The sequence below is a fragment of the Trichocoleus sp. FACHB-262 genome (assembly GCF_014696035.1).
Classification (GTDB): domain Bacteria; phylum Cyanobacteriota; class Cyanobacteriia; order FACHB-46; family FACHB-46; genus Trichocoleus.
Map to the genome: position 1 here is coordinate 1 of NZ_JACJPK010000114.1, position 44,294 is coordinate 44,294.

General features: G+C 45.7%; 41 protein-coding genes and 1 pseudogene. 13 read left to right on the forward strand and 29 right to left on the reverse strand.

Annotated features, from left to right (window positions below; translation table 11 throughout):
• Positions 1–226: 226 nt before the first annotated feature.
• From H6F68_RS27720 to H6F68_RS27760, 9 genes are all read right to left on the reverse strand, one after another.
• Entirely contained in the window at positions 227–1,882 is a 1,656-nt protein-coding gene (locus tag H6F68_RS27720) for a hypothetical protein (protein ID WP_190564109.1), read from the reverse strand.
• A gap of 23 nt (positions 1,883–1,905) precedes the next feature.
• Positions 1,906–4,323 (reverse strand): glycosyltransferase family 1 protein, encoded by a 2,418-nt coding sequence (locus H6F68_RS27725; RefSeq protein WP_190564111.1) that lies wholly within the window; start codon positions 4,321–4,323, stop codon positions 1,906–1,908.
• Between the two features lie 136 nt (positions 4,324–4,459).
• Positions 4,460–5,884 (reverse strand): hypothetical protein, encoded by a 1,425-nt coding sequence (locus H6F68_RS27730; RefSeq protein WP_190564113.1) that lies wholly within the window; start codon positions 5,882–5,884, stop codon positions 4,460–4,462.
• Positions 5,885–5,927: 43 nt separating this feature from the next.
• The gene (locus tag H6F68_RS27735) at positions 5,928–6,317 is read right to left on the reverse strand and encodes a tetratricopeptide repeat protein (protein ID WP_190564115.1); all 390 of its coding nucleotides are present in this window, start codon (positions 6,315–6,317) and stop codon (positions 5,928–5,930) included.
• A 131-nt stretch (positions 6,318–6,448) separates the two neighbouring features.
• The gene (locus H6F68_RS27740) at positions 6,449–7,648 is read right to left on the reverse strand and encodes an alpha-1,2-fucosyltransferase (RefSeq protein WP_190564117.1); all 1,200 of its coding nucleotides are present in this window, start codon (positions 7,646–7,648) and stop codon (positions 6,449–6,451) included.
• 16 nt (positions 7,649–7,664) lie between these two features.
• On the reverse strand, positions 7,665–10,244 hold the full coding sequence (locus H6F68_RS27745; RefSeq protein ID WP_190564119.1) for an O-antigen ligase family protein: 2,580 nt from the start codon (positions 10,242–10,244) through the stop codon (positions 7,665–7,667).
• Between the two features lie 17 nt (positions 10,245–10,261).
• On the reverse strand, positions 10,262–11,731 hold the full coding sequence (locus H6F68_RS27750; RefSeq protein ID WP_190564121.1) for a sugar transferase: 1,470 nt from the start codon (positions 11,729–11,731) through the stop codon (positions 10,262–10,264).
• A gap of 139 nt (positions 11,732–11,870) precedes the next feature.
• Entirely contained in the window at positions 11,871–12,638 is a 768-nt protein-coding gene (locus H6F68_RS27755) for a WecB/TagA/CpsF family glycosyltransferase (protein WP_190564122.1), read from the reverse strand.
• Positions 12,639–12,662: 24 nt separating this feature from the next.
• Entirely contained in the window at positions 12,663–13,862 is a 1,200-nt protein-coding gene (locus tag H6F68_RS27760; RefSeq protein ID WP_190564159.1) for a glycosyltransferase family 4 protein, read from the reverse strand.
• Positions 13,863–13,966: 104 nt separating this feature from the next.
• Here H6F68_RS27760 and H6F68_RS27765 point away from each other — a divergent pair, with 104 nt between their 5' ends.
• A complete protein-coding gene (locus H6F68_RS27765; RefSeq protein ID WP_190564123.1) occupies positions 13,967–14,791 on the forward strand; it encodes an FkbM family methyltransferase in 825 nt (274 codons plus the stop codon).
• 144 nt (positions 14,792–14,935) lie between these two features.
• On the opposite strand, the gene H6F68_RS27770 is transcribed toward H6F68_RS27765, so the two are convergent.
• The 8 genes from H6F68_RS27770 to H6F68_RS27805 are packed head-to-tail and all read right to left on the reverse strand — an operon-like array spanning position 14,936 to position 23,195.
• Positions 14,936–16,132, reverse strand: coding sequence for a DUF563 domain-containing protein (locus H6F68_RS27770; RefSeq protein WP_190564124.1), 1,197 nt, complete (start codon positions 16,130–16,132; stop codon positions 14,936–14,938).
• A 31-nt stretch (positions 16,133–16,163) separates the two neighbouring features.
• The gene (locus H6F68_RS27775) at positions 16,164–17,045 is read right to left on the reverse strand and encodes a glycosyltransferase family 2 protein (protein ID WP_190564125.1); all 882 of its coding nucleotides are present in this window, start codon (positions 17,043–17,045) and stop codon (positions 16,164–16,166) included.
• Positions 17,046–17,063: 18 nt separating this feature from the next.
• On the reverse strand, positions 17,064–17,966 hold the full coding sequence (locus tag H6F68_RS27780) for a glycosyltransferase family 2 protein (RefSeq protein WP_190564126.1): 903 nt from the start codon (positions 17,964–17,966) through the stop codon (positions 17,064–17,066).
• A gap of 22 nt (positions 17,967–17,988) precedes the next feature.
• Positions 17,989–19,209 (reverse strand): glycosyltransferase family 4 protein, encoded by a 1,221-nt coding sequence (locus H6F68_RS27785; protein ID WP_190564127.1) that lies wholly within the window; start codon positions 19,207–19,209, stop codon positions 17,989–17,991.
• Complete coding sequence (locus H6F68_RS27790) at positions 19,206–20,063, reverse strand: bifunctional 2-polyprenyl-6-hydroxyphenol methylase/3-demethylubiquinol 3-O-methyltransferase UbiG (protein ID WP_190564128.1); 858 nt, start codon at positions 20,061–20,063, stop codon at positions 19,206–19,208. Before H6F68_RS27790 ends, H6F68_RS27785 begins: the two co-directional genes overlap by 4 nt.
• 29 nt (positions 20,064–20,092) lie before the next feature.
• A complete protein-coding gene (locus H6F68_RS27795; protein ID WP_190564129.1) occupies positions 20,093–21,028 on the reverse strand; it encodes a glycosyltransferase family 2 protein in 936 nt (311 codons plus the stop codon).
• A 13-nt stretch (positions 21,029–21,041) separates the two neighbouring features.
• Positions 21,042–22,349, reverse strand: a complete 1,308-nt coding sequence (locus H6F68_RS27800; RefSeq protein ID WP_190564130.1) for an ATP-binding cassette domain-containing protein — start codon at positions 22,347–22,349, stop codon at positions 21,042–21,044.
• A gap of 15 nt (positions 22,350–22,364) precedes the next feature.
• Positions 22,365–23,195: an ABC transporter permease gene (locus H6F68_RS27805; protein ID WP_190564131.1), complete on the reverse strand. Its 831-nt coding sequence runs from the start codon at positions 23,193–23,195 to the stop codon at positions 22,365–22,367.
• Positions 23,196–23,374: 179 nt separating this feature from the next.
• On the opposite strand from H6F68_RS27805, the gene H6F68_RS27810 reads away from it, so the two are divergent.
• The 3 genes from H6F68_RS27810 (at position 23,375) to ftsH3 (ending at position 27,017) form a co-directional block, all read left to right on the forward strand.
• Positions 23,375–24,172, forward strand: a complete 798-nt coding sequence (locus H6F68_RS27810; protein ID WP_190564132.1) for a hypothetical protein — start codon at positions 23,375–23,377, stop codon at positions 24,170–24,172.
• A 96-nt stretch (positions 24,173–24,268) separates the two neighbouring features.
• Positions 24,269–25,078, forward strand: coding sequence for an aminotransferase class IV (locus H6F68_RS27815; protein WP_190564133.1), 810 nt, complete (start codon positions 24,269–24,271; stop codon positions 25,076–25,078).
• A 100-nt stretch (positions 25,079–25,178) separates the two neighbouring features.
• Positions 25,179–27,017: an ATP-dependent zinc metalloprotease FtsH3 gene (ftsH3, locus tag H6F68_RS27820; RefSeq protein ID WP_313930268.1), complete on the forward strand. Its 1,839-nt coding sequence runs from the start codon at positions 25,179–25,181 to the stop codon at positions 27,015–27,017.
• Positions 27,018–27,136: 119 nt separating this feature from the next.
• On the opposite strand, the gene H6F68_RS29225 is transcribed toward ftsH3, so the two are convergent.
• The 3 genes from H6F68_RS29225 to H6F68_RS27835 form a co-directional block, all read right to left on the reverse strand.
• Entirely contained in the window at positions 27,137–28,093 is a 957-nt protein-coding gene (locus H6F68_RS29225; RefSeq protein WP_242065691.1) for a YsnF/AvaK domain-containing protein, read from the reverse strand.
• Positions 28,094–28,305: 212 nt separating this feature from the next.
• On the reverse strand, positions 28,306–29,289 hold the full coding sequence (locus tag H6F68_RS27830) for a DUF2382 domain-containing protein (protein WP_190564134.1): 984 nt from the start codon (positions 29,287–29,289) through the stop codon (positions 28,306–28,308).
• Between the two features lie 184 nt (positions 29,290–29,473).
• Positions 29,474–30,373: a DUF2382 domain-containing protein gene (locus H6F68_RS27835; protein WP_190564135.1), complete on the reverse strand. Its 900-nt coding sequence runs from the start codon at positions 30,371–30,373 to the stop codon at positions 29,474–29,476.
• Between the two features lie 340 nt (positions 30,374–30,713).
• Between H6F68_RS27835 and H6F68_RS27840 the strand changes: the two genes are divergently transcribed.
• Positions 30,714–31,361 (forward strand): bifunctional 4-hydroxy-2-oxoglutarate aldolase/2-dehydro-3-deoxy-phosphogluconate aldolase, encoded by a 648-nt coding sequence (locus H6F68_RS27840; RefSeq protein ID WP_190564136.1) that lies wholly within the window; start codon positions 30,714–30,716, stop codon positions 31,359–31,361.
• An 84-nt stretch (positions 31,362–31,445) separates the two neighbouring features.
• Complete coding sequence (locus tag H6F68_RS27845; RefSeq protein ID WP_190564137.1) at positions 31,446–31,964, forward strand: L,D-transpeptidase; 519 nt, start codon at positions 31,446–31,448, stop codon at positions 31,962–31,964.
• Between the two features lie 20 nt (positions 31,965–31,984).
• Here H6F68_RS27845 and H6F68_RS27850 read toward each other — a convergent pair whose 3' ends face one another.
• Positions 31,985–33,586, reverse strand: coding sequence for an Hsp70 family protein (locus H6F68_RS27850; RefSeq protein ID WP_190564139.1), 1,602 nt, complete (start codon positions 33,584–33,586; stop codon positions 31,985–31,987).
• Positions 33,587–33,894: 308 nt separating this feature from the next.
• Between H6F68_RS27850 and H6F68_RS27855 the strand changes: the two genes are divergently transcribed.
• Positions 33,895–34,137, forward strand: a complete 243-nt coding sequence (locus H6F68_RS27855) for a hypothetical protein (RefSeq protein ID WP_190441529.1) — start codon at positions 33,895–33,897, stop codon at positions 34,135–34,137.
• Positions 34,138–34,271: 134 nt separating this feature from the next.
• On the opposite strand, the gene hisS is transcribed toward H6F68_RS27855, so the two are convergent.
• Genes hisS through H6F68_RS27870 form a run of 3 tightly spaced genes read right to left on the reverse strand, consistent with a single transcriptional unit; the run spans position 34,272 to position 36,209 of the window.
• Positions 34,272–35,576: a histidine--tRNA ligase gene (gene hisS, locus H6F68_RS27860; RefSeq protein WP_190564141.1), complete on the reverse strand. Its 1,305-nt coding sequence runs from the start codon at positions 35,574–35,576 to the stop codon at positions 34,272–34,274.
• A gap of 31 nt (positions 35,577–35,607) precedes the next feature.
• Positions 35,608–35,907 carry a hypothetical protein gene (locus tag H6F68_RS27865; protein ID WP_242065692.1) on the reverse strand — a complete coding sequence of 100 codons (300 nt, stop codon included), beginning with the start codon at positions 35,905–35,907 and terminating at the stop codon, positions 35,608–35,610.
• Between the two features lie 26 nt (positions 35,908–35,933).
• Positions 35,934–36,209: a LuxR C-terminal-related transcriptional regulator gene (locus H6F68_RS27870; protein ID WP_190441532.1), complete on the reverse strand. Its 276-nt coding sequence runs from the start codon at positions 36,207–36,209 to the stop codon at positions 35,934–35,936.
• A 669-nt stretch (positions 36,210–36,878) separates the two neighbouring features.
• On the opposite strand from H6F68_RS27870, the gene H6F68_RS27875 reads away from it, so the two are divergent.
• From H6F68_RS27875 to H6F68_RS27890, 4 genes are all read left to right on the forward strand, one after another.
• Complete coding sequence (locus H6F68_RS27875; RefSeq protein WP_190564143.1) at positions 36,879–37,211, forward strand: hypothetical protein; 333 nt, start codon at positions 36,879–36,881, stop codon at positions 37,209–37,211.
• A gap of 102 nt (positions 37,212–37,313) precedes the next feature.
• The gene (locus tag H6F68_RS27880; protein ID WP_313930269.1) at positions 37,314–37,697 is read left to right on the forward strand and encodes a DUF4168 domain-containing protein; all 384 of its coding nucleotides are present in this window, start codon (positions 37,314–37,316) and stop codon (positions 37,695–37,697) included.
• 230 nt (positions 37,698–37,927) lie between these two features.
• Positions 37,928–38,914, forward strand: a complete 987-nt coding sequence (locus H6F68_RS27885; protein ID WP_190564147.1) for a PfkB family carbohydrate kinase — start codon at positions 37,928–37,930, stop codon at positions 38,912–38,914.
• Entirely contained in the window at positions 38,914–39,402 is a 489-nt protein-coding gene (locus tag H6F68_RS27890; protein WP_190564149.1) for a CYTH domain-containing protein, read from the forward strand. The genes H6F68_RS27885 and H6F68_RS27890 overlap by 1 nt, the downstream gene beginning before the upstream one ends.
• Positions 39,403–39,449: 47 nt before the next feature.
• Here H6F68_RS27890 and H6F68_RS27895 read toward each other — a convergent pair whose 3' ends face one another.
• On the reverse strand, positions 39,450–39,821 hold the full coding sequence (locus tag H6F68_RS27895; RefSeq protein WP_190564151.1) for a hypothetical protein: 372 nt from the start codon (positions 39,819–39,821) through the stop codon (positions 39,450–39,452).
• Positions 39,822–40,000: 179 nt separating this feature from the next.
• Here H6F68_RS27895 and H6F68_RS27900 point away from each other — a divergent pair, with 179 nt between their 5' ends.
• The gene (locus tag H6F68_RS27900) at positions 40,001–40,900 is read left to right on the forward strand and encodes a branched-chain amino acid ABC transporter permease (protein WP_190564153.1); all 900 of its coding nucleotides are present in this window, start codon (positions 40,001–40,003) and stop codon (positions 40,898–40,900) included.
• Between the two features lie 48 nt (positions 40,901–40,948).
• On the opposite strand, the gene H6F68_RS27905 is transcribed toward H6F68_RS27900, so the two are convergent.
• Together H6F68_RS27905 and lipA are read right to left on the reverse strand one after the other, a co-directional pair.
• Positions 40,949–41,101 (reverse strand): photosystem I protein PsaX, encoded by a 153-nt coding sequence (locus tag H6F68_RS27905; RefSeq protein WP_190441544.1) that lies wholly within the window; start codon positions 41,099–41,101, stop codon positions 40,949–40,951.
• Positions 41,102–41,244: 143 nt separating this feature from the next.
• A complete protein-coding gene (gene lipA / locus H6F68_RS27910) occupies positions 41,245–42,195 on the reverse strand; it encodes a lipoyl synthase (RefSeq protein ID WP_190564155.1) in 951 nt (316 codons plus the stop codon).
• Between the two features lie 479 nt (positions 42,196–42,674).
• Here lipA and H6F68_RS27915 point away from each other — a divergent pair, with 479 nt between their 5' ends.
• Positions 42,675–43,250 (forward strand): PleD family two-component system response regulator, encoded by a 576-nt coding sequence (locus tag H6F68_RS27915; protein ID WP_190564157.1) that lies wholly within the window; start codon positions 42,675–42,677, stop codon positions 43,248–43,250.
• A 54-nt stretch (positions 43,251–43,304) separates the two neighbouring features.
• Here the strand turns inward: H6F68_RS27915 and recR are convergent, their stop codons facing one another.
• A complete protein-coding gene (gene recR / locus H6F68_RS27920; RefSeq protein WP_190553110.1) occupies positions 43,305–43,922 on the reverse strand; it encodes a recombination mediator RecR in 618 nt (205 codons plus the stop codon).
• 237 nt (positions 43,923–44,159) lie between these two features.
• Positions 44,160–44,294 (reverse strand): annotated as a pseudogene (locus H6F68_RS27925) (photosystem II q(b) protein); the annotation flags it as partial.

Sequence of the window (44,294 nt, forward strand, 5' to 3'; positions counted from 1 at the left end):
ATGCCATTGAGATACATTTTGATGCACAGTTGCTTGATGTCATCGGAGTAAGCCCAAGGACGGTAAGACTCGAGAAATTGGCGACCACACTGCTTGCACTGATAGCACTGTCTTCCGCGACGGTGACCGTTTTTAGCCGTGTGAGTGGAGTGACATTGAGGACATTTCATACCTTCATTGTGCCAAAGCCAGCATTACTCTTTCAGCAACGCCAGAATTCTTTTGCCTAAATAAGGTTCCAGCCTTCTGCATCTATTTGAATAACTTGCTTCTTGGTAGCTTCTTCTGGGGTTAAAGTTGGAAGGTGTTGCGCTCCTACCTTCATAACGGCTTCTTCATTAGTACTATTTAGAATGATTCGAGCTTTCATGTGAGATAAAAAAGCTGACCATTCCTCTTGAGTTAGTGGATGAAGTAGCGAGATCTCCGGAGCATCATTAATATCTAGATCTTCTTGAAATAGAAGATTCATCAAAATGCTGGACAAGAGTACATCTGCGTCATCTGTAGAAACTGCATGAGTATCAATAAAGAGAGCAATGTGGTTTCTGCTAGGATGAAGCACAATAACTCGAAGAATACTTTCTAGCTCTGTCGCTACTACATCTTCTGACTGAGACCAGTCAGGAAAGACAATTAGGTTAATGTTCCTGAGCTTTGTGAAGGTAGAATCATCGACCAGTTCTGTTGGTTGGATTTCGATCCGTTGCTCTGGGGACTGCTCGTTTCTTTGTAGGTTTGAACTGGAGCCAATGACTTGTAGAAATCTCAGAGCTGTTGGAACAGGACCGTAGTTTGCGATCGCCCACTGCCTACCTTCTACTGAAATTCTCTCTAAAATTTCTGGTTCATCCGTAATGCGATCGACAGTAGCCTGGATATCCTGCAAATCAAGTCCAATGTAATGCTGCCAGTTCTGCGGCATTACAGGTAAGGAGACTCCATATTTTTCAAAGTCCACATGAAAGGTGACACATCCAGCAGCCAAAGACTCCCAAAAACGCCAACTGTCCCACCATTGTAGAATCTGCTCCCCTGTAAAAGGATTCAAAATCATGCAGCCTCCAAACCCTGCACAAGCTGCAGACTGCTTAAGGCGTTGGTAATAACTTGGGTAATGGCGACGACCTGTTTGAACCCATTGCAAGTGGTGGTAACTATCTGTAGCAGGGTCATTAAAGCTATCTACCGTGCAATCCCCAGGTAAAATATCCTCTACTAAAGGAAGCAGCTGATTATGAGCAATTTGTCTAACAGGATAATCAAGCTTGAGAAATGCCTCAGGCACTGTTAGCACTCCCTGCGGAAATTTCATAGAAAGATTGAAAAGCTTTAATACGTCCTGTTCAACTCTAAAATTCACTAATAATCGCCTATGTCTGGAGCTAAAGATAGGAGCATCACTGGTTTCACGTAGAATACGATTAGAAATTCCAAAACACCAAGGTATAAAGTTAGGTGGATATTGGATTTCTTGGCTACAGTGAGTTCTAAAAATAAAATCGAACTTTCTGAACTGTCCGCTCCAAGCGCTGGAAAGAAAACCATCAGAACCATCTAAGTAGACAGTAAGATACTTTCTATCAGGATGGAAAAAGTTTTCAGGCAGGGCAGAATAATAATTCACCCATTGATCATCAAGAATAACAACGGAGCAGTCATCAGGACCTACCCCTCGATCATTGCACAAGAGATAGGTATCATCATCAGTTGAGTTTTTCCAATAATTTCGATTTGAGTAACATTGTATTCCTAGCTGCTGAAGTCCCTCAGCAAGACATACCATAAGAAAATGATAAGATGCATCGCAGCAGAAAAAGAACACTCCATTATTAACTTGATATTGAGTAGTAACTTGAGTGGTTGCAGCCTCAGTAGTCATATCATCACTCTTCGACTTTTCTTCTAAACTCGAATATTTTTAATATTTTGTAGTTCTAAAGATGGAATATTTTCCAAGTCTAGATCTACTAGAGTCTGGTGAGGTACGTCACTTAAGGTAATCCAAAAATTAAGATGTGGCGATAAGATACTCCATTGAATTTTGCTAAGCTGACCACACCAGCTGACCTCTGGGCCCTGGCTTACATCTAGGTCTTCTTCCAGAAAAAGAGCCATTGCAATACCTGACAGAAATAGATTTGCATCTTCTTCTGCAATATTGCTGTTGTCGATCAATAAAGTGATTTGGTCTTTATTGGGATGGGCAGCGATCGCTCTAATAACCTCACTCAATTCTAATTGTAGAGACTCCTCTGGTTGGGTCCAATCGGGAAAAACAACCAAGTTGATTTCATTTAACTTGAGAGGTAGAAGAGTAGCCTCAATTAAGGATGACCTAACTTTCTCAGCCATTTTTTTCCAAGAAAAACTTCTTGCTTGCTCCAAACCTCTAGCAGTTAGAGCTTGACGAACCTGAGGCTTTTGAATATCGCAGAGGGCATTAACTAATCCTTCTACATCATTATCTTGGATATAAAGTGCGGCCTCACCCGCCACCTCTGGAATTGAAGCATTAGGGCAAGTGATCACTGGGCACCCACAAGCCATTGCTTCAACAATAGGTAAACCAAATCCTTCGTATTTGGAAGGATATACTAGTGCAAGGGCTCCACTGTAAGCAGCTCTTAATTCATTATCATCAAGCTGCAACATGTGGACAGTGCTACCCGCTGTGTAATCCCGGAATTCAGTTTCTACTAAGGAATTACTACCCGTGCAGATAACATCAAATCCAGAACGGCTATAAAGTTTTGCAAAAGCTTTGAAGAACAAAATAGAGTTTTTATAACCGCTTCCCGCTCCAGCCAAGATGAAATACGGCTTGAAGATACCATACTTCATTTTGAAATCCTGAATTTTGTCAACAGGTACTGGAGAAAAAGTATCTTTGACACCGCAAAGGGCAACTGTTACAGAACTTGCGTCAATATCTGGAAAGAAGGTAACTAGATCACGGGCTGTATTTTCAGAAATAGTAATATAGGCAGAGGCATGTTGAATGCCATGATGTTTCTGCCGCCACATAGCATGATTGAGATTCCAGTTCATTACTTCTGGAATCATGTCATAGGCCATGAAGACTGAGGGAGTCTCAAGAGGCGTTGTATAGTAGGTGGAAATAAACAAATCTGCGTTCTCTTCTTCACAGATTTCCTGCAACATCTCTCGATCGCTTTCAGCTGCGTTGTAATCGTAGGAAGGAATCAGACGATAATTAATTCCAGAAATTATTGGGGCACTTCTAGCGCGATCGAGGAAAACAATATGTTGTGCGAAGCCAGTCTCAACCCATTCTTCTAATAGGGTTCGCCAAACACGAGCAATACCAGTCTTGTAAAGCTGAAAGAACACACCGTCAACAACAATTATAGGACTTGGCTTTGATGGTTCAACTACTTGCTGTAGTGCTTCCGAGTCTAAAAAGTACCAGGCATCATGATCTGAGTTTCGTTGGGCAATTGGCATCACCCTCATTGATTCTGCAGTATCTACCATAGTGTTATCGTGCACCCAAGAGAAATGTTGACGCAACATTATGGGAAAGCGGTTTTGCTCTTGCAAGCTCTGCCATTTTGAGACAGCATCTTTATAGCCGTAGTACTGCTCCTTAAACTGCAACTGCTCAGCAGTAGTATAGGCAAAGTGCTGAAAAACTAGGCCTTGTTGCTCTGTCTCTGCATGGGAAAACGGATTAGCAGCAGCGACATTGCTCCATTGACCATCGGTTGATGGTTCCATAAGTACAGGTGGTTCATGAGCAGCCCACTGAGCCCCTGGCTTAAATCTCCATGTTCGCAACCATTCCTGCTGAGGATTTTGTGCGTAGCAGTTGCGGGTACTAATAAGTAAACGCTCACCCACAAAGTACCAACACCAATAGAATGCAGCTGTTTTTTCAGGGTTTTTTATGAACATCCTCCTGGCAGTGTCAATTTGCTCCACTGTCCAGAGTTCGTCAACATCTACTTGCCATAACAAACACTCTTCCTGGATATTACTCAATGGTGCATTCACCATTTCAAGCTTGCCATCCCAGAATGAACCTTCTGTTTTACGGTAAAGAGTTATGTTGTCTGGATATCGCTGAACCAACTCATCTAAATACTCAGATGTACCATCTTTGCTTAGACCATTTCTATGAATCTCATCTGTGATTTGTCCACCTAGGGGTCGACTCCAAGCGGTATCGTGCTTGAGATCTGCCACTCCTTCAACAATATGCCAATGCCAATCAAAGGATAGCTGATTAAATACGTTGATATGGTAATGAATAAAAGGCTTGCCATTGAGAACAATCGTAAAAAAATTTATTTTTAACATAATAGTTAAATAAATAAAATATTAATGACATCCAGAATTCAAGCCTGCTATTTTTATATTTTTCTGGAAATCAATCCTTAGCTCAAGAAGGAATATAGCTAAAAATCTGATAACAGGAAGGATTACGAAAACTCACTTAAAGATTACATGTAAATTTCCCTTGGTATTTAGAAAATAAATTATTGGTGAATTCTAATGCATCTACAGGCTCTAAACTAAGAATCTTTTCGACATTCGAATTCCAAGGAAATTTGTCTCTTCGATCAGGCTTATTGAGATATCCTATTTCGTAGGCTAATTCTGGTGTGAGTGAAGGAACAGGACTTAGCTCTTTAGGAATGAGAAAAGCATTATTATAATGTAGTTCTACAAGAGCATAATCATACCGCTCGCATAGTAGTGCCAGTTGAGAGATACTTTGGCCGTAGAAGTGATCGTTCGTCCAAACATAATCAGGTTTCCATAAAACTGTGAACTTTATTGGTGGTGGAATTTTCTCATTGATCTCAGCACAGATTAGAGAAGGACGAAATTCTTCTAGCATTCTCTCTAAAACAAAGTAGTCATAACCATCAATATCAAAGCTTAGGAATCCAAAGTCTTGGGGCACTTGGTGTGACTTGAGAAGTTCAACTACGTTCTCTGGTGTAACAAAACACTTACTAAGACTTGTACTGTCAAATTCTCTGTATGCCAACGCTAAATTTGCAAATTTTTGACTGTCGCATTCAACTGCTAAGCCTGACCATCCTTGCCTAAAAAGAAAGTAAGTATTAGACATTGTAATTCCATCACTTGCTGCTATATCCACACAGTATTTATGTTTAGGATTTAACTTTTCAATAAATTTTGAAATTAACTTTTCTTCATCGAGATAAGAGTATTTTCTTTCAGATGGCTGTTTCTCTATTTTCTGGGGTTCATTAGAGACAATTTGGCTTGCAAATAAAAATGTATCGACGAAACATTCATATTTCCGCAAGTATTCAAGACAGGTTTTAGCCAATTGAATCAAACGTCTATCAACTACATCATAAGCTGCAAGCTCCTGAAAAACCTGCAGTAGAAGGTGACTCTCAATATTGGTATTTTCTGATCTCAGCAGTTCTTCCAAGGATCCCAAAATTGCCAAAGTACTTGTTTCAGTTAATGAGAAAATGCCTAATCTTATGGATGAGATGATAGTACACAAAAGATTATTGATATTGTTTGGATCCAGCTCTTTGATATGACTTCTGATAACCCAAGCAAGATGATGCTCTCCGATTTCTTCTTGGTGTTCTGCAGCAACTTGCAATACATTAACTAATTCTCTCGTCCATAAATCAATCTGTTTTGTGTCACCTTCAATCATTCCTGTCAGCCAAGCTGCTTGAGCTTCAATTTCATCCCCTTTCAATATATATATTAAACCTAGATACCAATATGGAAGTTTATGAGTTGGATTTGCAGTCAGTTCTTGTTGGCAACAGTACATTGCCTCTTCATAGCCATTTTGAGCTAACAGTTGTTCTAGTTGTTTTTCCCAAGCAATTGATTCGTTTGAAACTTGGCGATTCATGACAATTCAACCTAAATATCTAATGGGAAATATGACTGCTGATTTATTGATTGGTTTTAGCTTTTGCCTGTAACAGCAAAGCTTGATAGTCTTGGCGACTTGGGTTTAGTTTGACTAGCTTCTCCAGAAGAGGTCTGGCTTCTACTGAATTATTCATTTGTAATCGAATCTTAGCAAGCTCTTCTAAAGCAACTTGATTCTCTGGCTCTCGTCGTAATACAGATTCATAGCCTTTAGCTTGCATCTCTAACTTTGGCTCCTGTGAACTGTCTGTGGTAAGCTGATGGGAAGGGTCAGAGGAACTGGTGAACATATGAACTGTGCCCGCTACAGTAGAACCTAAAAACGAAACTATTGATACTATGGCAAGAGCCTTCTGAAAGCGCCGAATTCTCTGGCTACGAGCTTCACCATATTCCTTAAAAGTAGTCATAGAAGTCTCCTAACAGCTTTGATTCTACTGAATGCTCTTAGGTTACCCACTTTTTTGTAGAGCAGTGCAAGTATTTCTGCGGTTATTTAACTTTTGGAAGTATTTACTACAGTCCAACGTTTCATATCTGTTTAGATGATACGTTTGGTATTGAATTCAGATAGTGTCAACGTTGGGAGGCTACCTGCCATAGCGTTGGCGATCGCCTGCTTATCTTCATGCTCAAGGTTTAAGCAAGCATGGATACGGGGAAGGATAAACTGCCATTGCAGTGGGTTCAATCCACCCATAAAAGAAATCTCTGGGCCGTCTTCCAGATCTAGTCCCTCTTCTAAGACTAGAGACATCGTGATACTAGCCAAAATTGCATTAGCATATTCAGCATTGTGACTAGTTGTATGAACAAGCAGATTAATTCGCTGTTTGTCAGGGTGAGCCAACGTAGTTCCTAAGATCTCTGCTAATTCAACAGCAAGAGAATCTTCAGGCTTGGCCCAATCTGGAAACAGAATTATATAAAAGATGCGGTTGCTGTCCAAGACTGGTTCACTGTCCCAGGGATCAAACGGAACGAGTGATTGAGTGGCTGGATTGGGGCGGAGAAATTCTCGACTACGCAGATTTAATAAACAAGCTGCGAATGAGAATGAGCTATTAGAAATGGCAACAATGTCGCACTGGCTAAGAAGATAAAAGTCAGGATAGAACGTTGCTTCCGGCAATTCTATTTCTAGTTGGCCTGTGGTGATGGGTTGGTATTCAGCAAAGTCTGATATAACATTGTCCAGCTCATCACTGGCAATAAATAACATTGGTTTGTCAAGAGTGGGCCATATTGTTTGTAACCACTCTTGATACCATACATTGGGCGCAACAAAGAAACTGCCTTGACTCTTGGAAAAGTCCCCCCGACGTAGATGTAGCCCAACAATTGTATTGCCTCGACTGCGAAGCTCAGAAAGACCTGATAGTATCTGAGACTTCACTTCTGCAACAGGCTGGAAGAGGGAGCGGAGGTACTCTTTGTATTTTGAATAATGTTTGGTGTGGTAGATAAAATTACCAAAAAAATCGATGTTCTCGTAGGGTGTCTCAGTATTCAATAAATGCTCAGCTGCTATCCCTTGAGGTGGTTCCAACAACATAGGCAACTGTCTAGCTAGCAATGGATCATCACAGCCAAAAAGATACCTACCAATCCAATCAGGCGTCTCAACCTGCAAGTTATATTTTTGAGCGTAGATTTTGAGAAATGCATATTGAAATAGTTGATTACCAAATCGTCCATGTTGTCCCAAGGTGGACATAGTTATTACGGGTTTTTCTGGCATAGAGATTTGGTGGGCTTTAGGGATTGGGTGACAGGGTCTGTAAGAGAGAGGTGCGCTGTTCTTGTAACACTGTATCTAGAGTAGGAAAGTAGATTAGCGATCGCAGCAATTCAGGGAAGAGGTTACTGCTCGGAATATTCTCAACAACAGTTAGAAAATCTGTTGATAGCGGGCCATCGATGTGACGGCTGAGTACTCCAAAGCCAGTGCGGGTGCGGCGATACTGACGACTTGGGGCGTTTTGTTTGAGCCATTCATCAAATGATTCTGAACGATTTATGCTATCAACCAAAGCTTGAAGAAGTTCGGGGGGTGGGCTGCTTTGTTCTGCTTCTATCCACGCTTGTTGCAAGAGAGGTAGACGTTGAGCAGGGGTAAGCCAAGCGGCGATCGCTAGTTTACCTGATGAATTAGGCAAAGATTGTAATTGTGGCTCTACAGTTTTGCCTTCTGCTAGTTGCAGGATAACTTGACTTAGCAGGGTGCCGTGGGTGTCCCAATCTGCGTGAGCGGCTTGAAAATTACCACGCCACCAATTCACCCCACCCCGTAATTGATAGCAGTAGGTGCGAACTGCTTCTGACTGGGTTATTTGTAATAGTTCTGTGCATTTGGCTGCGACACGATCCAGCATGGGTATATAGAGAGGCTGAAGGGTAGGCGATCGCCAAACAGGACTAGTAATGATTAGTGGATCGCGTAAGGCTTCCAAAGCCACTGCTTCTGTAGCCAAATCAATTTTGCCTTGAGCTAATAAGCTAAGCCCTAAGCCATAAAATACCCCTCGCTTAGCGGGAACAAGCTGGGCAGAGCGAATAAACTCTTGGGTTGCTGCTTGAGGATTTTGGTTCAATAAGAGCCAAGCGAGATTGCTGTGACCAAATTCTTGGTAAGGAGACGCTTGAATTCCTTTTTGCAGCCAAGAAATTCCATCAGCTTGAAGCTGGTTTTGCTGTTGGGGGTCGTTAGTTTGCAAACTTAGATTCCCCAAGTTCCAACCTAGCTGGTAAGGATAATAGGGTTCCCAAGGTGCTAACTGAGCAGCTTGACTAAGACGCTGAACAAAGCCAGGTATGTTTTCTCGGCTTAGGGCAATAAAACCTTGACTCGACAGTTGCCAAGCCCGATGAATCGGCACCAGCCAGATGCTAACTACGAGAAGCAGACCCAACCCAGCATAAGTTACGCCTTGAGCAGCTCGTCCTGTAATTGAAAATTTAGGTAGGGCGATCACTGGGGTCTCGGCGAAAGTCTCGCGAAATACAGCGGCAAGGATAGCGATGAAGAGAACTAAAGTGCCAGTGATGCAAACATTATCGAGCTGGTAGTCGGTCAAGCTACTGACCCCATAGCCCAAAATCCCTGCCAAGACACTCCAAACGAGAACTTGATCTGAGTATTGACTAGAAGCAGCATTAGATGAGATTTTACTTAGCCAGCGAATGCTTAAGTACGTCAGGAGAGCGATCGCAATCAAACTCGTCCCAATTCCCCACAAACCTAGTTCAGCCCAAATTTGGACTGGAGTACTGTGGAGTTGGTAGGTTAGTTCTGCTTCTTGGCCTGCCCATCCAGGGCGATATTGCTGATAGACGATCGGGACACTACCAGGACCAGCCCCCAAAATTGGGTGAGCGATTCCCATCTGCCAACCTGTTACAGCAGTAATTATCCGATAGGCAAAGTCGCCGCTAAGTTGACCGCTGAGTATGGCAGTGATAGCAGTTTTAAGGCGATCGTTGGTGAGTGCTGACAGGCTCAAAAAAGCCAACATGAAAAGGCTACCTAAACCTAGCCAAAGGCGTGGCAGAGAGCTACGGAATAGCAATAGAACAAAGCCGACAATACAAAGCGCTGCAAGTCCTAACCAGCCCCCACGTGAACCCGTGGTGTAAAGAGCAATCAACCCCAATCCTACTCCTGCCAACCAAAGCCAGCGTTGCCTTCCGGTTTGGAGGAGGCTCAAAGCCAGGAGCAGGGGGAGAGCTAAGAGGAGATAGCCTGCTACATAGTTGGGATGACCGAGCGGTGCCCAATTGCGTAACTCTAACGTTGAGAGGTTTAGGGGAAGATTGACTCCAGACTGACTTAGCGTTTGCAGCCGATTCAGTTCAGGCAAGATGGTTTGGGCTAGCCACAAACCAAAGCTCACGACAATGAAGGCCAGATTTAAGTATCCTTGCCATACTAGTAGGTTGTAGCGATCGCGAGGAGTTTGAACTTTATAGTTGAGTGCATACAAGCCAGCCAGAAAGCACAAGGCGGCCCAAGTATACCAGCGAGCTTGGACCGGAAACTCAGCGACCGTAGCTGAGGCGACTAGACCAACCACAGTCAAGCCTGCCATCGCATCTAGGCCATTGCCCAACCAGAGCCATTCCTGCCGATGCCAGACCATCCACAAAAGCCATAAGGGTAAGCAAGCTAAACCCACTTGCCACAGAAATACCCAAGGCCATGAAACAACAAGAGTATTGCTGTCAGGTAGCAGCGTGAAGAGCACATAGAAACACGCCACCAGCAATCCTAAAAGTGAGCCTTTGGGATTGGGAGTTTCGGACGGGGCTGGTTTAGTCAGAGGGCGATCGCCAGTCATGGGCTTGTATAAAGAATCTAGTAGGCACCTTTACCAAACAAAACAATGCGGCAAGTTTCCACCAAAATGTCGAGGTCGAGATTGAGCGACCAGTTGTCAATGTAGTAAAGGTCTAGGCGGACTGCATCACTGAAATCGGCAATATCAGAACGCCCTGAAACTTGCCACAACCCTGTAATACCAGGCAGAACTTGATGGCGAATGTGATGCCAGGTGTCAAAGCGTTCCACATCTCGGAGAGGCAAAGGACGAGGGCCGACCAGGCTCATCTGACCTAGCAAAACATTAAATAGTTGGGGCAACTCATCAATACTAGTAGATCTCAAGAAACGACCCAGGCGAGTAATCCGAGGGTCATGCCTGATTTTGAACATGACTCCGCCTTTAATTTCATTACACGCTTCCAACTGGGCCTGTAACGTTTCGGCTTCAGTCACCATCGTGCGAAATTTCCACATCTGAAAGACCTTGCCATGCAACCCCATTCGTTCTTGTCGGAAAAAGATTGGGCCTGGAGAAGACAGCTTGATCGCGATCGCCACTGCCAAAAAGAGAGGCGACAGAAGAATCACTCCTACTAGTGCCCCCAAGACATCCATCCAACGCTTCAAGCCATACTCTAAACTGCTTAAAAAACGCGGTTCGACTCGCAAAGTTGGTAAGCCAGCAAAAATTTCGGGCAGACCACGACGATGTAACATATCCACGCTAGAAGGTAATAAGCGCAAAGTAATGCCCTGACGGCGTAGCTGCCAATAAAGCGCTGAGGCTAGTGCCGTATCAGGTAAATTCTCAACCAACACTTCCTTCGCCTTGGATGCCAAGATGGTTTGTAGCGTAGTCGGAGCGTGAGCCGTAGTCGCCAGTGCCGCCCCAACCACTTGGTAATGTGAGGCATCCTGGCCCTTGAAATTTAAACGCTGTTCTAATACATGGGCTAAAGCTGATAAGCGATCGCCTGGGGCAATCAAAAAAACAGGAATGGGAGACTGGCTTTGCTCAAACTGGCGCAAAATCAAAGTTGCTAAGAGCCGAAAACCAATCACCAGCCCCACGCTACTAAACCAAGCCGTAAAAAATAGCGATCGCGGTGGATCAAGCTTGGGATCATAAAAATAACCCATCACTAGGGAGAGCAAGTAAACCATGCTCACCAACTTGCCAGCGCGGAGGTAGTTTTTCCATTGCGTTGCGGAAGAGTACAGCCCTCCGTAAGCAAAAAACAGCAATGTTGCAGCGGCAAAGAACCAAAATAGACTCGGCAAACCTAACCAAGCCCACCAATTCAGCTCCGGCGGTAGAGGCGAATAAAATTGATTCAAATGTGCCGCAATCTGCCAAGCAATTCCCAAGGCCAAGACATCACTGAGCAGTAGCACCAGCATTCGGTACCCTTGCCACCCCAAAAGGTGCGACAAGTTCAACTTGCCAGGAGCACGAATATCTAGCTTCGGACCTTTGTAAGCTCTGCCAGAAAAATCAGTCATAGCAGTCCAGGGAAATTGCGGAGATGCAGTCAGAAGTTGCGCCAGCTATCACTAATCTCATGGTGAAGAAATGATGAAGCAGCAACTTCACTCAGTATTCCGCAAAATTCACATAAACCTGACAGATAGAAAAATTCAATTATTTGAGTTGCAGCCAGTGTCGTAACAACTGCCAACCAGACAAGATGACAAAAGCGGGATTATTGATACAGTAGCGTTGCCACAACCGCCCTGGTTCTTGAGCAAATCGGTATAACCACTCCAACCCGACTTTCATCATCCAACGAGGAGCTTGAGCTACTTCTCCACTATGGAAACTAAAGGCTGCGCCCACGCCGATCATGACAGCAGCAACTTTGCTTTGTTGACGAGCCATCCATTCTTCTTGCTTGGGACAGCCCAAACCGACAAAAACGACAGTAGCCCCAGACTCATGAATCCGCTGAACATCTGACTTCTCTTCTTCTGGAGTCAGAGCCCGAAAAGGAGGAGCGTAACTACCTGCGATCGCTAAACCCGGAAATTGCTGGGTCAGGTTGTGCTGCAACTTCTCCAGCATTGACTCAGTCCCACCATATAAATAGATAGGTATTTTTAACTGAGCCGCGCGATCGCACCAAGCCAACATTAAATCTGGCCCATAAACTCTGGTTTGATCTTTAATTCCTAGCGATCGCAAAGCCCAAACCAACGGCATCCCATCTGGAGTCACCAAAGCCGCCTGATTAATAATTTTCTGGTACTGCCGCTGCCAATAGGCCGTCATCACTACATGAACATTGGCAGCAACAATGTAGCAAGAGTTGCGAGCTTCAGCCCAAGCTTGGATGCGATCGCAGGCATCTGCATAGCTAGTAGCATCAACACGACTACCTAAAATAACTTGAGCAGGAAGTTTAGGGAGCACTGGCTTTACGAGAGGTCTATTGCATTAATCATGCCAAACTTCTGAGCCACCCAAGACACGCTGATAAGCTTGTTCAGTCCGAAGGGCAATCTGCTGCCAGGTATAGCGGGCTTCTACCTTACGTTGCCCTGCTAAACCCATCTCCTCAGCAATAGTAGGGTTGCCAAGTAAATCACAGATACTGCTAGCAATCTGGCTGGGGTCTTGCTCCACTAAATAACCATTGACTCCATCTTCAATCACCTCAGCCACGGCAGGAATGGAACAACCAATCACAGGTTTAGCAAAGCTCCAGGCTTCGGTGTAAACACCCCCAAAACTCTCCTGGCTCGAAGGTACACACAACAAAGTACAAGCCGCTAAAGCATTGGTTTTCTCTTGTAGATCTACTTTACCCAAGCGATGAATTCGAGGATCACTATTTTGAAAATCACGCTCAGATTGCTTAACGGCTGGCCCAATAAAGACAAAGTGAGCATCAGGAAATTTTTGCCAAACTAAGTGAGCTGCCTGTAAAACTTGCTGGTATCCCTTGTAGCGGTAATGCTGCCCTAGAAATAAAACCATTGGGCCTGTGATTCGATGTGTTTGTAGAAATGCAGCAGCATCAGCTTGAGGCGCAAGAATCGGTCCTATACCTGTAACTGCAATCCGCTCCTGTCGAACTCCCAAAGCGATCAAAGTCTGTTTTTCTGCCTCTGTCAGAGCAATCACAGCATCTGCAAGCTGGTAAAGCCGAATGTATTGCTGATAGCGCCAGCCTACCCAACAAGGATGGTGGGCAGGGGTGAGTACAAAGGGAATATCACACTGTCGAGCGCTTCTCCAAGAGGCGTAGGTGAGCCCCTCTCGACCAATGCGAACGTTGTGGATCAGGTCTGCTTGCTTAGCGAAGGGCTGGAGTTGATTAGTAATAACCTGAGCAATGGAGGGCAGAGCCACCCCCATGAACGGGTAATATAGCGGTAGCCAGGGAGCCATGCAAAGCTTGGCGACCCAACTAAAACCGAGGCGGTGAACAGGAATGCTGTCAACAACATAGTCATAGGGCTGGGTGTGGGCATTGAGAGTGGTGCCGGACAGCCAATCGGTGCGGTTGTGGTTCCAGAAGGTGGCCACCTGGATCAGATGATCGGCCTGAAGCTGCTGGGCCAGCAGGTGCTGGTGGAGTTGGGCCCCGCCAATGTAAGGGGGATAGGCGGTGAGGGTGTAGAGGAGGTTCATCAAAAATAACTTACACTTGCACTCTAAGCGATGGATAGCTTTTCTCCAACTCCCTCCAAAGAACTGTCCGGAGTAGCGTATGTAGTAAATTGTTCGCAGATAAAATGATTTCTCGCTTCCTCATCTTCTTTTACAATTTCTGGCACGGCTATCTGCATCTGAAAGGAGCAGGGTTACTCGTTCGTTTCTTTGTGCCGTTCCTGCCGAGTCTGCATCACTTTCGTCTCAATCTACCTGAAGGGCATTCAATATTCGTAGACTTTCGAGATGTTTCTGCGACCTACTGGCTAAATCACCTGCTGGGAGACCGTTTTGAAGAAGAAGGACTGCTTGCAGCAATTGTAGCTCAAACACAGCAGAACACAGTCATCTGGGATATCGGGGCAAACTGTGGTTTATTCAGTTACCGTATTGCAAGAGAGACAGAAGCCAGAAGGATAGTATTTTTTGAGCCCAATCCTGCTATGTTTGACCTTGCACAAGCTGCAACCGAACCATTTGAAAATATCCAAGGTTTGTCGTGGGCACTCTCCGATAAATCTGGATCAGCTGCCTTGACAGTTCCCGAAGGAGGAAGCACCACCGGCACCTTAGAGGCAGCCCGGACTGATAGATCAGGGAAAATCGCACAAATTGAATGCACAACAGGTGATCAACTTGTACAGGATGGGGTACTTGAAGCGCCCGACATTATAAAGATTGACACTGAAGGGCACGAAGTGTTCGTAGTAAAAGGATTGATGGGTATTATTAGCAAGTTCAGACCCACGATATTTCTTGAACATATCAGCATAAGTGACGAAGAGGTCATGGACCTAATACCGGAAGGCTATGAGATTTTCTCAGTCAGTGATCATGACGGTTCCTTGACAGTAAGCTTTAATAGAAGCATAGGGCACAACTCCGCTCTAATACCGAAGAATATATAACAAAACACCGAACATATTTCGGAGGCTATAGCTCCGTAAATAAGCAACCTCTGGAGTTGGTATGGAATTAGTTAAAATCTTCCAGGTTGAACATGGTGGTAAATGCAGCTAAAAGATGCTTATTGAGGTCTATGCGTTGGAGATCTACTCCTTCAGACTTTGATAAATCGAAATAAATGCGGCTGGATTGCCGACATCAATATCTAGATTGCCAGCAGCGAGATTATGCTCAACTGGCTCCATTAGAGGAAAGGCGATTGGCATATATCTTGCACCAACCAGTGTAGCCAACCGCCAGAAACACCAATGTAGATATTTTGTGTTAAAAAGCTCTATGACCAGAGGCTTTCTGGAGCAGAAAACCAAGTTTGCCAATCCAGCCCCATGAGGGGCAAATATTTCCTGGGCATAATAGAAGATATTTATTTGGTCTCGCCAAGGTAAATTTTCCAGATTGATGCGAGTGTAACCTTGAGCCTCGAAAAGTTGAAATATAGCATCCTCATTGATAATTCTCCTGCCGCGTGCTGACTTGCGGGAAATAAATATTTTCTCTGGATAGTTTTTCGTTGTAGAGATGAGAGATTGAACAGCTTCGGTTAATAGTTCAACTAGATACAGGCTGGGCTCGCCTGTAGGGGCTATATAAGAGGGCGTAATTAACAAATCACACTCGTAGTGTTTTGCTTGATCGAGAGGAAGTATCTTTTTATTTTCTAACCCTAGTGCGCGGAGGGCTTCTCGATTAATTGCTGTGTCTCTTGAACAGACGATCTGATCGAAAGCAGGAATGTCTGGCAGCAAATAACGGGGCAGTTCGTCTAGCAGCCAGTGATAATAGCTACGGGTTTGCCAAGAGGCAACTGCAAGCGTGCTTCCCGTGAGAGGCTTACTCTTATGAATAGGTTTTCTACATAGGTAATGAGAATCAATAGGAGAACTGAAATCCAAAGAGAGATCCCGAGCCAGAACAGTTCCGTCAGGTGAAAACACTGCTCCGTCAGAATAAATATGCCCACCGGGAATTGCTGTGATAGAAACAGGTGGATATCGCGAATGGGTAAAATTTGAGAAAAAATTAGCGATGTTTGGATTGTCAGTTAAGGGAATTTCAAACCTCCGCTCATCTTCTCTACGGATTATTATCTGGTAGCCTCCTGATGCAATAGCGATTTCAGATGCAAGACCACAATGGATTGGGCCGCGAGTGAGAAATAAAGTAGGGCCATCGTACGGCTGATAGGATAAATATATTTTTTTCAGTGTTTTTTTGAGCAAAGAAGTAATCGATGAGTAATTAAGTGCAATTCTCCGGTAAAAACTTATGATTCTTGCCTCCATTTGCTTAGTGTCCTATAGGACAAAAAAGACATTATTCAAGTACATCTAGATTTTGCTGTTTTTTGGGCTGTGAGATAATAAGCCAGCTCCATTTGACTAGCCATTGAATTGATTTCAATGAAAACAGCCCAACCCCTCGCCAAAAGCCGTATTTCTCGGTGTTATAGAAAAATTGAGTTGGGCAGTAGTAGAGTGACTTCTTATTAAAAAAGAACTGCTTAAAGGCTTGGAGCAGAGATGCATTTGGTTTAATTAGGTTTGAAAAATCTTGGATTTCAGACTTGACTGTACCTGAATGATAGATGCGCGCATCTCCCAAAATGGAAGCTGAAAACCCAGCACGCGTTGCCTTCAAAATATACATACTGTCCCCATGATAGTGAGGGAAGCGATGTGCGTCAGGTAAGCCAATATTTTCTATGATATGAGTTGAGAAACAAACACAATGTCCGCTCATTTCATCAACATCAACAATCTCACTAGGCCTTGCCATTACTGGTATTCGGCCTTTAGCTCCAGACTCATATAGTGTGTTAGTTTCTAGAAAATAGCAAGCTGAACCCGTGATGACTCCTGGGTTCTTACAGCTATGTTCTACTAGTAAACGAAGGGTTGTTTCTGCCGTTATGCAGTCGTCATTCAGCCAAATGATAAATTCTGCTCCCTTTTGCTGAGCATAGTCCATTCCTTTGCTAATTGCCCCCGTCCACCAAAGGTTGCCATCTCCCCTCAAGAGAGTTACGGCAGGATACATTGCTGAAATCGCTGCCTCAGTTCCATCAGTAGAACCATCATCAATAACAATGGCATAGTACCTGTCTAGGTCACCATTCTGCTCTAGATTCTCTAAGCACTTTAAAGTAACTGATTTGCGGTTGTGGGCTGGAATTATAATAAAAACTGGTTTTTTCAAGAAATCTCCACTTTTGAACTAGAGCCAAATTGTATCTTTTATATGCTTTAGTCTTTTAATTAAAGTTAATGGAAGTATCCAACGAATAATTGTAAATAAAACAAGATTTAAATAAACTCGAATAAAAGGAATGATTCCTAGTAATCCATAAAAGCTTTTACAATAGTTCCAATAGGAAGGTGGATATAAGTTTGATTTTAGAGAAGATAATAGTTTCCAGCGATCGCTCATTGGAATTGAGCTTAATGACCAACCCTCCTCTAAGGGATTAAATCGACATACTGCTGTTGCATTGCCTAATACTGTAAGTTGAAATCCTACCTTTTTTGCCTGCCACGTGTAGACGATATCTGCTAGCGTATGGGGCAATTGTGCACTTGGAGGATAGCCGATTTTATCTACGATTGATCGAGGTAGACAAACTAAGTTTCCACTCATACAATCACATTCAAGCTCTTGTTCTTGAGGGGTATGAATGAGTTTAGTAGAAAAAAAATTTTTAACTTGGCCTCCATAGGTCGGATGCTCAAAATTTGATGTGTCATAGCATTGAGCACTAACTAGTTTATTAAGTCTTTGTGAGCATGCTGCAAGTATTAATGGAATTGTATTCAAAGAAGGAAATGTGTCGTCATTTAGCCAAATGAAATAGTCTGCTCCGCATTCGCAGGCATATTTCATACCTTTGTGAATAGCTCCCGTCCACCACAAGTTACCATCACCCTGAAGGACTGTGATAGTAGGGTAAAGGCTACAGATTGCATCCGCAGTACCATCGGTAGAACCATCATCTACCACAATAACTTTATATCTTTGGAGGTCACCGATAGCCTGGAGATTTTCTAGGCAGGATAACGTAATATTCTTCCGATTATGCACTGGAATGATGATGTAAACACTGCTCTCCTTAGTTTGATTCATAAAAACTGAAAAATTGATGGAATTAATTGTCTAAAATCTTCTCATATAGCTCAATATATCTTTTTGCTTGTAATTCTAACGAGTACTCTTGTAAGGCGATCGCACGGCATTTCTGACTCATATAGTCGCGTAGAGCTTTATCTTCTAACAACTGGATAATGCCATTACAAAAGTCCTCAACATTATTAGGTTCTGCAAGATAACCTGTTTGGTCCGGACGAACTAAATCTGGAATACCGCCCACTTTAAAGGATACTAATGGGGTACCACAGGCCATACTCTCTTGCAACACTAATCCAAATATGTCTGCTTGTGAGGGAAATACAAAAATATCAGCAGCGGAATATGCGACAGCTTTGATACGATCGCCGCTAATATAACCTAGATTAAAGGTTGGTATATCTACAAGTGATGATATTGTCTCTCCTCCATCTCCTAGAGTAAGCAGAACAGTTGTAGCCTTCACTTGTGCAGGTAGATTTTGAAGCGACTCTAATAAAAGGTTGGTACCTTTACGTGGGTCTTGTAGGTTTTGAGCTCCAAGCATTAAGACTTTTTTATCTAAGGGAATTCCTAATACAGTACGACATTGAATTGGGTCGAGAGGTTGGTATGTTTCTATATCAATGCCATGAGGAATATAGTGGATGGGAAAGCGAGCAAGCATACTGCTAGAAATTTGCTTGGCCAACCACTTGCTAGGAGCAACTATAACTAGATTAGAAACTCCATAAATCCAATTCTTTAGCCACCACTCTAAACGACTGCTGTCCGTTTTAACCTCTGGCATGATACTCAGATCTGGACATTGACCACAACCAATTTTCCAGCGATCGCAGTTATAGCTATAGACACAACGTCCAGTAAAACTCCACATATCGTGCAAAGTCAGTACTGCGAATTTATGTTTGGTAAGTTTGGGAAGCGCTAAGTAATTAAAATAATCACCATGTAAGTTATGAAAGTTGATGATATCAGCTTCCTGATAAAAACTATGTTCTGGGATGCCAAAAGAATTAGTAATGTTTATATAGTTAAGACCCAATCGCCAAGCAAACCGAGAGGTAACGCTTTCTGCGTAGCGTCGGCGTGAAATTATAGCAACCTCAGCACCACTCGTTTTGGCAACATCAACTAGTAAGCGAGAATGCACACCTTGAGCTAGTAAACCTTGATGTAAACGGTAACCTGCGATCGCCGCCCCACCGACAATGTCTGATTGATTGATATGCAAGACATTCATGCTTTTCTGGGACTTAAAGCCTTATCAATAGTCTTCTTAAAAAAACGTGCTATTTGCAAAAAAAATGGATTTTGTAAGATTGGAAAAAGCAGTTTAGACAACAGCTCAGTCAGCCTTATCATAAACCAGTCCAATGTTTTATCCTCTAACTTCTGATATACCAATGCATGGCTACCTTCGCAACTTTCAATGATTTCTAGACCCATTAAATTGGTGAAATAGTTAAAGCTATACCGTAGATGAAAGGTCCTAGGCAAGTGACATTTAATTACAGGATAAAAGCAATTTCCTATAATTAAATATCCATTGGGTTTCACCGATTCAATCATCTCTGATAAAAGTTTCAGAGGGTCAGGCACATGCTCTAAAACGTCAGTACTGACCAAGCAGTCATACTGGTTCTTGATGGAGCTCACAAAATTAATATTAGGATATGCTTCTATCTGTCTCAGAGCATACTGGTGAGGAAATGGCTCATAAATATCAATATGTAAATTCTTATTTTTCTCTGAGATAAAACGAGTAAGAGTACCAAAGCCTCCGCCATAATCCAGAATGCTAATTATAGCCGTATTTCCGGAAATCCAGTCAGCGATGGCACTTCTATGCTGTATAGAAAGCTTATGGCTTTCAATAAATAAACCATTCAATAACCAAACTGGATGCTTATAAAACTCTGTAATTTCAGGTAAGTTGATCTTATTGGAATCACAGTCTAACTCATCCCAAACAACATCCATTATCCTCCAAACATCTTCTAGCTCTGGAGGATTATGTTCAGATATTAATAGTAACCTTTCAATTTCCTGGTAGTCTTTTTCTGAAATTTCTAGCTTGAGCAGATCAAGTTTCATGGGAGAAAGAATTAAAAAATAACGACTTGCTAGTAACTTCTTAGCTTGTTGCTTTGGAGATACTTCAAAAGTACTGAGTACTTTAATTTACTCATAAAAGCTTTAAGTTTAAACTCTGTGTTGAACATGTAACGGGCGGTGTGTGCATCAGCCTGCTCATTTCTAACAACAAGTAAGGGATGTGTAAGATCTTGGATCTCAAATGTAGGTAAATTGGCAAAAATGTTTTTCTGCTTAGTATGTGTTGCATCTGAGCGAAAGCCGATATTGGAAACTAAATTTAACTCAGGTAATATTGATAAGCCGTTCTGAGACCAACAAGCATAAGTCCACTGATAGTCCCATGTATCTATCCTGTCATTGAAGACATGATCAAAAATATCAATCCAGTATTTCTGCTCACGTCGAGAACCACAAATTAGCTTAATGTAATCAGAACTTTTATATTCAGGCCAAGTACTCATTTGCACGTCGTAATGCCGCCATGCACGCCGCCAAGATGCCCAGCCCCAAACGTGACTATATTTGGAAAAGAAATAACTATAATTAGTTCTTTTTTTGCCACCCTGAAAATTATTGCCACTAATATGCATTACTCTTGTATCGTAGCGATATCGTTCAAGCAGGGTCTGACAAAAGTAGAAAAAGGATTGAGTTGGCAGGCAATCATCTTCTAAGATAATTGCCTCCTCAACCATAGAAAAAACCCAATCTAGACCTGTAGAAACACGATATTTGCATCCCAAATTTTCATCTGAAAAATTGGTTAGAACTTCACAGTCCCAAGTTATGTTTTTAATAATATCTCTAGCTTGCTGGCATTTTTCAGCTTCCTCTAAGAAACGAGGCCCATCTGCAACAACTAACAGCTTTTTTGGCTTAGCTTGAGCAACAGCATCAAATACTAATCTAGTTAGATCGGGACGATTAAAAACTATTAAAACAACAGGTGTTAAAAAAGACATTTTGATTAAATAATCATATAGTCAAGTTTTTGAAATCAAACTTTTCAAGCCAGTTAGCTTTAGTTAATATCCTACAATGACTTGGCAAACCATAGCTGCCTGTCCCAAAGAAATCTCCTCCATCTACATTAATAGAAATGGCATCTTCGATATAATCAAGAATTTCTTGATCGGCATGAGATAAAAATATAGAACCTCTATATAAACCATTGGCCAACGGTAATTCTCTTAATTCACATAGAATCCTCTTTCTTCCAGGCTCAAAAGAAAAGACATCATTTGTGAAGTTACTTCTTAATAAGAGAAGTCGATTGTTTTTTTCGTCAAAAACATCTAGGCTTATAACTACATTTCCGAAAACTTCATGGGTGTAATTCAAGCATTCAACTTCAAAGAAATAATTTTCTCCAGATCTAAGTGTTGTCTCTTCCTGTCCTTCTTGATTTAATATCTTGATGCCAGAAGCTCTTATTCTCCCTGAACCACTACGATCTGTTCTTGCCTCTAAGGCAACAGTTTGGCTGACGGTATAAGAGTTCTTTAGGTAAACTTGAATAGCTTCCTCTGACTTACTATTTATAGTTAGGCGGCCTGCATCAAGTAGAATTCCACGGTTGCACAAGTGTTCAATTATGGTCATATTGTGACTAACAAATAAGATTGTCTTGCCTTCTTGTGTGACCTTTTCCATTGTGCTCAAACATTTTTTCTGAAACTTGGAATCACCAACTGCTAGCACTTCATCTACTATTAAAATTTCAGTAGCTAAATGAGCCGCAACAGCAAAAGCAAGACGGACGTACATCCCAGAGGAGTAGTATTTAACGGGGGTATCTAAAAATTTTTCTACTTCAGCAAAGTCTACGATTTCATCAAATTTTTTTTTAATCTCAGCTTTGCTCATGCCTAGAATGGCACCATTGAGATATATGTTTTCGCGGCCTGTCAATTCTGGATGGAAGCCTGTGCCTACTTCTAGCAAACTGGCAACGCGGCCTTTGATAGAGATGCGACCTTTTGTAGGTTCTGTAATACGGCTGAGGAGTTTTAAGAGCGTGGATTTGCCAGCACCGTTGCGACCGATGATGCCAACGCGATCGCCCTGCTTAATTTCAAATGACACATCTTTGAGCGCCCAAAACTCTTCTTTTGTAGGTGAGAGGGGTTGTTGAGCAAAAGGATTGAGAATTCGACGGCTTACAGATTTGGCACCATCAGCAAGCACATCTCTCAAAGCTGTGTAGCGCGATCGCCCCTGCTGCTGATGGCCGATGATATATTTCTTGCCTAAATTTTCAACTCGAATGACCGTATCAGACACACCCGTCATTCCTGCCTAAATTACATCTGCGAATGTGCGCTCGGTTTGGCGGAAGTACCAAATGCCAGTTAGTAGCAGTAGCGCGACTAAACCTGTTGAGAGGATAAATCCTGGCCAGTACAACTGAGCCTCACCTCCTAAGATTGCCCAACGAAAGCCATCAATAACACCTACCATTGGGTTGATGGAGTAAATCAAACGCCATTGTGGTGGCACGATGCTGCTACTAAAACCAACTGGAGAGATGTAGAGGCCGAACTGCACGATGAACGGCACAATATAGCGGAAGTCGCGGTACTTCACATTCAAAGCTGCTAGCCACAAGCCTGATCCCATTGCAGCGGCAAAGGCTAACAGAATAAATAGCGGCAAAGTTAAGATTCGCCAGTCTGGGACAAAGTTGAACCAGATCATTAAGGCCAGCAAAATCATGCCAGAAATCAGAAAGTCCACGAAGCTGACGATCACGGCACTGGAAGGCACAATCAGCCGAGGAAAGTAGACTTTAGAAATCAGATTGGAATTAACAATGAGGCTATTGCTACATTCGGCTAGAGCGCTTGCAAAGAACTGCCAAGGCAACATCGCGGCAAAGACTAAAATTGGGTAGGGGGCACCGCCAGACGGCAGCTTAGCCAAGTTGCCAAAGACGATAGTGAACACAATCATGGTGAGAAAGGGCCGAATCAAAGCCCAAGCGATCCCAATTACGGTTTGCTTATAACGGACAAGGATGTCTCGCCAAGCCAGGAAGTAAAATAACTCTCGGTAGCGCCAGAGATCTTTCCAATACTGACTTTCTGTACGACCTGCTTCAATAATGAGCTCTGGTGGATGGGTACTCATAGGTACTCGCAAAGGGGGCAAACTGGGTAGACAAGCGTGGGGGCGATCGCTCGATATGAATATTAGAGTAATTTGATTCTAAGAATGCCCTAGAATTTGGCTCAAGCGATCGCCCTGGCGAGTTTTTCAGTCGCCTAGGAACTGAATCCGGTAGTTGAGGTTGTAATTTAGGACAAGTGATGGTGTTTTCTCGGCAAGCCTGGGGCCAGCTAATTGGTCCTGCTTTAGTCGCATTAGCCTGTGCCGCTTTGATTGGGACTACTCAACTGCCGCAACTGAGAAAGATTAGTACTAAAACCAGTACTGCTCCTGTAGCAGTTCTGGAACAGGAGCTTGCTGCGGAGAAGCTACGCCTTAATCTACTCGAAAAGCTGCCAACCTTTGGATTCAGTAATTTGCTGGCAGATTGGGTGTTTCTAAATTTTCTGCAATATTTTGGCGATGATGAAGCCCGCGAGAAAACGGGTTACGAATTAAGTCCAGAATATTTCGAAGTCATTTTAAGCCGTGACCCTTACTTCTTGGATGCTTACTTTTTCCTCTCTGGCAGTACAGCTCTCTATGCAGCAATGCCAGAACGCTCTGTTACCTTGATGGACCAAAGCCTCAAGCAACTTTCTCCTAAAGCGCCACCAAAGTCATACTATGTTTGGCGTTACAAAGGCATCGATGAACTTTTATTTCTAGGAGATGCTAAAGCAGCTCAGTACTCTTTTGCAATGGCAGCAGAGTGGGCTAGTACTTATGCAGATTCAGAGAGTCAAAGTATTGCTACCTTCTCACGGCGAACTTCCCAATTTTTAGCTCGAAACCCTAGAAGCAAATTTGCTCAGGTAGCAGCGTGGTCGCAGGTTTTAGGTAACGCTACGGATGATCGTACCCGTCAAATTGCAGTGAAACGGATTCGTGCCCTAGGCGGAGACGTCATCACAGGGCCAGATGGAAGATCAAGGATCAAGTCTCCTGCACGAGATTAGTCAAGATTAGTCAAGCACCGCTAAAACCGTTGCTCCCAGTTCACTTGGAACTGTAAGATTTGTCTGGCTTTTCTCCAACTAGGGTCAGGCTTTCCGGTGCTTAACTCGAATTCGCAATTTTTCTGGTACGCTGGGGAGCTAGTTTGTGCAGGCTCACTGACGTTGCCTGTAGATGAACCGGGGTTGCTCTATGGTGCAACTGTGTTTACGACGTTGCGGGTTTACTCGCAGTCTTTAGAAGCACCGTTAACCAATTGGGCAGGGCACTGTCAGCGATTGAAGCGGAGTTTGCGATCGCTCGACTGGCAGACTCCAGATTGGCAACGAGTGCGCCAAGGAGCCGAAGCTTTAGTTCCTTATTTTCCCGTTCTCCGCATTACGCTGTTTTCCGATGGGCGAGAATGGATTACGGGGCGATCGCTGCCACCAAATTTAGGGGACTGGCAACGGCAAGGAACTGTGGCTTGGTTGGCGGAGTCTTCTCGGTTTCAGCGATCGCTGCCAGTACATAAAACAGGCAATTATCTCCCCGCTTGGCTAGCTCGACAAAGTGCCATGCAAAAAGGAGCACAGGAAGCAATTTTGGTAAACCAGCAGGGAGATTGGCTGGAAACCAGTACAGGTAATCTCTGGGGATGGTTTGATGGCGAGTGGTGGACTCCCCCCCTAAAGGCAGGAATTTTGCCTGGACTGATGCGATCGCAGCTCATTTCCTGGTTGATGAGCCAGAATAGGACAATACGAGAAGAACCCTGGTGTCTAGATTTGGTCATGGAGTTTGAGGCGATCGCTTACTGTAACAGTGTGGTCGAAGTTGTGCCAATCCACGGGATTCTGAGACGCAACTCTCAACTTGCCTACGACCCCTTTCATCAAGGTTTTCAGCAATTGCGGGGGCTTTTCTAGAGCTGACTGTTAACCTGTTTCTGAAATTAGGTTAATATTAGTTAACACAAACAATTTTGAAAAAAGTCCCCGCAACTTACAACTAGGAGGATTGACCTCAGTGAACAAACGGTGGAGAAATGCGGGACTGTACGCGCTTCTAGCAATTGTGGTCGTTGCTTTAGCAACTGCACTTTTTGACAAGCAGCCCCAGAGTCGGGAGACGTGGCGATACAGTCAGTTTATTCAAGAAGTTGAAGGTAATCGAGTAGAAAAAGTTAGTCTCAGCTCCGATCGCTCTAGAGCCTTAGTTACGGCTCAAGACGGTAGCAAGGTACTGGTTAATCTGCCCAGCGATCCTGAGCTGATCGATACGCTAACTAAAAATAATGTAGATATTTCAGTTCTGCCCCAAACCGATGATGGTTTCTGGCTCAAGGCATTGAGCAGCCTATTCTTCCCAGTCTTATTGCTGGTTGGTTTATTCTTCTTGCTGCGTCGGGCTCAGAATGGCCCCGGTAGCCAAGCGATGAATTTTGGTAAATCCAAAGCTAGAGTCCAAATGGAACCTCAAACCCAGGTAACCTTTGGTGACGTGGCAGGGATTGACCAGGCAAAACTAGAACTAAATGAAGTTGTAGATTTCCTCAAAAACGCCGATCGCTTTACCGCGGTTGGAGCCAAGATTCCTAAAGGTGTGCTGCTAGTCGGCCCTCCAGGAACGGGTAAAACCCTGTTGGCTCGTGCAGTTGCAGGCGAAGCAGGCGTGCCTTTCTTCTCCATCTCTGGTTCCGAGTTTGTAGAGATGTTCGTAGGTGTGGGTGCGTCTCGCGTCCGTGACCTCTTTGAGCAAGCCAAAGCTAATGCTCCCTGTATCGTCTTTATCGATGAAATTGATGCCGTGGGTCGGCAGCGGGGTGCTGGTCTAGGCGGCGGCAACGATGAGCGGGAACAAACCCTCAACCAGTTGCTGACCGAAATGGATGGTTTTGAAGGCAACACTGGCATCATCGTGATTGCTGCTACCAACCGTCCTGATGTATTAGACGCAGCTCTCTTACGTCCGGGTCGTTTTGACCGTCAAGTGGTGGTCGATCGCCCTGATTTTGCGGGTCGTTCAGAAATTTTGCGGGTGCATGCTCGTGGCAAAACCTTAGCTAAGGATGTGGACTTAGACCGGATTGCACGTCGTACTCCTGGTTTTACGGGTGCTGACCTGTCTAACCTGCTAAATGAAGCGGCAATTCTAGCGGCTCGTCGCAACTTGACCGAAATTTCGATGGATGAAGTCAACGATGCGATCGATCGCGTCTTGGCAGGTCCAGAGAAGAAGGACCGCGTTATGAGTGAGAAGCGCAAGCAATTGGTGGCCTACCACGAAGCAGGTCACGCCCTCGTTGGTGCGCTGATGCCCGACTATGACCCCGTTCAAAAAATCAGCATCATTCCCCGTGGTCGTGCAGGTGGTCTAACTTGGTTCACTCCCAGCGAAGACCGCATGGATTCTGGTCTATACAGCCGCTCCTATCTGCAAAACCAGATGGCAGTTGCCCTCGGTGGCCGCATTGCTGAAGAAATTATCTTCGGTGAAGAAGAAGTCACCACGGGTGCAGCCAGCGACTTGCAACAAGTAGCTCGTGTAGCTCGCCAAATGGTAACTCGCTTCGGGATGAGCGATCGCCTCGGTCCTGTGGCATTGGGTCGTCAGCAAGGCAATATGTTCCTTGGACGCGACATTGCTGCTGAGCGAGACTTCTCGGAAGAAACGGCTGCCACGATTGACGATGAAGTGCGTAACTTAGTCGAGCAAGCGTATCGTCGCTCTAAGTCAGTTTTGATCGAAAACCGTCACGTCTTGGATCTGCTAGCAGATATGTTGGTTGAGAAAGAGACGGTGGATGCGGAAGAGCTGCAAGAATTGCTCGGCAACAATGATGTGAAGATTGCAGCGATCGCGTAAATCTAAGCATCGATCCGAAAAGGTTAACCCTCCTTAAAATTACAGAGTCGAGGTCAGTCCTGAAATTCTCAGGTTCGAGCCTCGACTCTTTTTATTGTTTGATTTTTTATGGTTTGAGATTAATGAGCGGCGTATTGCGCTAACCAATTCGCGTAAGTTTCTTGCAAATTCGGATCAGATAAGACGATTTCAACTTGAATTTTTTCGCACCCGTGCCGGTGAGTTTTAGCGATCGCATCGAGGAACTGACTCGCTGCCCCAGGAGAGGCAAACTCGCCCCGCACCACACCCTGCTGACTATCGGTAGCCATTGCATTGGCTATTTCCACGGCGCTCAAGTCGCCCTGACTCAAATCAATTTCTGCTAATTGCCGATGTTCCGGGCTGATTTGCTCCACAATCAGTTTTTCGCGGCGTACCGGAACTTCCACAATCTGAGTTTCAATGGCTTTGCGAACAATCACCTCACCAATTTTATGCTTGCTACGGTCTACAACCAGACGCTCTTCCAGTAAGCGAATCGCTTCTTCTTCCACTACATGAGGAATTGCTGCATCATTCACGCGATCGGATTCCAGCGAGTTCTGGAGTGGTAGAGGAGTTGAGTTTGAAGTTGGGGTTGGATCAGTGAAACTTTCCATAGGATTTGAAGTTGAATTAGAACTTTGTTGAGAGTGAAGTTGGCCACTGGACTCGAAAGGTAATGTCACAGGCTTGGAGGGTAGCGTTGAAGATGCGGCCTCTCCAGTGGCAGGTAGCGAAGATTCGGGTAGTTGAGCCATCTGCGCCGCGCTCAAGTGAGTCAACACTGAGCGGTTTGGAGAATCAATACTGTGAATAGACTTGCTAGTCAGCAAAACCAGACGAAAGCCCTTATGCGCGTCTGGCAGAGAAACCAAAAACTGAAGCTGGCGGTCGGCTGTAAGCTGCACATCTCGCACTTCACCAACCAACTCACCATGCTGGTCTTTAACAGCAAAGTTCTTCAGCTTGTCACGTACCTTGGTCACCAAAGTATCCAGACGGGCTTGTTTTTTATCAGAGGTGGAGTGATCTGGAAATAGGGAGTTACTCATAAGACACCCGCTTAAATAGTTGCTGGTTAGGGTTGTGTTGGTCGGGTTTGGTCAACCCAATCAACCCCAAAATCTAATGTGATGCAGTAGAAACAGTCGGGTGAAAAAATGCAGGCAGAGCTGAGGTTGCTCTACCTGCACCGTTTGATTAGCGCTTCCATGAGATGAGTCATCCATCTAGGTTATGAGTTAAGTCATGAGAAGCGGTTAGTTTAGCGGCGATCGCGAGGAGAGCTGCCTGGACGGTTATCCCGGATGGGACGACCTTGGGTATCAATGTCTAGTTCTTCGCGACGAATTTGATCTTCTGCGGTGACAGTATCGCGCTCAACTTCCTTGCGAATGTTGACCTGTTCTCTTACAAAAGCTTCCTTATGCACGTCCGCAGTTTCCTCGTAAACTTCCATGCGGGCAATTTCACCTTCGCGGAAGTCAGCGGTGCCTGGCGTTACCGAGGTCCCTAGATTAGTCGGGTTGGTCCGCTCAATGACGATTCGTTCGCGCTCAACGGGCACTGCCACTCTAGCCGTTTCAGTTTCGACATGCTTACCAACGGCAACTTCTCCAGCTTTGCGACGATGCTTGTTAGCAACTAAGCGCTCTTCATAGAGCTGAATGGTTTGGTGATCCCGCTCATTCATGTTGTAGAGAGCTGGTTCTTGGCGATAATCATAAGTTGGACGAGCACTAGCTACCGCAGGTCTTTCTACAGGAGCAGACCGCTCGACTGGAGCAGCACTAGCTGTTCGATAGGTAGTGCCTTGAGCGTAAGTGTTCTCTAAAGGCAGGGAGGCCTCAAGCGGAGCCGAAGCTTCTAGGGGAGTCGAGGCATCTAAACTGGCAGGCCGATAAACGCCTCGGACGCGCTCTTCGTAGTCATAATCTACGACTAGATTGTCATGGTACTCTGGCAAGTTTTCTGCTTGTTGCTTGGTTAAGCCGATTGTGTAGATGCGTTGAGCTTGGGGATCGCTCCGAAAACGGCCTACTGGCAGCAAAACCTTTTTGCCAAAAACCCAAAAACCTGTGTCTACAACGAGATAGCGGAAGTGACCTTCGTCATCTACTAAAACGTTGTGAATACTGCCAACTTTCTCATCACTCTCGGTATAGACATCCAGCCCTTTGACATCATTACCATCAAAAAGTTCTTGACGGTAGTTAGGGTAATAATCGTCAAGTTTATAAAGAGCCATAGAGTTGCTCCTAAATGGGTTAATAGTAGCGATCGCCTCATTCCGCTTCATGAGTTCTCTGGGAAGGAAGCGATCGCAAGAAGTACTGAAAAGTGCAGGCAGGTTGACCCTCCCTGCACTTTGTAGACTAAAGCAGACTGAATCTGATTAACGGCCTAGCAGAGGCCTAAAGATTCAGAATGGTTTAGCGGCGATCGCGATTGGTGGTGCCTTTGTCGATGATGCCGCGGCCTGCATCGTCAATGTCTAGTTCTTCACGGCGGATCTGTTCTTCAGCAGTTACCGTTTCGTGATCTACTTCCTTACGGATGTTGACCTGCTCGCGTACAAAGGCTTCCTTATGTACGTCGGCTCTCTCTTCATAGAGATCGACGTGAGCTACGGTGCCTTCTTGGAAAGCTGCGTCCCCAGGAGCAACAGGAGTGCCCGCCCCAGTTGGAGTGGTGCGCTCAATCACGATTCGCTCTTTCTCTACAGGTACGGAAACTCGAGCAGTTTCGGTTTCAACGTGCTTACCAACTGTCACTTCCCCAGTCTTCTGGCGCTGTTTGTTAGTGATCAAGCGCTCTTCGTATAACCGTAGAGTTTGATGATCACGCTCGTTCAGGTCGTATAGCGCAGCATCTTGCTTGTAGTCGTAGGTGTCGCGGTTAAAAGGTACCTTGCCCGCAGTGCTAGCAGTAGTAGCGGTGCTAGCAGCAGTACTGGCAGTGCCAGTTGTACCAGTTGCCGTCGGGCGATAGACTCCCCGAACGTTTTCTTCGTAGTCTTGGTCGATTTTGAGCTCGTCAGTGAATTCTGGCAAGTTTTCGACTTGTTCCTTGGTCAGGGTGCTGACGTTAACGCGACGCTGCGTGTAGTCGATTTGAGCCAAGCCAATGGGAAGCAATACTTTCTTACCTAGTACCCAAAAGCCGGTATCAACAACGAGATAGCGGAACTTACCATCACGCTCATCTACTAAAACGTCTTTGACTGAGCCAACCTTGTCATTTTGGGCATAAACATCTAAAGATTTGATGTCATCGCCATTGTTATGATCTTTGTAATCTGGGTAATAGCTTTCAAGTTTTGTGAGAGCCATAGGGTGCTCCTAAGTAATGTTTAAAACGACTTCCATTCACCCACCAGATTAGAAAGATAATAGCTAAGCTGCATCTCCCAGATGGCTGACTTAAAATAAGCTGTTTTTTCTAAGAACCGAGTAAAATTGTTCATCGCAAAAACAAAGCTAAAAGCCAAGATTCAGGTGCACAAAAGGTTAGCCACGCCAAAAGGGCTTTATTTAGAAATAGTGATTAAGATAACTTTTCGACACAAATTGGTACGTCGTAAGGGTGAGTATTCTTTAAATTCAATAAAAATTAGGCAATCTTAGAAATCTGCGGTCCGTAACATTTGTTTTAGTTGAATTAACAGTAAATATGTCTGAGTCTTTTTGGTTGTCCACCCTAAAACAAGAGCGAGCGATCGCGGTCATTCGTGCCCCTACCTTTGAGCTAGGTCAACAGATGGCGCGAGCAGTCGCAATGGGAGGGATGCGATTAATCGAAATTACTTGGAATAGCGATCGCGCCCCCGAACTGATTGCGTCGCTACGCTCAGAGTTACCTGGCTGTTTGGTTGGCACAGGCACTTTGCTAACTCGGGCGCAGTTACAAGCGGCGATCGCAGCAGGAGCACAATTTTTGTTTACCCCTCATGTCGATTTTGGTTTAATTCAGCTCGCTTTGCAGCAAGGCGTGCCCATTGTGCCTGGGGCTTTGTCGCCCACGGAAATCGTCACAGCTTGGCAAGCAGGAGCCAATAGCGTCAAAGTTTTTCCGGTGCAGGCAGTGGGGGGCACTACTTATATCCGTAATTTGCAAGGGCCACTTGGGCAAATTCCCCTCATCCCGACCGGCGGTGTCACTGTTGAGAATGCCAAAGACTTTTTGGCCGCTGGAGCGATCGCCGTGGGATTATCGGGTAATTTATTTCCAGCAGCAGCAATTCAAGCAGGGAATTGGCCAGCGATCGCTCAACAAGCCAGAATTCTTTGCCAGCAAGTTGCCAATGTCTCTATTTCATGATTTATGGTGAATATAGAAAATAGCCAATCAGGGTGCATCAGCGACATTACAAACATTCCTCTCGTTGGCTAGGAGGTCAGAACGATGGGTAACATAACCCGTTTAAATCGGCAGCGACGTTGGAGCCAGATTTGGTTGAGTACTGCACTAGCATTAGCAGTATTGGGGCCAGAATCCATCTGGACTACTAGGGTCTCCGCTCAAGAAGTTAGTCCACTGGGGCAAAAGATGCAAACATTGCGTCAGTCGGACCGTCGGTGGATTGAAATTGACCTCTCATCCCAGCGCTTGATTGCTTGGGAGGGCCAAACTCCGGTTTACGCCATCATTGTTTCTACAGGTAAGTCCTCAACGCCAACCCGTACAGGTGCGTTTGCCATCCAAACGAAGCATCGCCAAGCCCGGATGCGAGGCAGCGATTACGATATTTCTGATGTGCCCTACACGATGTATTACTCTGGCAACTACGCTATTCATGGCGCTTATTGGCACCACCGCTTCGGCACACCCGTAAGTCATGGCTGTGTCAATGTGGCCGTGAATCATGCCAATTGGCTCTTTGACTGGGCCACGGTAGGTACTCCGGTCGTAGTGCACTCTTGAAGTTTACCGAGTTAACTGAGTTAGCTGAGTTGAACGACGGGTTGATCATCAAGCAAAGTTTGATTCATCAATAAATCTTCGACTGTCATCCGCAGAAAACGCTGGGCATCGACTTGAAACAGAACCTTGATGCGATCGCTGCCTGGATAGCCGGGCGGTGTGAGTTGTGCAATGGTGCGGGCACCCTCCCGGTCATTCAGCGGTTGCACTTGAGTTTGACCACTAGCTAAGCTGCGAGTCACAAGGCGATCGCCATCAAAGTAAACTTCTGTACCGCCAGACTCAGCCCCCATTTCACCCAAAATTAGTTCGATGCTAGGTTGGCCCTCCACAGAAGCCCCCAGCACCAGTTCTATAGGGTCGGTCATGGGATAGGGTTGGCCTGATTTCACAATGGGATGCCAGTTGTGGCAATTTTGGCGGCGGTCCCAGTAGCGCACTCCATAGCTGTGGTAGAGAAAATCCTTCAGCTCCACGCCTTGATTCAACTGCAACGCGCCTTGAGCGATCGCCTCAAACGGTTTAGAAGAGCGGATTTTGGCAACATCAAAATATTGCTGGACCCAGGTTTGGACTGCGGGAATTTGCGCGGTTCCTCCCACCAACAACACACCGCTAATATCCTCAATTTCGATGCCCTGCTGTCTAGCTTGGCGTAACACCTGAGTCATGCTGTCATCTAGGCGATCGAAGAACTCATGCTCCTGCAAAATCAACTCAAAGCGATCGCGATCGAGGGCTAGTTCGTAGCTTTCAAAAGTTTCATCGTTAAAGTAAACCTCATTGGCTTGGGATTGAAGTGATAGCTGAATTTTTAGGCGCTCTGCTAACCGGGTAGTGAGAGGTGTAGCCGCTAACCCTTGCGTAGCCGCAAAATAATCGACCAACCAGTGATCAATATCAGCTCCGCCCAGATTCTGTCCTGCTTTAGCTAAAACACGAGCGGTTTTGGGTCGTTGACTGGTACTGTCGGCCAAAGATTTCTGACCCCACTGCAAAATGAAGCCCAAAGGCTTGCTGTTAGCTTGTCGGCCCAAATCTAAACGCACCAGGGAGAGGTCTAGAGTGCCGCCACCAAAGTCAACCACTAACAGAATTTCTTGATCTGCTAGACCATAACCGAGGGCTGCTGCTGTTGGCTCATCCAGCATGCGGACTTGCTCAATTTGTAGCGATTGGCAGATTTGCCCTAACCAGTTGCGATAGATTTCAAAGCTATCGACTGGCACTGTGAACACCAGCGATTCTTTCACTTCTGGATAACTGGTTTTGAGTTCTTCAATGATTTGAGTCAGAAACCAAGTGCCTGCGCGCTCGAAGGTGACTTGCTGACCATCCAGTTCTGGAACGAACCCCTGAATGGTTGCCCCAATCCCCCGTTTGAAATTGCGAAAAAAGCGAGGGTCGCTGCTGAGGTCGAGGCCGCGATCGCGCACAGCTTGTCCTAACACTACCTCTTGCTTCGCTGCATCTTCTACATAGAGCAGGCTAGGAATGAGGGGTGGGTTTTGCCCTAGCCGCAGTGATAAGCCAGGTAAGGCAAGGGTTTCCGGCTGTTGCGTAGCACGATTCCAACGAGCGACAACTGTGTTGCTAGTCCCAAAATCAATTGCAATATCCATTCAGTTTCTGTTTCCCAGGCATGGGAACTCGACAAATCTACTGAAGTTGAACCGACGCAAATTTTATCCTAATTTCTGTTCACCTGGACTCTTCATCAGGACTGGAGTCTCAAGGAATTTCACCCCATTTGGGATCGCGACATATAGCACCATAGTCATCCAGCTGACAAATTGAATGTATATCCTTGGATCTATGGCAAGTATTCAAAACATTTCTTAACATGAAAGTAACAACGGCTCTGAGGTAGTCTAGTCCTCAAGCAGTAGCGCCGATGTTTCACCCAGTTAGTTAGGAAACGGCCTCAATCATGGATAGCGGACGTCCTTCAGACGATTCCTTGAACACTCTCAGGAATGGCATTTGGCTCCTAGGAGTTTCATGTTGGTTATTTGGCATTACTGACAGAAGCATTGCTTCTCTTGCAGATGGCTCCCTCTCTGCTGTTGACCTGACGCAGCTCTTGACGGCTACCTTTTTATTTATCAGTTGGCTATTCCTCAAGCCAGCTTCTTTCAAGCTACTGCCTTGGGCACCCGTAAACCGAACTTGAGTTGTGCAATTAGGCAGGCTGCCTAGAAAGCCACATAGAGATTAGAGCGCTAATGCCTATAGCGAAGGGTACCGATCGCTAAATCAGCACCCCCATAAACTTCGTTAAAACGTGATTAACTTTTTGCGAGTTAGCTACTGGGCCGCCTTAGCTGGTTCTTGAGCACGAAACTCCGAGATGCGCTGCTGCAACTGCTGATAGCTGCTAATTAACTCCGTCTGCGCGATCGCTTGTTGTTCTCCAGAAACCAACCACTTGATTTGAATAGTTTGGTTCTCTGCTTCTGCGTCACCCAAAATTAGACAAGCCAAAGCACCACTGCGATCGGCTCGCTTGAGCTGCTTACCAAAGGCACTACCACTTAGGTCTAGTTCTACCGCAAATCCAGTCTGACGTAGTTTCTGGGCCAAAACTAAAGCTTGAGCTTCGGCGCGATCGCCCCGTGATACTAAGTAGAAATCTAGAGTTGATTGAGGGGCAGCACTCAGTTGTTGTAGCAGCAGCACTAAACGCTCTAGCCCGATCGCCCAACCAACTGCTGGTGTATTAGGACCACCCAACTGCGAAACCAATCCATCATAGCGACCCCCTCCACACACCGTCGCTTGGGAACCTAACTGGTCAGATTGAATTTCAAAAGCAATATGAGAGTAGTAATCAAGACCGCGTACTAATCGAGGATTGACTTTATAAGCGATTCCTAGATCACTTAGCAGTTGCTGTACCTTCTCAAAGCGACTTCTAGAATCTGCACCAAGAAAATTCAGAATATTGGGAGCCTGTTGGACGATTGCCTGAGTTCGCTGATCCTTACTGTCTAGAATTCGTAAAGGATTACGGCTTAGACGATCCTGAGAGTCGAGGTCTAAATCACTCTTGTAAGGGGTTAAGTAGGTAACTAAGGCATCGCGGTACTGCTGTCTATCTTCAGGAGTGCCTAGAGAATTGAGATCTAAATTTAGATTTTGCAGACCCAGGGTTTGTAGCAAGTTGGTCGCGATCGCGATTGCCTCTACATCTGCTCGTGGATCAGCGCTGCCTAGAACTTCCACACCTAGCTGGTAAAATTGCCGCTGTCGTCCTGCTCCAGGACGTTCGTAGCGAAACATGGGTCCGGTGTACCAGAGACGTTGCACCCCGCCTTGCGCGTGCAGACTGTGTTCAATAAATGAGCGAACTGTCCCAGCCGTGCCTTCCGGTCGCAGCGTCGTTGAGCGATCGCCGCGATCTTTAAAGGTGTACATTTCTTTGCCAACTACATCCGTGGCTTCGCCAATGCCCCGCTCAAACAACTCCGTTTGCTCGAAAATCGGGGTGCGAATTTCTTGATAAGCAGCTCGACTGAGAATCGTCCGGGCTACTGATTCTATTTGTTGCCAGTACTTAACTTCATCCGGCAGAATATCACGGGTTCCGCGTAATGCTTGAATCGCGCCCATTCCCACTCAGGTTCCAATTACAAAAAGATCGTTAATCTTGCTGGGCTTTCCAAGCACCATAGCGATCGCTATAGTAGGCCAAAATCTGATCAATCCGTCGTCGCATTCCTCGGCTCAGCTCAGGTTGGTCAGCCTCTAACGGATACTCTAGCCACAAGCCACCCACTTGACTGAAGGTGTAGTCAAAATCTTTGGCTGGTTGTGGTAGCAGTCCCGCTTTCACCCCACTAACTTGCTGCAAGTGAGCTACAACTTCGCGATACACAGCCAAAGGTAAGGTGGGATTGTAGAATTCGTAGCGCAACTGTTGGTTGTTAGCAGTTTGCATCATGATCTGAACTTAATTTAAACTTACGCTTAAGAGATCACTTCGTCATTGGCAGAAGGCAAAACGCAACAGTTCACGTCATTCAGGCAGACCTTACCCCACTGCAACGCCCACATTACCAGCGCCACACGGTTCTCTGTAGCAGTCTTAGTCAAAATATTACTGATATGGTTGTCAACTGTGCGCTTGCTAATTGCCAACTTTTCTGCAATCTCCTGGTTAGTCAAGCCAGCAGCCACTAGTTCAATTACTTGCAACTCTCGGTCTGAGAGGACTCCGTGGTTCTGAGACTCGACACCAGACATAAACTATTCCTATCCGTGTATATTTACTTATCCCTCACTTTAATTCTAGAGGCAATTTTGGCAAACACCCCAGGTTCAGCGGGTTTCATCGACAGATTTTGAGCGGATGGCTTGAAACCCATAAATCGGGTGTAAGCAAAGAGCAAGGCCGAAAATAGTCAATAATCATAAAGTTTCCTCAAAGTTTTACAGCGATCGCCTGAAGAAGCTTGAATTTCTAGTAAAGAAAACACAGTTGTATCCATCGATACATTGGTGTTTTCCGACGTTCTTTTACTCTAGATGAGGTCATTTGGAATAGGAACTCAGCAAGTTCCTGTTTTGGTTGCTTGCGTAGTGTAGTGACTAAATCGCTACTTTGCTTTCTCCCTCCCTCCGGAACGTCACTTCCGCGAGGTACATTCCCTAATCCTGATGAATTGGCTAGAGCAGTAGTCGCTATTCCGGTTTTTCAGTCAGTCAATTGAAAAACTGAGACTACTAGCTCAAAACGTATGTGTGTTCTGAGCTGTCTTGACAGTATTTACTCGAGATTTATTCGAGTCGATTTACCTGGAGCGCAGTCAGAGTCTTAGGAAGTAGACCCTAGGCTTGCAGTTTCGCTAAATTTCAAAAAATCTTTAAATCCTCTGCCAAACGCTACATTCTCGATTGAGGAGTACCATTGCTATGCTGCAACCACTGGTCGTCATTGAGCAACAGAGTTCGTCATACTTCAAATTTTGGTACCAGAACGTCATGCATGATGGCATGCGTTACCAAAGCGAATTGTTCCGTCACTTTCGAACTTTCAGTCTCCAACGGCGCAACCATGCCTACAGCTTAGGCTGTGCCCTCGCTCAACAAGGTATCCAAACGGTCATTACTTGCGTTAGCGATCGCAACACGGCCCCTACAGATCAGCGCTACGTCCTCTGGATTAGCCTGCGTTCACCTTGGGCCGAAAGTGAACCACCTTTAGCAGAGTCCTTAACGCCTAGCCTAGTTGGAACCGTTGCTTAAACTGCGGTTTTTCGTTAAATGCCCTTGTCCCACTCGGTCAAATTTTCACTAAACTCTTGGTGCGCTAAACTTCTAGCTCTATTGGTAGCAGCTGGCTTGTTTGTGGCGGTTTGGAGTAGCCCGGCGATCGTTTGGGCGCAACAGTTGCCCACAGCTCCAATCAGTGTAGGACTCTCTCCAGAACAACCTGCTTCTAGCCATAGCAACCTAAACTCTAACGATATTCCGTCCGAGAAGGTAAACCAATTCGTTCATGCCTTTTTACAAGTGCTGGACCTGATTGAACGGCGAGAAGGGGAACTCCAGGGAGCCGAAACCGAATCGGAGTCGCTGCGAGTTCAACGAGAAATTGAAACTGAAGCTCTAGCAATTATTGCGACAGCAGGATTAACTAAAACTGAATATCTGCAATTATTGGGTTTGGCTAATACAGATTCAGAATTTGGGGAGCGAGTAGCAGCTCAGCTTCAAGAAGCCAATGAGTAATGTCTAGAAGTCAGAAAGTTGGCATTCAACCCTATGATGGTAGGCATCTAGGGTAACTTCTGAGCCTACAAGTTCCTGAGTTAAGTCCTGAATCTGGGGTCTGCTGTCTGTATAAGACCCTAACTTAGCGAAATTGCGGTTTTAATTGCTAAAAAACGGCAATGTAACTAAGAGACGTCACCTTAGGGCGGCATTTGATCGGTTGGGAAAAGTTGAGAAGGAGTGTTGGTGTGGTTCACCCGCGGGTTCTCTGTCTTGGCGAAGTTTTGTTTGACTGTTTGGCGAATCAACCAGGGCGATCGCTAGAGCAGGTAGAGTCTTGGACTCCCTATCCTGGTGGGGCTCCAGCAAACGTTGCTTGTGCCCTGGTCAAGCTCGGCACCACGGCTGGGTTCGTTGGCTGTGTGGGTCAAGATGAGCCAGGAGCAAATTTAGTCCAACTGTTGCAAACCGTGGGCGTAGACACCAAAGGGGTGCAGCGTCACCCCACAGCCCCTACGCGCCAAGTTTATGTGTTGCGTTCCGAGACAGGCGATCGCATTTTTTCTGGCTTTGGGGATTTAGATACCGCAGAATTTGCCGATACTCACCTGCAAGCTGACCAACTGCCAGTGGAGTTGTTTGAGTCAGCCGACTTCTTGGTGTTAGGCACCTTAGAGCTAGCCTACCCAGAGAGCCGAGCTGCTACAGAACGGGCTTTGCAGTTAGCCGAGCAGCATTATGTCAAGACGTTAGTGGATGTAAACTGGCGACCCATGTTCTGGCCTGATCCAGAAATTGCACCTGCCATCATTCAAGATTTACTCAAGCGAGTTGATTTTCTCAAGCTTGCGGATGAGGAGGCGGAGTGGTTGTTTGGCACCGCTGATCCCGGTGCGATCGCCCATCGTCTAGGCAATACCGAGAGTGTACTGGTAACGGCTGGAGCCAAAGGCTGCGCTTACTACTTGGGCGGGCATGAAGGTCACTTAAATGCCTTTGACGTGGAATCAGAAGACACCACAGGCGCAGGTGATAGCTTTGTTGCGGGTTTTCTGCACCAAGTCGCTCAAAATGGGTTGCAAAGCCTCAGCGATCCCGAAACAGCTAAAAAAGTCGTGACCTACGCAAGTGCAGTCGGAGCTTTAACCACTACACGACCAGGAGCGATCGCGGCTCAACCCACACCAGCGGAAGTTGAGGCTTTTCTCTACCTCAATCAACAACTATCTGGCTAATGGCTACCGAAATCGAGCGTAAATTTCTCGTTAAACCAGAGGCGTGGCAGCAATTCCAGCAGCGCTCTGATCCTACGTTGCTCAGCAGTACCCGCTATCGACAGGGTTACATTTCTTCTAGTGTCAGTAAGACTGTGCGAATCCGAGTTGCGGGCGATCGCGGATTTATCACGATCAAAGGCCCCACGGTCGGCTATTCTCGCTCAGAGTTTGAGTACAGCATTCCGCTAGCCGATGCGGAAGCGATGCTCGATCAGCTTTGTGATCCGCCTCTAATTGAAAAAACTCGCCATAGGGTTGCTTGGGACAACTTGGTTTGGGAAGTGGATGAGTTTGCGGGAGAAAATCAAGGGTTAATGGTGGCGGAAGTCGAACTGAGCGATACGAACCAAGCTATTACCTTGCCCGATTGGGCTGGGGCAGAAGTCTCCGACGATCCCCGTTACTTCAACGCCAGTTTAGCTAAGCATCCTTATAGCCGTTGGTAAGAGTGAGGATGGGATTCACAGATGCTACTTGGCTGAAGCTTGAAACCCTACGGAACTTGGCTTAGATCACAGATCATGTAGCTTCGGGAGTACATAGCACAATCCGCATTGAGTTGCTGAGTTGCTTGGCGGTAGACGACAAGCGATCCCATTTGGTCTACCCAAGTCCAACCTCGTTGCTCTAGATGGGTCTTTAAAGCAGAGAAGGAGCGAACCAACAAGCGTTTTGGGTTGGACTTTACCGTCGTAATATCAGCATGAGTTAGCTCCATCTGCAAAGCAGATCTTAAAATGTCTGGTGTGTCGTCTTCCTGGCTTAAGGCTGTTCCGAAATACAAAAAGAAAAGTAACGCCCCACCGCCACAAAACAGCGTTAGGAAACTGGTAAATACGAGTAATCGAGAATTTTGCAGTCTCATGATTCTCTCTGCCTATATCTGCGATCGCCCTATTATTCCGCGCTAGGCAGGCAGGTGCTCCAAGGATTCTATTAAACAAAGGAGTTGGCTCAACTCAGATTGATGGTTGAGTTGGCTTTCCAAACGGCTCTGGTTTAGGGACAATCAGAGCGATAGAACATGTGACGGTTACCAAAACTATGGATTTATTGGCTCAGCTGTCGGGTCAGCTCCTCAGTCAGCAGTTGGCTCAACTCATTGTGAACGGCATTGCAGTCGGCTCCATTATTGCTCTGGCAGCTGTCGGTCTTACACTCACCTATGGCATTTTGCGCTTAGCGAACTTTGCCCACGGTGATTTCCTCACGCTAGGAGCCTACCTGACGCTCCTAGCTAACGGTTTTGGTATAAACATTTGGCTGGCCGTAGTCCTTGGCATTGCGGGGACGGTTTTGGCAGTTTTGCTCACCGAAAAACTATTGTGGTCGCCCATGCGCGATCGCCGAGCTTCCTCCACCACCCTCATCATCATTTCCATCGGTCTAGCTCTGTTTCTTCGCAACGGCATTATTTTGTTCTGGGGCGGTGGGAATCAAAACTACGATCTGCCAGTCGCCTCTGCCGTCAACCTATTGGGTATCCGAATTGCTTACTATCGCCTGATTGTGGTTGGGTTAGCAATTTTGGTGATTTTGGGTTTGCATTACCTCTTACAAAACACCAAAATTGGTAAAGCGATGCGGGCTGTAGCGGATGACATCGATTTAGCGCGGGTGTCAGGTATTAACGTAGATCAAGTTGTGATCTGGACTTGGGTGATTGCTGGCAGCCTTACGGCGCTGGGTGGTGGTATGTATGGCCTGATTACCGCAGTACGTCCCAACATGGGCTGGTTTCTGATTTTGCCTATGTTTGCGGCAGTCATTTTGGGCGGGATTGGCAATCCCTACGGCGCGATCGCGGGCGCTTTAATTATTGGTGTGGCGCAGGAAGTCAGCACCTACTGGTTACCCACTGAATACAAGCTGGGAGTAGCTTTATTGATCATGGTGCTAGTGCTACTCGTGCGGCCACAAGGCTTATTTAAAGGCACGATTTGAGTAACACTAGCGCTTAACCAAGCAGACCAAAGCAGAAGTCTCAGGTCACTATGGGTTGATGGCATGGAAGTAAATAGCTGCAACCAGGAAATTGCCAGCTAAGAGAATCAAGCTAACAATGGTGCGGTAGGGATAAGGGGGCTTAGACTCATCCACAACTGCTTTGGTTTTAACCGATGATTTCACTGCTTGAGCGCTCATAAACAAGCTCCTTGTGTAACTCTACTAAACAGAAATACCAAAGAGGCTAGGTCAAGCACACGCGCCAGTAGGCAGATTTTATTTTGCTTTGGCGAAGATTTTCTCAATCCCACGGAAGAGCCCGCTGCCACCTCCCCAACTGGCTAAACCGCTTCCCCAGCGTGGTAGGAACTACGCACCAAAGGACCAGAACGCACATGAGAAAAACCCATTTCACGAGCAATCGCCCCCAGATGCTCAAATTCTGCTGGCGTCCAATATTTCCGGACAGGCAAGTGTTCCAAAGATGGGCGCATGTATTGACCCAAAGTGAGGCGATCGCAATCTACAGCTCGCAAATCTTGCATAGCCTCTATTACCTCTGACTCGGTTTCGCCATGTCCCAACATTAAGCCAGACTTGGTAGGAATTTGGGGGTTTAGCTCTTTCACCACTTTCAGCACTTGCAGCGATCGCTCATACTTCGCCCCACGCCTTACTGGGCCTTGTAAGCGCCTCACTGTCTCAATGTTGTGGTTGTAGCAAGCAGGTTGAGCCGCTACCACGGTCGCAATCCGCTGTCGCTGCATCTCTAGTGCTTCTAGATCAGTCGCTCGCCCACCCCAAAAATCAGGTGTCAGCACTTCAATCTGAGTGTTCGGGTTCGTTGCGCGAATCGCTGACATCGTAGCCGCAAACCAACCCGCTCCTTGATCAGGCAAGTCATCTCGCGCAACTGAAGTCAGTACCACATACTCCAACCCCAGCAGATTAACGGATTCAGCGATTTTCTCTGGCTCTTGAGGGTCAAGTGGCATGGGAGCATGGCCCTTATCCACCTGGCAAAAGCCACAGGCACGAGTACAGATAGGCCCCATCAGCAGGAAGGTTGCTGTCTTTTGGGCGTAACACTCTCCTCGATTCGGGCAGCGCCCCTCTTCGCAAATCGTATGAATTTGCCGCTGCTTAATAATCTTCTGAACCGTAGAAATCTCACTCGCCTTACCCACAGGTCGCCGGAGCCATTCCGGCATGCTGATAATTTCAGAACGACGAGCAGCAGTAGATGCGTTCGTCAAACTTGGCTGTAGAGTTGGCTCTATTTCGAAAGGCATAAAACGTTAGATGGCTCAAGCCAGCAGTCGGGTAATTAAAGAGGTCTAATCACAAATTCTAGAACTTGTTGTCGAAACTGCAATTTTGACCTTTCCCGTCACTGATAATAGCGGCACGAACCAAAACGCAATCTACCCAAATCTAAGGGTAGTGCGATCGCTTTGAGATCAATTTTGGGAGTATTTTGGGCATATTAGAATGCCTATCCTATGCCAACACCACCAAACAGGAGTCTCGCTCAACTGAAATTAGAGTAATTTCACTTGCAGAAGCTACGCTGGTTTATGGTGTCATAGAATTACCACTATGCCTGTACTCAACATCACTTGAGTGATGTATACCAATTTTCTCTACTACACTGTGCATTGATTAATTCTTCACCTGAGGTTATCCTCCAACAGGATCAAACAGCAGGACGGTCGAGAAATAATAATCTAAATCTTCACTAAACCTTGAATCACCCCCTAAGGAGTCAGTTGTGGCAAGTCACAAGATCCTAGTTATTGATGACAGCAGAGTCATTCGGATGCGAGTGCGAGACATGTTACCCAAAGGTAACTTTGAAGTTCTCGAAGCCAAAGATGGGGTTGAAGGTCTCAACTTAATCCGGCAAGAACGGCCAAACCTGATCATGCTAGATTTCCTGCTACCACGAATGAGCGGCTGGGAGGTCTTTCAACAGATTCAGAACCAATCAGACTTACAGAGCATTCCCCTAGTAGTAATGTCAGGGCGTCGGGAAGAAGTAACCGAGAAAATCCCTGAGCCCTTTGAGTTTTTCGAGTTTATTGAAAAGCCTTTCGAGCAGAAGGAGCTCATTGAAGCGATTAAAGCCTCAATGGCCAAAGCAAAACTGCCACGGGTACAAGCAGCCGCTCCAACCGTAGCCACGCCCGCAGCCACTACAGCAACCGCAGCACCTGCCGAGTCAGGGGCATCGGCGGCAGAAATTCAGGCACTCAATGAGAAGATTGCCAAGATGCAGGCAGAAATTGATGGACTGAAGAAACAACTAACGCAGATTGTTACCTTCATCAAGCAAAAGCTGAAGTAGTTTATGGCAGGCGAGGGGCGACCGCCTACCGTTTTAATGCCATAAACCTAACTTCTAGTCCAACTCCCGTCGGCCTTCTAGTGCCCTTGCCAATGTCACCTCATCGGCATACTCCAGATCGCCCCCCATCGGCAAACCAAAGGCAATTCGAGTCACTTTTGTAAACGGCTTTAATAGCTGGCCGACATACAGGGTGGTAGTTTCACCCTCAATGCTAGGACTAATGGCTAGAATGACCTCTTGAACTTTCTCTTGGCTGACTCGCCGGACCAGTTGATGGATATAGAGTTGGTCGGGACCAATTCCATCCATTGGTGAAATTAAACCTCCTAACACGTGATATTTACCGCGATATTCTCGTGTTTTTTCAATTGCAATTACATCTCGTGAATCAGCAACAACGCAAAGTGTGGTGCGATCGCGATTCGCGGTGCGACAAATTTCACAAACAGGTTCAGCCGACAGGTGAAAACACACAGAACACAGGCCAATTTGTTGCTTGGCTTCCATCAAAGCTTGAGCCAGCGCTTGAACCTCGGTTTCTGGACGTTTGAGAATATGTAAAGCGAGCCGTTGCGCAGTTTTAGGCCCCACACCTGGTAAGCGCTGTAATTGCTCAATTAAGCGAGCTAAGGGACGTGCGTAAACCGTGGGACTGCCTCCTAAATTCATCCAAGCTCAAATCATAACGGTTGAAGTTGCTCGACTCACAAAAATTCTGGCGATCGCTTGTGAGTGAAGCTTAGGGCGCAAAAGGCACTCACCCCGTCCAGGCCCCCTCTCGCACGTCACCTACTTCTATTTCTAGACTAATGAAAAAAGCGCCCTCTGTGTGGAGAGCGCTTTTTATAGCGATCAAGTGATGTTTTAGCTCAAGTGGCAAATATCACCCTACCACTTGAGTTTGGATCAACCGTGGATAGCAGGTGCGCTTAGCGCTACAGGAGCAGCTTCGCCCGCAGCTAGGTCAAGGGGGAAGTTGTGAGCGTTGCGCTCGTGCATCACTTCCATCCCCAAGTTCGCGCGGTTCAGCACGTCGGCCCA

Coding starts and splice junctions, on each gene's coding strand:
- H6F68_RS27720 (WP_190564109.1), bottom strand. CDS start 1,882: ATGACTACTGAGGCTGCAACCACTCAAGTTACTACTCAATATCAAGTT.
- H6F68_RS27725 (WP_190564111.1), bottom strand. CDS start 4,323: ATGTTAAAAATAAATTTTTTTACGATTGTTCTCAATGGCAAGCCTTTT.
- H6F68_RS27730 (WP_190564113.1), bottom strand. CDS start 5,884: ATGAATCGCCAAGTTTCAAACGAATCAATTGCTTGGGAAAAACAACTA.
- H6F68_RS27735 (WP_190564115.1), bottom strand. CDS start 6,317: ATGACTACTTTTAAGGAATATGGTGAAGCTCGTAGCCAGAGAATTCGG.
- H6F68_RS27740 (WP_190564117.1), bottom strand. CDS start 7,648: ATGCCAGAAAAACCCGTAATAACTATGTCCACCTTGGGACAACATGGA.
- H6F68_RS27745 (WP_190564119.1), bottom strand. CDS start 10,244: ATGACTGGCGATCGCCCTCTGACTAAACCAGCCCCGTCCGAAACTCCC.
- H6F68_RS27750 (WP_190564121.1), bottom strand. CDS start 11,731: ATGACTGATTTTTCTGGCAGAGCTTACAAAGGTCCGAAGCTAGATATT.
- H6F68_RS27760 (WP_190564159.1), bottom strand. CDS start 13,862: ATGAACCTCCTCTACACCCTCACCGCCTATCCCCCTTACATTGGCGGG.
- H6F68_RS27765 (WP_190564123.1), top strand. CDS start 13,967: ATGATTTCTCGCTTCCTCATCTTCTTTTACAATTTCTGGCACGGCTAT.
- H6F68_RS27770 (WP_190564124.1), bottom strand. CDS start 16,132: ATGGAGGCAAGAATCATAAGTTTTTACCGGAGAATTGCACTTAATTAC.
- H6F68_RS27780 (WP_190564126.1), bottom strand. CDS start 17,966: ATGAATCAAACTAAGGAGAGCAGTGTTTACATCATCATTCCAGTGCAT.
- H6F68_RS27785 (WP_190564127.1), bottom strand. CDS start 19,209: ATGAATGTCTTGCATATCAATCAATCAGACATTGTCGGTGGGGCGGCG.
- H6F68_RS27790 (WP_190564128.1), bottom strand. CDS start 20,063: ATGAAACTTGATCTGCTCAAGCTAGAAATTTCAGAAAAAGACTACCAG.
- H6F68_RS27795 (WP_190564129.1), bottom strand. CDS start 21,028: ATGTCTTTTTTAACACCTGTTGTTTTAATAGTTTTTAATCGTCCCGAT.
- H6F68_RS27805 (WP_190564131.1), bottom strand. CDS start 23,195: ATGAGTACCCATCCACCAGAGCTCATTATTGAAGCAGGTCGTACAGAA.
- H6F68_RS27810 (WP_190564132.1), top strand. CDS start 23,375: ATGGTGTTTTCTCGGCAAGCCTGGGGCCAGCTAATTGGTCCTGCTTTA.
- H6F68_RS29225 (WP_242065691.1), bottom strand. CDS start 28,093: ATGAGTAACTCCCTATTTCCAGATCACTCCACCTCTGATAAAAAACAA.
- H6F68_RS27830 (WP_190564134.1), bottom strand. CDS start 29,289: ATGGCTCTTTATAAACTTGACGATTATTACCCTAACTACCGTCAAGAA.
- H6F68_RS27835 (WP_190564135.1), bottom strand. CDS start 30,373: ATGGCTCTCACAAAACTTGAAAGCTATTACCCAGATTACAAAGATCAT.
- H6F68_RS27840 (WP_190564136.1), top strand. CDS start 30,714: ATGTCTGAGTCTTTTTGGTTGTCCACCCTAAAACAAGAGCGAGCGATC.
- H6F68_RS27845 (WP_190564137.1), top strand. CDS start 31,446: ATGGGTAACATAACCCGTTTAAATCGGCAGCGACGTTGGAGCCAGATT.
- H6F68_RS27850 (WP_190564139.1), bottom strand. CDS start 33,586: ATGGATATTGCAATTGATTTTGGGACTAGCAACACAGTTGTCGCTCGT.
- H6F68_RS27855 (WP_190441529.1), top strand. CDS start 33,895: ATGGATAGCGGACGTCCTTCAGACGATTCCTTGAACACTCTCAGGAAT.
- hisS (WP_190564141.1), bottom strand. CDS start 35,576: ATGGGCGCGATTCAAGCATTACGCGGAACCCGTGATATTCTGCCGGAT.
- H6F68_RS27865 (WP_242065692.1), bottom strand. CDS start 35,907: ATGATGCAAACTGCTAACAACCAACAGTTGCGCTACGAATTCTACAAT.
- H6F68_RS27870 (WP_190441532.1), bottom strand. CDS start 36,209: ATGTCTGGTGTCGAGTCTCAGAACCACGGAGTCCTCTCAGACCGAGAG.
- H6F68_RS27875 (WP_190564143.1), top strand. CDS start 36,879: ATGCTGCAACCACTGGTCGTCATTGAGCAACAGAGTTCGTCATACTTC.
- H6F68_RS27890 (WP_190564149.1), top strand. CDS start 38,914: ATGGCTACCGAAATCGAGCGTAAATTTCTCGTTAAACCAGAGGCGTGG.
- H6F68_RS27895 (WP_190564151.1), bottom strand. CDS start 39,821: ATGAGACTGCAAAATTCTCGATTACTCGTATTTACCAGTTTCCTAACG.
- H6F68_RS27900 (WP_190564153.1), top strand. CDS start 40,001: ATGGATTTATTGGCTCAGCTGTCGGGTCAGCTCCTCAGTCAGCAGTTG.
- H6F68_RS27905 (WP_190441544.1), bottom strand. CDS start 41,101: ATGAGCGCTCAAGCAGTGAAATCATCGGTTAAAACCAAAGCAGTTGTG.
- lipA (WP_190564155.1), bottom strand. CDS start 42,195: ATGCCTTTCGAAATAGAGCCAACTCTACAGCCAAGTTTGACGAACGCA.
- recR (WP_190553110.1), bottom strand. CDS start 43,922: ATGAATTTAGGAGGCAGTCCCACGGTTTACGCACGTCCCTTAGCTCGC.